Source organism: Pseudomonas sp. EL_65y_Pfl2_R96, from assembly GCF_963970905.1.
In the GTDB taxonomy this organism is placed as follows: Bacteria; Pseudomonadota; Gammaproteobacteria; order Pseudomonadales; family Pseudomonadaceae; genus Aquipseudomonas.
This window is the reverse complement of sequence record NZ_CAXAQH010000009.1, coordinates 55,036-112,368: the sequence shown is the minus strand read 5'-3', so window position 1 is coordinate 112,368 and position 57,333 is coordinate 55,036. Positions and strand designations below refer to the sequence as shown.

At 60.4% G+C, this 57,333-nt stretch carries 46 protein-coding genes, 1 other RNA gene and 2 pseudogenes (1 of these 49 only partly in view); 19 read left to right on the top strand and 30 right to left on the bottom strand.

The features are described 5' to 3' along the window. Positions 1-78: 78 nt before the first annotated feature. Positions 79-1,539 (bottom strand): D-alanyl-D-alanine carboxypeptidase/D-alanyl-D-alanine endopeptidase, encoded by a 1,461-nt coding sequence (gene dacB / locus AACY49_RS12355; RefSeq protein ID WP_339523986.1) that lies wholly within the window; start codon positions 1,537-1,539, stop codon positions 79-81. Positions 1,540-1,773: 234 nt separating this feature from the next. Between dacB and AACY49_RS12350 the strand changes: the two genes are divergently transcribed. After that, positions 1,774-2,118 carry a YggL family protein gene (locus tag AACY49_RS12350; protein WP_258696764.1) on the top strand — a complete coding sequence of 115 codons (345 nt, stop codon included), beginning with the start codon at positions 1,774-1,776 and terminating at the stop codon, positions 2,116-2,118. Positions 2,119-2,202: 84 nt separating this feature from the next. Here AACY49_RS12350 and AACY49_RS12345 read toward each other — a convergent pair whose 3' ends face one another. Beyond that, complete coding sequence (locus AACY49_RS12345) at positions 2,203-3,393, bottom strand: benzoate/H(+) symporter BenE family transporter (protein ID WP_339523983.1); 1,191 nt, start codon at positions 3,391-3,393, stop codon at positions 2,203-2,205. Positions 3,394-3,660: 267 nt separating this feature from the next. Here AACY49_RS12345 and AACY49_RS12340 point away from each other — a divergent pair, with 267 nt between their 5' ends. After that, positions 3,661-4,425, top strand: coding sequence for a GntR family transcriptional regulator (locus AACY49_RS12340; RefSeq protein ID WP_223484660.1), 765 nt, complete (start codon positions 3,661-3,663; stop codon positions 4,423-4,425). Between the two features lie 176 nt (positions 4,426-4,601). On the opposite strand, the gene guaD is transcribed toward AACY49_RS12340, so the two are convergent. The 4 genes from guaD to xdhA all read right to left on the bottom strand — a co-directional run bounded on the left by guaD (position 4,602) and on the right by xdhA (position 10,729). Continuing rightward, a complete protein-coding gene (gene guaD / locus AACY49_RS12335; protein WP_339523978.1) occupies positions 4,602-5,906 on the bottom strand; it encodes a guanine deaminase in 1,305 nt (434 codons plus the stop codon). An 8-nt stretch (positions 5,907-5,914) separates the two neighbouring features. Continuing rightward, the gene (xdhC, locus tag AACY49_RS12330; protein WP_339523976.1) at positions 5,915-6,760 is read right to left on the bottom strand and encodes a xanthine dehydrogenase accessory protein XdhC; all 846 of its coding nucleotides are present in this window, start codon (positions 6,758-6,760) and stop codon (positions 5,915-5,917) included. A gap of 125 nt (positions 6,761-6,885) precedes the next feature. After that, positions 6,886-9,282 carry a xanthine dehydrogenase molybdopterin binding subunit gene (gene xdhB / locus AACY49_RS12325; RefSeq protein ID WP_258696760.1) on the bottom strand — a complete coding sequence of 799 codons (2,397 nt, stop codon included), beginning with the start codon at positions 9,280-9,282 and terminating at the stop codon, positions 6,886-6,888. Then, positions 9,275-10,729 (bottom strand): xanthine dehydrogenase small subunit, encoded by a 1,455-nt coding sequence (xdhA, locus tag AACY49_RS12320; RefSeq protein ID WP_339523973.1) that lies wholly within the window; start codon positions 10,727-10,729, stop codon positions 9,275-9,277. The genes xdhB and xdhA overlap by 8 nt, the downstream gene beginning before the upstream one ends. 266 nt (positions 10,730-10,995) lie before the next feature. Between xdhA and AACY49_RS12315 the strand changes: the two genes are divergently transcribed. The 6 genes from AACY49_RS12315 to ffs all read left to right on the top strand — a co-directional run bounded on the left by AACY49_RS12315 (position 10,996) and on the right by ffs (position 20,416). Further along, complete coding sequence (locus AACY49_RS12315; RefSeq protein WP_320391235.1) at positions 10,996-11,655, top strand: GntR family transcriptional regulator; 660 nt, start codon at positions 10,996-10,998, stop codon at positions 11,653-11,655. A 2-nt stretch (positions 11,656-11,657) separates the two neighbouring features. Further along, complete coding sequence (gene smc / locus AACY49_RS12310) at positions 11,658-15,146, top strand: chromosome segregation protein SMC (RefSeq protein ID WP_339523971.1); 3,489 nt, start codon at positions 11,658-11,660, stop codon at positions 15,144-15,146. A gap of 258 nt (positions 15,147-15,404) precedes the next feature. Continuing rightward, the gene (zipA, locus tag AACY49_RS12305; RefSeq protein WP_258696756.1) at positions 15,405-16,256 is read left to right on the top strand and encodes a cell division protein ZipA; all 852 of its coding nucleotides are present in this window, start codon (positions 15,405-15,407) and stop codon (positions 16,254-16,256) included. Positions 16,257-16,411: 155 nt separating this feature from the next. Continuing rightward, complete coding sequence (gene ligA / locus AACY49_RS12300; RefSeq protein WP_339523968.1) at positions 16,412-18,769, top strand: NAD-dependent DNA ligase LigA; 2,358 nt, start codon at positions 16,412-16,414, stop codon at positions 18,767-18,769. Positions 18,770-18,956: 187 nt separating this feature from the next. Continuing rightward, complete coding sequence (locus AACY49_RS12295) at positions 18,957-20,120, top strand: zinc-binding metallopeptidase family protein (RefSeq protein WP_339523966.1); 1,164 nt, start codon at positions 18,957-18,959, stop codon at positions 20,118-20,120. Positions 20,121-20,319: 199 nt separating this feature from the next. After that, an RNA gene (gene ffs / locus AACY49_RS12290) (signal recognition particle sRNA small type) lies at positions 20,320-20,416 on the top strand. Positions 20,417-20,601: 185 nt separating this feature from the next. Here the strand turns inward: ffs and AACY49_RS12285 are convergent. Next, positions 20,602-20,916, bottom strand: a complete 315-nt coding sequence (locus AACY49_RS12285) for a helix-turn-helix domain-containing protein (protein ID WP_258696753.1) — start codon at positions 20,914-20,916, stop codon at positions 20,602-20,604. Positions 20,917-21,323: 407 nt separating this feature from the next. Here AACY49_RS12285 and AACY49_RS12280 point away from each other — a divergent pair, with 407 nt between their 5' ends. Further along, positions 21,324-23,084 (top strand): putative bifunctional diguanylate cyclase/phosphodiesterase, encoded by a 1,761-nt coding sequence (locus AACY49_RS12280; protein WP_339523964.1) that lies wholly within the window; start codon positions 21,324-21,326, stop codon positions 23,082-23,084. A gap of 63 nt (positions 23,085-23,147) precedes the next feature. Here AACY49_RS12280 and AACY49_RS31805 read toward each other — a convergent pair. Then, a pseudogene (locus AACY49_RS31805) lies at positions 23,148-23,321 on the bottom strand (amino acid ABC transporter substrate-binding protein); the annotation flags it as partial. Positions 23,322-23,593: 272 nt separating this feature from the next. Here AACY49_RS31805 and dnaX point away from each other — a divergent pair. The 3 genes from dnaX to recR all read left to right on the top strand — a co-directional run bounded on the left by dnaX (position 23,594) and on the right by recR (position 27,015). After that, positions 23,594-25,681, top strand: coding sequence for a DNA polymerase III subunit gamma/tau (gene dnaX, locus AACY49_RS12270; protein ID WP_339523963.1), 2,088 nt, complete (start codon positions 23,594-23,596; stop codon positions 25,679-25,681). A 67-nt stretch (positions 25,682-25,748) separates the two neighbouring features. Next, entirely contained in the window at positions 25,749-26,087 is a 339-nt protein-coding gene (locus tag AACY49_RS12265; RefSeq protein ID WP_008028561.1) for a YbaB/EbfC family nucleoid-associated protein, read from the top strand. A gap of 325 nt (positions 26,088-26,412) precedes the next feature. Beyond that, the gene (gene recR, locus AACY49_RS12260; protein ID WP_258696750.1) at positions 26,413-27,015 is read left to right on the top strand and encodes a recombination mediator RecR; all 603 of its coding nucleotides are present in this window, start codon (positions 26,413-26,415) and stop codon (positions 27,013-27,015) included. A gap of 22 nt (positions 27,016-27,037) precedes the next feature. On the opposite strand, the gene AACY49_RS12255 is transcribed toward recR, so the two are convergent. From AACY49_RS12255 to ccoN (AACY49_RS12175), 17 genes are all read right to left on the bottom strand, one after another. Beyond that, the gene (locus tag AACY49_RS12255; protein ID WP_320391229.1) at positions 27,038-27,586 is read right to left on the bottom strand and encodes an adenine phosphoribosyltransferase; all 549 of its coding nucleotides are present in this window, start codon (positions 27,584-27,586) and stop codon (positions 27,038-27,040) included. A 79-nt stretch (positions 27,587-27,665) separates the two neighbouring features. Continuing rightward, positions 27,666-28,400, bottom strand: a complete 735-nt coding sequence (gene fnr / locus AACY49_RS12250; protein ID WP_258696748.1) for a fumarate/nitrate reduction transcriptional regulator Fnr — start codon at positions 28,398-28,400, stop codon at positions 27,666-27,668. A 94-nt stretch (positions 28,401-28,494) separates the two neighbouring features. After that, complete coding sequence (hemN, locus tag AACY49_RS12245) at positions 28,495-29,877, bottom strand: oxygen-independent coproporphyrinogen III oxidase (RefSeq protein ID WP_258696747.1); 1,383 nt, start codon at positions 29,875-29,877, stop codon at positions 28,495-28,497. A 200-nt stretch (positions 29,878-30,077) separates the two neighbouring features. Further along, a complete protein-coding gene (locus AACY49_RS12240) occupies positions 30,078-30,761 on the bottom strand; it encodes a sulfite exporter TauE/SafE family protein (protein WP_258696746.1) in 684 nt (227 codons plus the stop codon). After that, entirely contained in the window at positions 30,754-30,972 is a 219-nt protein-coding gene (ccoS, locus tag AACY49_RS12235) for a cbb3-type cytochrome oxidase assembly protein CcoS (RefSeq protein ID WP_007905420.1), read from the bottom strand. Before ccoS ends, AACY49_RS12240 begins: the two co-directional genes overlap by 8 nt. A gap of 22 nt (positions 30,973-30,994) precedes the next feature. After that, complete coding sequence (locus tag AACY49_RS12230) at positions 30,995-33,445, bottom strand: heavy metal translocating P-type ATPase (RefSeq protein WP_339523958.1); 2,451 nt, start codon at positions 33,443-33,445, stop codon at positions 30,995-30,997. Between the two features lie 140 nt (positions 33,446-33,585). After that, positions 33,586-34,125, bottom strand: coding sequence for a FixH family protein (locus AACY49_RS12225; RefSeq protein WP_258696744.1), 540 nt, complete (start codon positions 34,123-34,125; stop codon positions 33,586-33,588). 11 nt (positions 34,126-34,136) lie between these two features. Further along, on the bottom strand, positions 34,137-35,552 hold the full coding sequence (gene ccoG, locus AACY49_RS12220) for a cytochrome c oxidase accessory protein CcoG (RefSeq protein WP_258696743.1): 1,416 nt from the start codon (positions 35,550-35,552) through the stop codon (positions 34,137-34,139). Positions 35,553-35,940: 388 nt separating this feature from the next. Then, a complete protein-coding gene (locus AACY49_RS12215) occupies positions 35,941-36,162 on the bottom strand; it encodes a hypothetical protein (RefSeq protein ID WP_258696742.1) in 222 nt (73 codons plus the stop codon). Between the two features lie 178 nt (positions 36,163-36,340). After that, on the bottom strand, positions 36,341-37,324 hold the full coding sequence (ccoP, locus tag AACY49_RS12210; RefSeq protein ID WP_258696741.1) for a cytochrome-c oxidase, cbb3-type subunit III: 984 nt from the start codon (positions 37,322-37,324) through the stop codon (positions 36,341-36,343). After that, a complete protein-coding gene (locus AACY49_RS12205) occupies positions 37,321-37,506 on the bottom strand; it encodes a CcoQ/FixQ family Cbb3-type cytochrome c oxidase assembly chaperone (protein ID WP_003175465.1) in 186 nt (61 codons plus the stop codon). The genes ccoP (AACY49_RS12210) and AACY49_RS12205 overlap by 4 nt, the downstream gene beginning before the upstream one ends. Before the next feature lie 5 nt (positions 37,507-37,511). After that, positions 37,512-38,120: a cytochrome-c oxidase, cbb3-type subunit II gene (ccoO, locus tag AACY49_RS12200; RefSeq protein ID WP_009042961.1), complete on the bottom strand. Its 609-nt coding sequence runs from the start codon at positions 38,118-38,120 to the stop codon at positions 37,512-37,514. Next, on the bottom strand, positions 38,120-39,562 hold the full coding sequence (gene ccoN, locus AACY49_RS12195) for a cytochrome-c oxidase, cbb3-type subunit I (RefSeq protein WP_258696740.1): 1,443 nt from the start codon (positions 39,560-39,562) through the stop codon (positions 38,120-38,122). Before ccoN (AACY49_RS12195) ends, ccoO (AACY49_RS12200) begins: the two co-directional genes overlap by 1 nt. Positions 39,563-40,044: 482 nt before the next feature. Beyond that, entirely contained in the window at positions 40,045-40,998 is a 954-nt protein-coding gene (ccoP, locus tag AACY49_RS12190) for a cytochrome-c oxidase, cbb3-type subunit III (protein WP_258696739.1), read from the bottom strand. Then, positions 40,995-41,201 carry a cbb3-type cytochrome oxidase subunit 3 gene (locus AACY49_RS12185; RefSeq protein ID WP_258696738.1) on the bottom strand — a complete coding sequence of 69 codons (207 nt, stop codon included), beginning with the start codon at positions 41,199-41,201 and terminating at the stop codon, positions 40,995-40,997. Before AACY49_RS12185 ends, ccoP (AACY49_RS12190) begins: the two co-directional genes overlap by 4 nt. Positions 41,202-41,206: 5 nt before the next feature. Next, positions 41,207-41,815 carry a cytochrome-c oxidase, cbb3-type subunit II gene (gene ccoO / locus AACY49_RS12180; RefSeq protein WP_258696737.1) on the bottom strand — a complete coding sequence of 203 codons (609 nt, stop codon included), beginning with the start codon at positions 41,813-41,815 and terminating at the stop codon, positions 41,207-41,209. Positions 41,816-41,825: 10 nt separating this feature from the next. Next, positions 41,826-43,250 (bottom strand): cytochrome-c oxidase, cbb3-type subunit I, encoded by a 1,425-nt coding sequence (gene ccoN, locus AACY49_RS12175; protein WP_258696736.1) that lies wholly within the window; start codon positions 43,248-43,250, stop codon positions 41,826-41,828. Between the two features lie 95 nt (positions 43,251-43,345). Here ccoN (AACY49_RS12175) and AACY49_RS12170 point away from each other — a divergent pair, with 95 nt between their 5' ends. Further along, a complete protein-coding gene (locus AACY49_RS12170) occupies positions 43,346-44,023 on the top strand; it encodes an alpha/beta family hydrolase (RefSeq protein ID WP_339523952.1) in 678 nt (225 codons plus the stop codon). Between the two features lie 205 nt (positions 44,024-44,228). On the opposite strand, the gene AACY49_RS12165 is transcribed toward AACY49_RS12170, so the two are convergent. The 3 genes from AACY49_RS12165 to acnA all read right to left on the bottom strand — a co-directional run bounded on the left by AACY49_RS12165 (position 44,229) and on the right by acnA (position 49,668). Further along, positions 44,229-45,794 (bottom strand): methyl-accepting chemotaxis protein, encoded by a 1,566-nt coding sequence (locus AACY49_RS12165; protein ID WP_258696734.1) that lies wholly within the window; start codon positions 45,792-45,794, stop codon positions 44,229-44,231. A 103-nt stretch (positions 45,795-45,897) separates the two neighbouring features. Next, positions 45,898-46,689, bottom strand: coding sequence for a CPBP family intramembrane glutamic endopeptidase (locus AACY49_RS12160; protein ID WP_258696733.1), 792 nt, complete (start codon positions 46,687-46,689; stop codon positions 45,898-45,900). Positions 46,690-46,926: 237 nt separating this feature from the next. Beyond that, positions 46,927-49,668 (bottom strand): aconitate hydratase AcnA, encoded by a 2,742-nt coding sequence (gene acnA, locus AACY49_RS12155; protein ID WP_339523948.1) that lies wholly within the window; start codon positions 49,666-49,668, stop codon positions 46,927-46,929. A 223-nt stretch (positions 49,669-49,891) separates the two neighbouring features. On the opposite strand from acnA, the gene rlmM reads away from it, so the two are divergent. Together rlmM and tusA are read left to right on the top strand one after the other, a co-directional pair. Continuing rightward, positions 49,892-50,965 carry a 23S rRNA (cytidine(2498)-2'-O)-methyltransferase RlmM gene (gene rlmM / locus AACY49_RS12150; protein ID WP_018925308.1) on the top strand — a complete coding sequence of 358 codons (1,074 nt, stop codon included), beginning with the start codon at positions 49,892-49,894 and terminating at the stop codon, positions 50,963-50,965. 185 nt (positions 50,966-51,150) lie between these two features. Next, entirely contained in the window at positions 51,151-51,402 is a 252-nt protein-coding gene (tusA, locus tag AACY49_RS12145) for a sulfurtransferase TusA (protein ID WP_007907805.1), read from the top strand. On the opposite strand, the gene AACY49_RS12140 is transcribed toward tusA, so the two are convergent. Continuing rightward, complete coding sequence (locus AACY49_RS12140; RefSeq protein WP_339523943.1) at positions 51,399-52,808, bottom strand: MATE family efflux transporter; 1,410 nt, start codon at positions 52,806-52,808, stop codon at positions 51,399-51,401. The genes tusA and AACY49_RS12140 overlap by 4 nt on opposite strands. Before the next feature lie 242 nt (positions 52,809-53,050). Between AACY49_RS12140 and pdxB the strand changes: the two genes are divergently transcribed. Continuing rightward, the gene (gene pdxB / locus AACY49_RS12135; RefSeq protein ID WP_339523941.1) at positions 53,051-54,193 is read left to right on the top strand and encodes a 4-phosphoerythronate dehydrogenase PdxB; all 1,143 of its coding nucleotides are present in this window, start codon (positions 53,051-53,053) and stop codon (positions 54,191-54,193) included. A 186-nt stretch (positions 54,194-54,379) separates the two neighbouring features. Here pdxB and AACY49_RS12130 read toward each other — a convergent pair whose 3' ends face one another. After that, complete coding sequence (locus AACY49_RS12130; protein ID WP_258696729.1) at positions 54,380-54,559, bottom strand: PA1571 family protein; 180 nt, start codon at positions 54,557-54,559, stop codon at positions 54,380-54,382. Positions 54,560-54,817: 258 nt separating this feature from the next. Between AACY49_RS12130 and AACY49_RS12125 the strand changes: the two genes are divergently transcribed. From AACY49_RS12125 to AACY49_RS12115, 3 genes and pseudogenes are all read left to right on the top strand, one after another. Beyond that, entirely contained in the window at positions 54,818-56,605 is a 1,788-nt protein-coding gene (locus AACY49_RS12125; RefSeq protein WP_258696728.1) for an ABC transporter transmembrane domain-containing protein, read from the top strand. A gap of 25 nt (positions 56,606-56,630) precedes the next feature. After that, positions 56,631-56,960 (top strand): annotated as a pseudogene (locus AACY49_RS12120) (T6SS effector amidase Tae4 family protein); the annotation flags it as partial. A 29-nt stretch (positions 56,961-56,989) separates the two neighbouring features. Continuing rightward, positions 56,990-57,333, top strand: the 5' portion of a protein-coding gene (locus tag AACY49_RS12115) for a type VI secretion system amidase immunity protein Tai4 (protein ID WP_320394539.1). It continues 55 nt past the right edge of the window; only the first 344 of its 399 coding nucleotides appear in the window; its start codon is at positions 56,990-56,992; its stop codon lies beyond the right edge, outside the window.

The following is a 57,333-nucleotide window of genomic DNA, read 5'->3' as shown; positions in this document are numbered from 1 at the left end:
CCGCGTCCGCTTCGGCAGGGACGCGGAGCGTCACCGGCTGCATTCCCACGCAGAGCGTGGGAACGATCAGGTTGGGGATTACAGCACCGAAGCCGTGGTCGGCAGTTTCGGCTGGCGATACAGGTCCAGCAGTACCTGATCCAGCACCGAGGAGGCGCCAAACGGTGCCTTGTCGTTGAGGATCGCCACCACCGCCCAGGTATTGCCATTGATGTCACGGCTGAAGCCGGAGATGGCGCGCACGGTATTCAGGGTGCCGGTCTTGACGTGGGCTTCACCGCGCATCGCAGTGGTCTTCAGGCGTTTACGCATGGTGCCGTCGGTGCCGGCAATCGGCATTGAGCTGATGAACTCGGCGGCATACGGGCTGTGCCAGGCGGCTTGCAGCATCGCGGCCATTTCACGGGCGCTCACTCGCTCGGCGCGGGACAGGCCGGAGCCGTTTTCCATCACCAGGTGCGGTGCGGTGATGCCTTTCTGCGCCAGCCACTGACGCACCACACGCTGGGCCGCCTTGGCGTCGTCACCGTCGGCGTCAGTGCGGAACTTCTGGCCCAGGCTCAGGAACAACTGCTGAGCCATGGTGTTGTTACTGTATTTGTTGATGTCGCGAATGATTTCCGCCAGGTCTGGCGAGTAGGCTCGGGCCAGCACTTTGGCGCTGCTCGGCGTCGGTGCCAGACGGTCCTGGCCCTGGATGCTGCCGCCCAGCTCCTTCCAGATCGCCCGCACAGCACCGGCGGTGTAGGTCGCATGGTCGAGCAGCGACAGGTAGGTCTGGGAGCTGCAACCTTCGCCCAACTGGCCGCCGACGGTCACGGTGACGCTGCCATCGGCCTGGGTCACCGGGTTGTAGCGCACGCCCCCGGTGCATTGCTTGGAGTTGAGCGCCTTGACCTGATTGTCGATACGGATGCTGGCAATCGGCGGCTCGACCGACACCAGGACCTTGCCCGAGTCGTTGCGCGCCACGAAGCGCAGGGCCTTGAGATTGACCAGCAGCGCGTCGGGCTTGACCAGGAACGGTTTGTTCTCGTCATTGCCGTCGTCATTGAATTGGGGCAGTTGCGGTTGTGTGAAGAAGCCGCGGTCCAGCACCAGGTCGCCGGTGACCTGGGTCACGCCATTGGCGCGCAAGTCGCGCATCAGCAGCCAGAGTTTTTCCATGTTCAGCTTCGGATCGCCGCCACCCTTGAGGTAGAGGTTGCCGTTGAGGATGCCACCGCTGAGGGTGCCATCGGTGTAGAACTCGGTTTTCCACTGGTGGTTGGGGCCAAGCATTTCCAGCGCGGCATACGTGGTGACCAGCTTCATGGTCGAGGCCGGATTGACCGAAACGTCGGCATTGAAAATGGTCGGGGTGCCCGGGCCGTTGAGCGGGATCATCACCAGCGACAGGGCACTGTCCTGCAGTTTGCTGGCCTTGAGGGCCTTTTCGACGTTGGGTGACAGGGCGGTGTTGATCGGCGCGGCGGAAACAGGGAGGGCCAGAGGCAGAAGAAGGCTGGCCAGCAGCAATGGACGCAAAGATTTGATCATCTGAAATAAAACCCTACAGCCGAGGGGAAAAAAGACGAGGGCATGGCGATAAACTCCCTCAGCGGTCATGAAAGTGTCGGCATTATGCCCCAAGGTGGAACGGCTTGTGCCGTACCTTGGTCGCCTAATCCGGTATTTTTTTACCGACGGTAGGCGTCGCACCGTTCTGAGGCGGGCAATCGGCGCCTTAAACTGCTAAAGTGCGGCCCGTTATTACTTATGAGGATTGTTCCAATGGCGACTAACCGTTCCCAGCGTCTGCGCAAAAAACTGTGCGTCGATGAATTTCAAGAGCTGGGTTTCGAGCTGAACCTGGATTTCAAAGAAGATTTGGCTGATGAAGCCATTGATGCTTTCCTCGACGCGTTCCTGAAAGAAGCCATGGAAGCCAACGGTCTGGGCTATGTCGGCGGCGACGATTTCGGTCTGGTTTGCCTGCAGAAGCGTGGCTCGGTATCCGAAGAGCAGCGTGCCGCTGTTGAAACCTGGCTCAAAGGCCGCAGCGAACTGACAGAAGCGACTGTCAGCCCGCTGATCGACGTCTGGTACCCGGAAAAGCCGATCAATCCGGTAGCTTGATGTTCTAAAGAACGGCGACCCAAGGGTCGCCGTTTTTTTGTGCCTGCTTTTTGTAGGCGCATGGCTTGGCCCGCGAAGGGGCCCTCAGGCCTTGCGCCAGTTCAAGATCAGCAAGGTCAACACCCCCGCCACAATCCCCCAGAACGCCGAACCGATGGAGAACAGCGTCAGCCCCGACGCCGTCACCATAAAGGTAATCAACGCCGCTTCCCGTTCCTGCACTTGCGCCATGGCAATGCTCAAGCCATTGATGATCGAGCCGAACAGCGCCAGCGCGGCAATCGACAGCACCAGTTCCTTAGGCAATGCGGCAAACAACGCCGCCAATGTCGCACCGAACACCCCGGCAATCCCGTAGAAAATCCCGCACCAGACCGCTGCCGTGTAGCGCTTGTTGCGATCTTCATGGGCATGCGGCCCGGTGCAGATCGCCGCGCTGATGGCGGCCAGGTTGATCCCGTGGGAACCGAACGGCGCCAACAGCAACGAGGCAATGCCGGTAGTGGTGATCAGCGGCGAGGCCGGCACGTTGTAACCGTCGGCGCGCAATACGGCGATGCCCGGCATGTTCTGCGAGGTCATCGCCACCACGAACAGCGGGATACCGATGCTGATGGTCGCGGCCAGGGAGAAATGCGGCGTGGTCCAGACCGGCGTCGCGACTTCAAGGTGAAAACCACTGAAATCCAGCAACCCCATGAAACCGGCCAGCGCGGTGCCAATCAACAGTGCCGCCAGCACGGCGTAGCGCGGTGACAGGCGCTTGACCACCAGATACGTGAAGAACATCCCCAGGACCAGTGCGGTGCGGTGCTGGGCGGCGACGAAAATCTCGCTGCCGATCTTGAACAGAATCCCCGCCAGCAACGCCGCCGCCAATGAGGCCGGAATCTTTTTCACCAGCCGTTCGAAACTGCCGGTCAAACCACAAAGGGTCACCAGCACCGCGCAAGTAATGTAGGCGCCGATGGCCTCGCCGTAGCTGACACCGCCCAGGCTGGTGATCAGCAACGCCGCGCCGGGGGTCGACCAGGCGATGGTGATCGGGGTGCGGTAGCGCAGGGACAGGCCGATCGAGCACACCGCCATGCCGATGGAGATCGCCCAGATCCACGACGAAATCTGCCCGCTGCTCAGGCCCGCCGCTTGCCCGGCCTGGAACATCAGCACCAGTGAGCTGGTGTAGCCGGTCATCATGGCGATGAACCCGGCGACGATGGCCGAAGGTGACGTATCAGTCAGGGGGCGAAGCTGCGTGTGCGTGGCGTCGGTCATGACAGCGGCGTTCCTTATACGGGTGAAGATGTCCGAAGCCACGCTCCCACAGGGGATTGTGTTCAGGCTGCGGATTCTGCGTTCAAGCCTAAACTGAAAAGTAACCGGTCGTTGCAATACAGCGAAGGCGACAAACAGCCGTACAGTCGTGTTGCCACCGTCCATTGTGTACAATTGCAGTGTTTTTTACGCGATACTTGCCAGCGACCCACTGTGCCGTATTACAGTCACGGTCAATTCGCCGCAGTTCTCCCGACTCGAGTGCCCATGAACGAACAGTTGCAACCCCTCAAGAAACAACCGCGAGCAGGCAAAGCCGGCCGCACCGGTACCCAGGACGATATTGTCTATGCGCATATCTTCGAGGCCATCCTCGAACAGCGTCTGGCGCCCGGCACCAAGTTGAGCGAAGAAGCGCTGGGGGAAATTTTCGGGGTCAGCCGCACCATCATTCGCCGTGCGCTGTCGCGTCTGGCCCATGAAGGCGTAGTGTTGCTGCGACCGAATCGCGGTGCTGTCGTCGCCAGCCCGAGTGTCGAAGAGGCCCGTCAGGTGTTTATGGCGCGGCGTCTGGTGGAGCGGGCGATCACTGAACTGGCGGTGCAGCATGCCACGGCCGAGGAGATTGCCGACTTGCGGCAGATGGTCAACGACGAGCGCGACAGTTTCTCCCGTGGCGATCGTGGCGCCGGAATCCGTCTGTCGGGCGAGTTTCACTTGAAGCTGGCCGAAGCGGCGAAAAACGCGCCGCTGATCAGCTTCCAGCGCAGCCTGGTGTCCCAGACTTCGTTGATCATCGCCCAGTACGAGAGCGGCAACCGTTCCCACTGTTCCTACGATGAACACACCCAGTTGATCAACGCCATCGAAGCGCGGGACGCGACCCTGGCGGTGGACCTGATGATGCATCACATGGACCACATCGACAGCAAGCTCAACCTCGACGAAGAAAGTGCGTCGGATGATTTGCATGCGGTGTTTTCGCATTTGTTGCAGACCAAGAAGCCGGGGCGGCCTGTCGCGAAGCTCTGAAGTACCGATGATAAAAAATCCCCCGCAGCCTTCCGGTTGCGGGGGATTTTTTTGAGTATCAGATCGTTCCCACGCTCTGCGTGGGAATGCAGCCCGTGACGCTCCGCGTCACTGGACGCGGAGCGTCCCTAGAGGCATTCCCACGCGGAGCATGGGAACGATCAGCCCGGAAGATCTTAGCGCTGATGCACCAGATTCCCCGCCGCATACGTCTGCAACACCGTCCGGTCATCCCCCAGTGTCATCAATACAAACAACGTTTCGGCAATGTTATTGGTCTGTTTCAGGCGATAGCTGAGCAGTGGCGTGGCGTTGTAGTCCAGCACCAGGAAGTCCGCGTCGGTGCCTGGTTGCAAGGTACCGATCTTGTCTTCCAGGCGCAGCGCGCGGGCGCCGCCGAGGGTGGCCAGGTACAGCGACTTGAACGGGCTCAGCCGCACGCCTTGCAGTTGCATGACTTTGTAGGCTTCGTTCAGGGTTTGCAGCAGCGAGAAACTGGTGCCACCCCCGACGTCGGTACCGAGGCCGACATTGAGTTTGTGCTTCTCGGCCATCGGCAGATTGAACAAGCCACTGCCGAGGAAGAAGTTGGAGGTCGGGCAGAAGGCGATGGCCGAACCGGTTTGCGCCAGGCGCGCGCATTCGTCGTCGCACAGGTGCACGCCGTGGGCGAACACCGAACGCTCACCGAGCAGTTGGTAGTGATCGTAGACGTCCAGGTAGCCCTTGCGCTCCGGGAACAGTGCCTTGACCCACTCGACTTCCTTGAGGTTCTCGCTGATGTGGGTCTGCATGTACAGATCCGGGTATTCGCTGAGCAACTGACCGGCGAGAGTCAGTTGTTCCGGGGTGCTGGTCGGGGCGAAGCGTGGGGTAACTGCATAGTGCAATCGGCCCTTGCCGTGCCAGCGCTCGATCAGCGCCTTGCTTTCGACGTAGCTCGATTCGGCAGTGTCGGTCAGGTAGTCCGGCGCGTTGCGGTCCATCATCACCTTGCCGGCGATCATCCGCAGGTCCAGCTGTTCGGCGGCCTCGAAAAACGAATTCACCGATTGTGGATGCACGCTGCCGAACACCAGCGCGGTGGTGGTGCCGTTGCGCAGCAGTTCCTTGATGAAAATATCAGCGACTTCATCCGCGTGGGCCTTGTCGGCGAACTGGCTTTCGCATGGGAACGTGTAGGTGTTGAGCCAGTCCAGCAGTTGCTCGCCATAGGCGCCGACCATGCCGGTTTGCGGCAAGTGGATGTGGGTGTCGATGAAGCCGGGGGTGATCAGTGCGTCCTGATAATGAGTGATCTCGATGTCGGCCGGCAGGGTCGGCAGCAATTCGCTGGCGTGGCCGATGGCGCTGATCTGGCCGTTCTCGACCAGCAGCAAGCCGTCTTCGAAATACTCGTAAGAGGCTTCGATGCCCACTTCGGCAGGGTCGGCGATGCTGTGCAGAATGGCGGCGCGGTAGGCTTTGCGAGTCAGAGGCATGGGGGTTCTCAATTGGTTGCTTGGCTGCGGCGTGAAGCAGGCAGCAATTTGGCAATCGATGATCCGGCGCTGGCAGTGTGCTGGCCGAAATTGGCGTTATAGGTAGCGATGATTTCGCCGGCGATGGAGATGGCGATTTCCACAGGCAACTTGCCTTTGACTTCGCCCAGGCCCATCGGGCAGCGCATGCGTTGCAGCACGGTGCTGTCGAAACCGCGATCACGCAGGCGGTGTTCGAACTTCACCCGTTTGGTCTTCGAACCGATCAGGCCGAAGTAGGCGAAGTCGTTGCGTTTGAGGATCGCGGCGGTGAGTTCGAGATCGAGCTGGTGGTTGTGGGTCATGACGATGCAGTAGCTGCCGGTGGGTAGGTCATCGACTTCATCCAGCGGTTCTTCGGTGAAGATTTTGCGCACGCCGTGGGGGATCTGCTCGGGGAATTCCGCTTCCCGCGAGTCGATCCAGCGCACCCGGCACGGCAGGCTGGCGAGCAGTGGCACCAGCGCCCGACCGACGTGGCCGGCGCCGAACACCGCAATCTGCGCCTGGACCTGACCCATCGGTTCGAACAGCAATACGGTCACGCCACCGCAGCACTGGCCCAGGCTGGCGCCGAGGCTGAAGCGCTCCAGATGGGTGTCCTGCCGGCCGCTGGCAAGCATCTCGCGGCCGATCTGCATGGCCTTGTATTCCAGATGCCCGCCACCGATGGTGTCGAACGTTTGCGTGGCGCTGATGACCATCTTCGAACCGGCATTGCGCGGCGTCGAGCCGAGCTCTTCGATGATGGTCACCAACACACAGGGTTCACCCCGGGTTTGCAGGTCGGCGAGGGCGTCGATCCAGTTGTACATGTTTCACCTCTCAAGATCGTTCCCACGCTCTGCGTGGGAATGCATCTCTGGACGCTCCGCGTCCGCTGTTCACAATGCGACGCAGAGCGTCGCGGGCTGCATTCCCACGCAGAGCGTGGGAACGATCAAACCACCACCTCGGATTCAGCTTCCACGGCTTTCACCGCTTTCAACTGCCGCATCTGCTCACAGCCCCACAACACCCGCTCCGGGGTCGCCGGTGCATCGATTTTCGGTTGATGCTGGTAGTCGCCCAAACTGGCCACGGCGTCCTTGATCGCGCACCACGCGGCGATACCGAGCATGAACGGCGGCTCACCCACGGCTTTGGAATGGAACACCGTGTCTTCCGGGTTCTTGCGGTTTTCCACCAGCTTCACTCGCAGGTCCAATGGCATGTCCGCCACCGCCGGGATCTTGTAGCTGGCCGGGCCGTTGGTCATCAGTTTGCCCTTGTTGTTCCACACCAGTTCTTCCATGGTCAGCCAACCCATGCCCTGGATGAAACCACCCTCGACCTGACCGATGTCGATGGCCGGGTTCAGTGAGTCGCCGACGTCGTGGAGGATGTCGGTGCGCAGCATCTTGTACTCGCCGGTCAGGGTGTCGACGATCACCTCGGCACAGGCCGCACCGAAGGCGTAGTAATAGAACGGCCGACCCCGGGCCTGACTGCGGTCGTAGTAGATTTTCGGGGTCTTGTAGAAGCCGGTGCTCGACAGCGAAACCTGAGCAAAGTACGCCTGCTGGATCAACGCTTCAAACGTCAGAATGTAATCGCGAACCCGCACGTGACCGTTGTGGAATTCCACGTCTTCTTCGCTGACCTTGTACTGCCGCGCGGCGAATTCCACCAAGCGTTTCTTGATGATTTCAGCCGCGTTTTGCGCAGCTTTACCATTGAGGTCGGCGCCGCTCGAAGCAGCGGTTGGCGAAGTGTTCGGCACCTTGTCGGTGTTGGTCGCTGTGATCTGCACCCGGTCCATTTCCACCTGGAACACTTCAGCCACGACTTGCGCAACCTTGGTGTTCAGACCCTGGCCCATTTCGGTGCCACCGTGGTTCAAGTGGATGCTGCCGTCGGTGTAGATGTGGATCAGTGCACCGGCCTGATTGAGGAAGCTGGCGGTGAAGGAAATACCGAATTTCACCGGGGTCAGCGCCAGGCCTTTTTTCAGGATCGGGCTGTTGGCGTTGTAGCGACGAATCGCTTCGCGACGTTCGGCGTACTGGCTGCTTTCTTCCAGTTCCGCGGTCATTTCCTCGAGCATGTTGTGCTCGACGGTCTGGTAGTAATGGGTGACGTTGCGCTCGGTTTTACCATAGTAATTGGCCTTGCGCACGGCCAGTGGATCGAGGCCCAGACGGCGGGCGATGGCGTCCATCACTTCTTCGATGGCGACCATGCCTTGCGGGCCACCGAAACCACGGTAAGCGGTGTTCGAGGCGGTGTTGGTCTTGCAGCGGTGACCGTTGATGGTCGCGTCGCCCAGGTAGTACGAGTTGTCGGCATGGAACATCGCGCGGTCGACAATCGATGCCGACAAGTCCGGCGAGCAACCGCAGTTGCCGGCCAGTTCCAGGGCGATGCCGTGCAGGCGACCGGTGCTGTCGAAGCCTACGTCGTACTCGACGTAAAACGGGTGACGCTTGCCGGTCATCAGCATGTCTTCGACCCGCGGCAGGCGCATTTTGGTCGGCTGGCCGGTCAGGTGCGCAACCACCGCGCACAGGCACGCCGGGCTTGCCGCCTGGGTTTCCTTGCCGCCGAAACCACCGCCCATGCGGCGCATATCGACGACGATTTTGTTCATCGACACGTCCAGCACTTCCGCCACCAGTTTCTGCACTTCGGTGGGATTCTGGGTCGAGCAGTAAACGATCATGCCGCCGTCTTCGGTCGGCATCACCGAAGAGATCTGGGTTTCCAGGTAGAAGTGTTCCTGGCCGCCGATGTGCAGCGTGCCCTGGATGCGATGCTCTGCAGTAGAAAGCGCGGTGGCCGAATCGCCGCGCTGGTGGGTGTGGCTGTCGAGCACGAAGTGGCGTTTGCGTAGGGCTTCGACCACGTCCAATACAGGTTCGAGGTCTTCGTATTCGATGATCGCGGCCATGGCCGCTTTGCGTGCGGTTTCCAGGTCTTTCGCCGCCACGGCCAGTACCGGTTGACCGACGAATTGCACGTCATCGATGGCCAGCAATGGGTCGCCCGGCAACAGTGGGCCGATGTCTTTCAGGCCTGGCACATCTTTGTGAGTGATGGCGATGCGCACGCCTTCGAAGGCGTAGCAGGGCTTGGTGTCGATGCTGATGATTTTCGCGTGGGCGCGGTCCGACAGCCGAGCGTAAACATGCAGCTGATTGGGGAATTCCAGCCGATCGTCGATGTACTGCGCTTCACCGGATACATGCTTGTCGGCGCTGTCGTGCTTGACGCTGCGGCCGACACCGGTGGTCAGGTCCTTGGCGAACAATTCAGCCAGTTCGGCTTGGGTCTTCTCTACGGCATGATGATTAGACATAAGCGGTCACCCGAGTCTCGATGTGCGGTGTTTGCAGTTCGATGAAGTATTTACGCAGCAGGTTCTGTGCGCTGAGCAGGCGGTATTCCTTGCTGGCGCGGAAGTCTGAGAGCGGTGTGAAATCTTCGGCCAGTGCGGCGCAGGCGCGTTCAATGGTGGCGTTGTTGAACGGTGCGCCAACCAGCGCGGCTTCGCAGCTTTTGGCGCGTTTCGGGATCGCCGCCATGCCGCCGAAGGCGACCCGGGCGTCGGCGATCACGCCATTGTCGATACGCAGGTTGAACGCCGCGCAGACCGCGGAAATGTCATCGTCCAGACGCTTCGACACCTTGTAGGCGCGGAACAGTTGTTCGGCGCTGGCACGCGGCACGATGATCTTCTCGATGAACTCGCTTTCCTGGCGCGCGGTGACCCGGTAATCGATGAAGTAATCTTCCAGGGCCATGGTGCGGCGAGTCTCGCCTTTGCACAGCACGACCTGCGCGCCAAGGGCGATCAGCAGCGGTGGCGAGTCACCGATCGGCGAAGCGTTGCCGATGTTGCCGCCGAGGGTGCCCTGGTTGCGAATCTGCAACGAAGCGAAGCGCTGCAGCAATTCGCCGAAGTCCGGGTACTCGGCTTTCAAGGCGTCATGACAGTCGGAGAGGGCGGTGGCGGCGCCGATTTCCAGGCGATCGTCGAAGCGTTCGATGCGCTTCATTTCGGCGACGTTGCCGACGTAGATCATCACCGGCAAGGTGCGATGGAACTGAGTGACTTCCAGTGCCAGATCGGTGCCGCCAGCCAGCAGGCGAGCCTGTGGATAAGCGTCGTAGAGGTCGGCCAGATCGGCTACGGTCAACGGCACCAGGCAGCGCTTGTCGCCACTGTTGAGTTCGCCGATGTCGGTGGGGGCGATGGCTTTCAGGCGAGCGATGGTGTCGGCCTCGCGGGCATCGAACTGGTCCGGTTGTTTGCTACAGCAAGCTTGTTCGGCAGCGGCGAGGATCGGCCGATAGCCAGTGCAGCGGCAGAGGTTGCCGGCCAGGGCTTCGTGGGCCTTGTGATGATCCGGTGCGTCGCTGTTCTTTTGCAGCGCGAACAGCGACATGACGAAGCCGGGAGTACAGAAGCCGCATTGCGAGCCGTGGCACTCGACCATGGCTTTCTGCACGCTGTGCAGTTGGCCTTTGTGCTTGAGGTCTTCGACGCTGATCAGTTGTTTGCCGTGCAAGGAGGAGACGAACGTCAGGCACGAGTTGAGGCTGCGATAGCGAATGTGTTCGCGGCCATCGTCATCCGTCTGCAGCTCGCCGACCACCACAGTGCACGCGCCACAGTCACCGCTGGCGCAGCCTTCTTTGGTGCCGGGTTTGCCCACATGGTCGCGCAGATAATTGAGCACGGTCAGGTTCGGGTCCAGGGCGTGCTCGCTACGGAGTTCCTGGTTGAGTAAAAACTGGATCACGGAAGGCCTCGCAAACTCATTATTGTTGTTAACCGACATGCGCCGAATTTATCAGGTCTGACTTTTCGGTCAATGATTTTCTGACTTAAGGGTCAGGAAAAGGCATTTTGTCGATCAACGACTCGTTCCTTCATTATTGACCCTCACGCGATAGCCTGCTTTTTGCGTGAATCGTGCCAAAAACCGCTGGGTGGGCACTCCGCCATGACCCATCAATTGCGCTACACTGCGCCGCTTGTGCAGATCGAAGAGTTTGAAGGAAAACCATGACGTTCAAGGCGCCGGACAGCCTCGCCGAGCAAATCGCTCACCACCTCGCCGAACGTATCATTCGCGGCGAAATGAAGCCGGGGGAGCGCATCCAGGAACAGAAGGTCACGCTGGCCCTCAATGTCAGCCGCGGTTCAGTCCGTGAGGCCTTGCTGATCCTCGAGCGCCGCCACTTGATCGCGATTTTGCCGCGACGTGGCGCCCATGTGACCGAGCTGACGGCGCACAAGGTGCAGAGCCTGTGCACGCTGATGAGCGAGCTGTACATCCTGCTTGGCAACGCCGTGGCCAGCGGCTGGCAAGTCCAGGCCGACATGGCGCCGTTCGTGCAGATCCAGCAGCGCCTGACCGCCAGCTACGAGCGCCAGGATATCCGCACCTTCGTCGACGACAGCTTCAGCGTGATGCGCGCTGCGTATCCGTTCGCCAATAACCCGTACTTGCAGGAAACCGTCGAGAATCTGCAGCCGGCCATGAGCCGCGCGTATTTCCTCGCACTGGACCAGCGCAAGGCCTCGATGAGCGAGTTTCTGGAGCTGTTCGAACGCTTGCTCGCCGCCGTGCTGGCCCGTGACTTTGCGCAGATCCGTGTGGTGCTGACGGCGTATGCCCAGCGCAGTTGCGATCTGGTGGTTTCTGCCTTGACGGTCGCTTAAGCGTGCGGCTCAAGTGCATTAAGCTGGCGGGGTTCAAATCCTTCGTCGACCCAACCACGGTGAACTTCCCCAGTAACATGGCGGCGGTGGTCGGGCCCAATGGTTGCGGCAAGTCGAACATCATCGACGCCGTGCGTTGGGTGATGGGCGAGAGCTCGGCCAAGAACCTGCGCGGCGAGTCGATGACCGACGTCATCTTCAACGGCTCCACCAGCCGCAAACCGGTGAGCCAGGCGAGCATCGAGCTGGTGTTCGATAACTCCGACGGCACCCTGCTCGGCGAATGGGCTGCTTATGCGGAAATTTCCATTCGCCGCAAAGTAACCCGCGACAGCCAGACCACCTACTACCTCAACGGCACCAAGTGCCGCCGCCGCGATATCACCGACATCTTTCTGGGTACCGGCCTCGGCCCGCGCAGCTATTCGATTATCGAGCAGGGGATGATCTCCAAGCTGATCGAGTCCAAGCCCGAAGACCTGCGTAACTTTATCGAAGAAGCGGCGGGCATTTCCAAGTACAAGGAGCGCCGACGCGAAACCGAAAACCGCATCCGTCGCACCCACGAAAACCTTGCCCGCCTGACCGACCTGCGCGAAGAGCTCGAGCGTCAGCTTGAACGCTTGCACCGCCAGGCCGAGGCCGCCAAGAAGTATCAGGAATACAAGGGCGAAGAGCGTCAGCTCAAGGCCCAGCTGTCGGCTCTGCGCTGGCAGGCGTTGAACGAGCAGGTCGGCCAGCGCGAGTCGATCATCGGCACCCAGGAAATCACCTTCGAAGCCCTGGTGGCCGAGCAGCGCAACGCCGACGCGGCCATCGAGCGCCTGCGTGACGGGCATCACGACTTGTCCGAGCGCTTCAATCTGGTGCAGGGGCGTTTCTATTCGGTCGGCGGCGACATCGCCCGGGTCGAGCAGAGCATCCAGCACGGTCAGCAGCGCTTGCGTCAATTGCAGGACGACCTGAAAGAAGCCGAGCGCGCACGGCTGGAAACCGAGTCTCACTTGGGCCACGACCGCACCTTGCTGCTGACCTTGGGTGAAGAGCTGGACATGCTCACGCCGGAACAGGAAGTCACCAGCGCCGCCGCCGAAGAAGCGGCTGCCGCGCTCGAAGAATCCGAAACCACCATGCACGGCTGGCAGGAGCAGTGGGACACCTTCAACCTCACCGCCGCCGAGCCGCGCCGTCAGGCCGAAGTTCAGCAGTCGCGGATCCAGCAGCTGGAAACCAGCATGGAGCGTTTGGCCGATCGCCAGAAGCGTCTTGGCGAAGAGCGCGCGTTACTTTCTGCGGACCCGGAAGACGCGGCGATCATGGAACTCAGCGAGCAGTTGGCCGCGTCCGAGGCCACGCTCGAAGACTTGCAGGCCAGTGAAGAAGCGCAAGTCGAACGCCTCGAGCAACTGCGTCAGGAATTGCAGCAAGCGCTCTCGGCGCAGCAGCAGGCGCAGGGTGATTTGCAGCGGCTCAACGGGCGTCTCGCATCGCTTGAGGCCTTGCAGCAAGCCGCGCTCGATCCGGGTACCGGCACCGCCGAATGGCTGCGCGAACAGCATCTGGCGGATCGTCCGCGTCTGGCCGAAGGCCTGAAGGTCGAGGCCGGTTGGGAGCTGGCGGTGGAAACCGTACTCGGTGCCGACCTGCAAGCGGTGCTGGTGGATGACTTCGGTGATTTCGATCTGGCCGGGTTTGCCCAAGGCGATTTGCGTTTGCTCAGCCCGGCCAGCGATGGCGCGCGCGTGCCCGGCAGTTTGCTCGACAAGGTCGAGGCGCAGATCGATCTGTCGCCGTGGCTGGGGCAGGTCAAGCCGGTCGACAGCCTTGAGCAGGCCTTGGCCTTGCGCGGGCAATTGGCCGCCGGGCAAAGCCTGATCAGCCGCGACGGTTACTGGGTCGGCCGACACTTCTTGCGTGTGCGCCGGGCCAGCGAAGCGGAAAGCGGCGTGCTCGCCCGTGGTCAGGAAATCCAGCGGCTGGGCCTTGAGCGCGAAGAGCGCGAAGCCACGGTCGAAACCCTGGAAACCCAACTTCAGAATCTCAGGGCGCAACAGCGTCAGCAGGAAAACGGCCGCGAACATTTGCGTCGTCTGCTGCAAGACGAAGCCCGTCAGCAAGGCGAATTGAAAGCCCAGTTGTCCGCCGGCAAAGCCAAGGTCGAACAGTTGACCCTGCGCCGCACCCGTCTCGATGAAGAGCTCACGGAGCTGAGCGAGCAGCGCGCCCTGGAACACGAAAACATCGGCGAAGCGCGCCTGCAATTGCAGGAAGCGCTCGACGCCATGGCGCTGGATACCGAGCAGCGCGAGTTGCTGCTGGCCCAGCGCGACAGCCTGCGCGAGCGTCTCGATCGGGTGCGTCAGGAAGCCCGGCAGCACAAGGACCATGCGCATCAATTGGCGGTGCGCCTCGGTTCGCTGAAGGCGCAACACGACTCGACGCGTCAGGCGCTGGAGCGGCTGGAAATGCAGTCCGAGCGCCTGACCGAGAAGCGCGAGCAGCTGAGCCTCAACCTGGAAGAGGGCGAGGCGCCGCTGGAAGAGCTGCGGCTGAAGCTCGAAGAGTTGCTCGACAAACGCATGACCGTCGACGAAGAACTCAAGACCGCGCAAATCGCCATGGAAGACGCCGACCGCGAACTGCGCGATGCGGAAAAGCGCCGTACCCAGGCCGAGCAGCAATCCCAGTTGATTCGCAGTCAGCTCGAACAGCAACGCATGGAATGGCAAGCGCTGACGGTGCGGCGCAAGACCTTGCAGGATCAATTGCTCGAGGACGGCTACGACCTCCATGGCGTGCTCGCCACGCTGGTGGCCGGGGCCAACGAGAAAGACGCCGAGGAAGAAATCGAGCGCATTGCCGCGCGGATTCAGCGCCTCGGCGCGATCAACCTCGCGGCCATCGACGAATACCAGCAGCAATCCGAGCGTAAACGTTATCTGGATGCGCAGAACGACGATCTGGTGGAAGCGCTGGACACCCTCGAGAACGTGATTCGCAAGATCGACAAGGAAACCCGAAACCGCTTCAAGGATACCTTTGATCAGATCAATGGCGGTTTACAGGCCCTTTTCCCAAAAGTTTTCGGTGGAGGACGCGCGTATTTGGAACTGACGGGCGAAGATCTACTCGATACAGGGGTAACGATCATGGCGCAGCCGCCAGGAAAGAAGAACAGCACCATCCATTTGCTCTCCGGTGGCGAAAAGGCCCTGACCGCATTGGCTCTGGTATTTGCCATCTTCAAGTTGAACCCGGCACCGTTCTGCATGCTCGATGAGGTTGACGCACCATTGGATGACGCTAACGTCGGGCGCTACGCACGGCTGGTCAAAGAGATGTCGCAGACGGTGCAGTTCATCTACATCACCCACAACAAGATCGCCATGGAAATGGCCGACCAATTGATGGGGGTGACGATGCACGAACCGGGTTGCTCGCGTCTGGTGGCAGTGGATGTGGAGGAGGCGATGGCGATGGTGGACGCTTGAGTCATTGCATGTAGGGCAAGTAATTTTGAGTTGTAGGGCTTTTTACCTGCCTTAACTTGCTGGCCATTCGACATAATTCGCGCAAGCCACTGTGACAGACGGTGTAAAGTTATCTTTGGTCGTGCTAGTTTAATGTCAATTTTTCGTATACGTGGGCAAAACGCCTGTCAGAACATAGAGTTGGCGCCACGTTTTAAAGCGGTTTACACAATGTAAACCCCTTATTTTTCAGCATTTTTTATAGAGGCACGGGATTACATGGAAATCGGTCTGCGCGAGTGGCTGATCGTCATCGGCATTATTGTCATTGCCGGTATTCTTTTCGATGGCTGGCGTCGCATGCGCGGCGGCAAGGGAAAACTGAAATTCCGTCTTGACCGAAGTCTGTCCAACTTGCCGGACGAGGACACCAGCGCCGAGCTGTTGGGCCCGCCCCGGGTGTTGGATACCCATAAAGAACCGCAACTGGACGAGCACGATCTGCCGTCGGTGAGCATGCCTGCCCGTGAACCTCGCGAGTCGGGTTCCAAGCGCGGCAAGCGTGGCCATGGCGAGCCATCGCAAGGCGACTTGAACCTCAACCTGGACCTCGATGGCGGCCCGAGCTTCAGCAGCCGTGACAACGATTTCCCGGATGACACCAAATCCGCCGGCCCGGCCGATAAAGATCAGCCGCAAGCCGAAGAAGTGCTGGTGATCAGCGTGATCTGCCGCGACCCGGCAGGCTTCAAGGGCCCGGCGCTGTTGCAGAACATTCTGGAGAGCGGTCTGCGTTTCGGCGAGATGGACATTTTCCACCGCCACGAAAGCATGGCCGGTAACGGCGAAGTCCTGTTCTCCATGGCCAACGCGGTCAAGCCGGGTGTCTTCGACCTGGATGACATCGATCATTTCAGCACTCCGGCGGTGAGCTTCTTCCTCGGCCTGCCAGGCCCGCGTCATCCGAAGCAAGCCTTCGACGTGATGGTGGCTGCGGCACGCAAACTGTCCCAGGAACTGAATGGTGAACTGAAAGACGACCAGCGCAGCGTACTGACTGCCCAAACGATTGAGCACTACCGTCAGCGCATCGTCGAGTTTGAACGTCGCGCCCTGACCCAGAAGCGCTGAGTCAAAAGATCGCAGCCTCGTTTCACTCGACAGCTCCTACAGAAAATCGCGAACCCTGTAGGAGCTGTCGAGTGAAACGAGGCTGCGATCTCTTGATCTTGATGAAATGAGATAGAGCAGCCTCGGCTGCTCTTTTGCTTTATGAGAGAACACCCATGACCGCCGCCAAAACCCGCATTCTAGAGCTGCGCGCCGAGCTCGATCAGCACAACTACCGTTACCACGTGCTGGACGAACCAAGCATTCCGGACGCCGAATACGATCGGTTGTTCCATGAGCTCAAAGCCCTCGAAGCAGCCCATCCCGAACTGATCACCAGCGACTCGCCAACCCAGCGTGTCGGCAGCGCGGCGCTGTCGGCGTTCACTCAGGTGCGTCATGAAGTGCCGATGCTCAGCCTTGGCAACGCATTCGAAGAAACCGACATGCGCGAATTCGATCGTCGGGTAACGGAAGGGCTGGACCTGCCGGTCGGTGACCTGTTCGGCGCTGGCGCGGCGGTGGAATACAGCTGCGAACCCAAGCTCGATGGTCTGGCGGTCAGCCTGCTGTATCAGGACGGTATGCTGGTGCGTGGCGCCACTCGCGGCGATGGCACCACCGGCGAAGACATCAGCGTCAATGTGCGCACCGTGCGCAATATCCCGCTCAAGCTGCATGGCAGCGGCTGGCCGGCGACCCTGGAAGTGCGCGGCGAAGTGTTCATGTCCAAGGCTGGTTTCGAGCGGCTCAACGCCACGCAACTGGAAGTCGGCGGCAAGACCTTCGCCAACCCGCGTAACGCGGCGGCGGGCAGTTTGCGGCAGCTGGATTCGAAGATCACCGCCAACCGTCCGCTGGAATTCTGCTGCTACGGTATCGGCCAGATTTCGGCGGATATTGCCGACACGCACATTGGCAATCTGCAGCAACTCAAAGCCTGGGGTATGCCGATCAGCCATGAGCTGAAACTGGCCCATGGCATCGATGAATGCCTGGATTACTACCGTGACATCGGCGAGCGTCGTATCGCGTTGCCCTATGAGATCGACGGCGTGGTGTTCAAGGTCAACAGCATTGCGTCCCAGCGCGAGCTGGGGTTTCGCGCTCGCGAACCGCGCTGGGCGATTGCCCACAAATTCCCGGCCATGGAAGAGCTCACCGAATTGCTCGATGTGGAATTCCAGGTCGGCCGCACCGGTGCCGTGACGCCGGTGGCACGTTTGAAGCCGGTCAAGGTCGCGGGTGTCACCGTGGCCAATGCGACGTTGCACAATATGGATGAAGTTGCCCGGCTGGGGCTGATGATCGGTGACACCGTGATCATCCGCCGCGCCGGTGACGTGATTCCGCAAGTGGTGCAAGTGGTCGCCGAGCGCCGTCCGGAGAATGCCCGGCCAGTACAGATTCCCGAGCAGTGCCCGGTCTGCGGTTCCCATGTCGAACGCACGCAACTGATCAAGCGCAGCAAGGGGCGCGAGACCATCAGCGAAGGCGCGGTGTATCGCTGCGTGGGTCGTCTGGCCTGCGGTGCACAACTCAAGCAAGCGATCATTCACTTCGTTTCGCGCCGCGCGATGGACATCGAAGGGCTGGGCGAGAAGAGCGTCGAGCAGCTGGTGGACGAGGGCCTGGTGAGTTCGCCGGCCGATCTCTATGCCCTGACGTTCGAGCAGATCGTCGACCTGGAAGGCTTTGCCGAGCTGTCGAGCAAGAACCTGCTCGGCGCCATCGAAGACAGCAAGCAACCAAGTCTGGCGCGGTTTATCTACGCCTTGGGCATTCCCGATGTCGGTGAAGAAACGGCCAAGGTGCTCGCACGTTCTCTCGGCTCGCTGGAGCGGGTTCAGCAGGCGTTGCCGCAGGTGCTCACGTACTTGCCGGATGTCGGGCTGGAAGTGGCTCACGAGATTCACAGCTTCTTTGAAGACGCGCATAACCGGCAGGTGATTGCCAATCTGTTGAAGCACGGCCTGCAGATTCAGGATCAGGGAGCGTTGGGTGCCGAATTCTCTGCAAGCACCACGCTTGGCGGTTTTCTCGACAAGCTGAGCATTTCTTCGGTCGGGCCGGGCGGGGCGCAGAAGCTTGCCGACAAATTCGGCTCGCTTGAAGCAGTGATGAGTGCTGATTGGCTGGACATGCGTCAGGCGTTGCCGGAGAAGCAGGCTACCTCGGTTCGGGAGTTCTTTGCAGTGACGCAAAACCGTCAGCTCGCCGACGCCGCTGAAAAGCAGCTGCGCGATTTCGGCATGCATTGGCAGAGCGAGAAAAAAGTTGTCGAAGGATTGCCGCTGGCCGGGCAGACCTGGGTGCTGACCGGTTCACTGGAGCTGATGAGTCGCGACGTTGTCAAGGACAAACTTGAAAGCCTCGGCGCCAAGGTGGCCGGTTCGGTGTCGGCCAAGACCCATTGCGTGGTCGCCGGGCCGGGCGCGGGCTCGAAGCTGGCCAAGGCCAATGAGCTGGGGTTGAAGGTGCTGGATGAAGAAGCGTTTGTGGCTCGTCTGAAGGAATACAACATCTCGATCTAACAGAGACCTGTGGCGAGGGAGCTTGCTCCCGTTCGGCGGCGAAGCCGTCGCAAGACCTGCGTATGTCTGACAAATCGCGGTTGTTGGTTCTGGGGCCGCTACGCAGCCCAACGGGAGCAAGCTCCCTCGCCACAAGATCTTCGGGTGGGAATGATCTAGTCTTCGCAGGCCCCAGGGAGAGATCGCCATGTACCGCTTCTTCGAACAGCTCAGCTCGCGCATCGCCGCGCCCGTCATGGGAGAGCATTCGCGCAATGGCAAGGTCTGGCATTGTCGCTGCGGGCAGTCGCTGTTCTTTCGCAACAGCCAGTGCCTGGCCTGCTCGGCGGCGCTGGGCTATCAGCCGCAGCAGAGTCGCTTGTCGTCGTTGCAATCTGGCCCGCAAGTGGATATCTGGTTGCTCGACGCCGATCCTGACGCCGGTGTGTTCCGCCGTTGCGCCAATCTCGATTCCCCGGCCGCCTGCAACTGGCTGCTGCCGGCCAATGATCATGACGGGTTGTGCATCGCCTGTAGCCTGAATCGCACCATCCCCGATCTGTCGGTCCCGGAAAATCACGAGCGCTGGCGTAAAGTGGAAATCGCCAAGCGTCGTCTGGTGGCGCAGTTGCTCAGTCTGGGCTTGCAGGTCATTCCGAAAGCCGTGGACGAAGAGACCGGTCTGGCCTTCGATTTCATCGGTATCGACCTCAAAGGCAAAACGCCGACCACCGGGCATGCCAACGGTTTGATCACCCTCGATATCAAAGAGGCCGACGACGCCCACCGCGAGCAGGTTCGCGTGCAAATGCACGAACCCTATCGCACGCTGCTGGGGCATTTTCGCCATGAAACAGGGCATTACTATTGGGATCGGCTGGTCGCCAACAGCGGTTGGCTGGAACCGTTCCGCAGCCTGTTCGGCGACGAGCGTGAGCGTTATGCCGAGTCCCTCGATCGGCATTACCGGCAAGGCGCGCCGCTCGACTGGCAGCAACATTACGTCAGCGCCTACGCCACCATGCACCCCTGGGAAGACTGGGCGGAAACCTGGGCTCACTACCTGCACATGATGGATGCGGTGGACACTGCGCTGGGTTTTGGCATGAGTGCCCGGGAAATGGATTTCGATTACCAGCCGTTTGCGCCCAGCACGCTATTCGATCCGCAGCACCCCGGCGCCCCGGCGTTCCTGTCGTTCGTCAATGCATGGATCGAACTGGCCGGCATGCTCAATGAATTGTCACGCAGCATGGGCCAGCCGGATTTCTATCCGTTCGTCCTGCCATCGGCGGTGATTGCCAAGTTGCACTTCATTCACTTGGTGATCCAGCAAGAGGGCGGCAGGGCGGATGAGGTGTTGGCGCAATAGGATCAAAAGATCGCAGCCTTCGGCAGCTCCTTGATGTGCGCCGATCCATGTAGGAGCTGCCGCAGGCTGCGATCTTTTAAGGTCGGCGCATGTCCTTGAAGCGGCTCATATTTTTTAATCCGCCCGAACGGTTGTAACTTCGTCTCAGATAGGTACAATGGCGCGGCTCGCCGTCAGGTGAGCGTCGTTATGGTGACCCCATCGGTCCCCCCGCAACGATTACCCGTGAACCTGGTCAGAGCCGGAAGGCAGCAGCCACAGCGGGAACATTGTGTGCCGGGGTGTGGCTGGTGGGGTTGCCTCCATAACGCAACACGAACCCTCTTTCGTGTTTTCTATCTAAAAATACTGTTTTGTTTCCCCTGCCATGGAGCTCATCCAGGGCGGTGTTTCGTCGTTTCCGAATTGAAGAGCGGGATATAAAAAAGAGGCCGATCTGTCGCATTCGACAGCTCGGCCTCTTTTTTTTCATTTACTGGCACTAAGGCTTGGACAAGGCCTGGTCAACCGCTGCGATCAGCTTTCCCAGATCCTTCGGGGTGGCTTTGTGTATGACGCTGAACAGGTACGCCCGCTGTTCATCTTCGTCGCCCAGATCTGCGAAAAAGGCTTTCAGCTTCACGCCCAGCACGTCGGCTAGCAAAAACAGTGCTTCCACGCTGGGGGTATAGGTGCCGGTTTCGAAGCGGCTGATGGTTTTGGGGTCAAAACCGGTTTTTTCGCCGAGTTCAGCCTGAGTAAGCCCTGCGACCTTGCGGTAGCGTCGGATGGCCAGACCCAAACTTGAAATTTGCATCGCTCAATTCCCATTTAGAATCAAGAACTTAACGATAGATTTTTGCATTAGGCAACTGCATGATCCATCACCTTGCTTTGCAAAATGTGATGCATTTCGTAGAATCGCCGCTTCGAAGGAGGTTTTGATGAGCTGCTTTCTGAAGTTTAGGCGATATGAAACAGCCAGCATTGTCCTCCTTTGGCGGGTATATGGAGAAGCCGTTAGCGATCTGAAATCCTCGCGAAATGTTACCAGAGTCGGTGTTGCTGCCTTGCCCGAGGCCTTTGAGCCTGTTTGGTCCGGGGGCCATCAAATGCTGTTCATGGAGTGATAACGTGTCTCTGCGCAGTACGTCTCAAAACATCTCTTCCGGGCATCCTGCGCTGGTCGAGCGGTACCACCGCTAGCGACAGTGAGCCTGACTCATGGATGAGAAATACCGCAGGGCCGTGGATGCTGCCGCCATTTTTTCCGAGACCGATCTGAACGGCCGGATTACCTACGTCAACGATCAATTCTGTGCTGTGTCCGGCTATAGCCGCGAGGAGTTGCTCGGGCAGAACCATAGCTTGCTGAACTCCGGCCTGCATTCCGCTGATTTCTTCGCCGCCATGTGGCGCACCATCGCCCTGGGCAATATCTGGAAGGGCGAAATCTGTAATCGCGCCAAGGATGGCAGCCTGTATTGGGTCGACAGCACCATGGTGCCAGTGCTCGATAATGACACCGGGTGCATTCACCGATACCTGTCGATTCGTTTCGATATCAGCGAGAAACGCCAACTGCTGCAATCCCTGCAATGGCGGGTCGGGCATGATGTGCTGACCGGGCTACCCAATCGCGCTTTCCTGTCGGATTTGCTGGATCAGGCGCTGGAATTCTCTCGGAATGAAAACATTCCGCTGGCGGTGTGCATGCTCGACCTCGACGGGTTCAAGGCGGTCAACGATGGTTACGGTCATGCCAGTGGCGATATGTTGCTGGTGGAAGTGGCCAAGCGTCTGCGCGACATTGTGCGCGGCGAAGACGTGGTAGCGCGACTGGCCGGTGACGAATTTGTGCTGGTGTTGCGTTACGTGCGTGATCTGCCGGAATTGTGCGGGGCGCTGAACCGTGTGCTGGGGGCGATCTCGGCGCCTTACACGCTGCACGGCAAGGACATCAATGTGTTCGCCAGTATCGGCGTCACCCTGTTCCCCCACGACAACGAAGATGCCGAAACCCTTCTGCGGCACGCCGATCAGGCGATGTATGTGGCCAAGCAGAGCGGGCGAAACCGCTTTCATCTGTTCGATGTTTCCCGGGATCAGGAGGTCAAGGCCACTCACCAGACCGTCGAGCGGGTGCGTCAAGCGCTGGTCGCCGGTGAGTTGCGCCTGCATTTTCAGCCCAAGGTGAACATGCGCCGTGGCGAGGTCGTCGGTTTCGAGGCATTGCTGCGTTGGGAGCATCCGCAAAACGGCATGGTGCCACCTCGGGAGTTTTTGCCGCTGGTGGAGGATACGGACCTGATCATCGATATCGGCGAATGGGTGATGGACCAGGTGCTGTCGCAGTTGCATCGTTGGCAGCAAGTGGGGCAGGGCTGGCCGGTCAGCATCAACATTGCGGCGCGACATTTTCAGCGCGCGGATTTCGTCGACCGGCTCAGGCACGTACTCGCTCGACATGCCCAGGTCGCTCCGCAGATGCTCGATCTGGAAATCGTCGAGTCGGTGGCGATCGAGAATATCCAGCATGTCAGCGCCTGTTTGCAGGCCTGTCAGGCGTTGGGGGTGCAGTTTTCCTTGGGTGACTTTGGCACGGGGTGCTCGTCCCTGAGCTACCTCAAGCGTTTACGAACCCAAACCATCAAGATCGATAAGTCGTTTGTGCGCGACATTCTGATCGATCGTGACGATCTGGCCCTGACCACGGCGGTCATTGGCCTGGCCCGGGCGTTCGACCGGCAGGTGATTGCCGAGGGGCTGGAAAGCCTTGAGCACGGTGCATTGCTGTTGCGGCTGGGATGCGACGTTGCTCAAGGCTATTTCATCGCCCGCCCCATGCCGCCCGGGGAAGTGCTGGACTGGGTGGCGGGGTTTGTCGCTCCGTTGCAATGGCAGGCACTCGACCGCGATCAAGCGCTCCCTGTAGCAGCTGCCGAAGGCTGCGCAGCAGTCGTAAATCCTGAGTTCACGGTTTAACTGAAAGACCGCAGAGCCTGTTCTGACGACGGCTACGCCGCCGAACGCAGCCTTCGGCAGCTGCTACGGGTTGGTATCAGGGATACCGGTATAGAGCCGGATGATGTCATCGATTTCCCCGGACATTTTCATTTGCAGCAACGTACGCAGAATGCGTTGTACAGGCACCTTGGGGTCGTTGCGCACATAGCAACCGACGGCTTGTTCATGCACCAGCGCCAGGCTTTGCAGTTGCTGGCCGGCCGGCCGTGCTCGATTTGCGCCATGGGCATGGCCAAACTGTCGGCCACCACGAAGCGCAACGGCGCTTCGGCGGCCGCGACGCTCAGGCTGACCCACAGCAGTGCCCCCAAGGCAAAACGCATAAATGCTCCGGAACGGCTCAATCCTGGGCCGATAAAAGCTCTTCAACATGCAGCTTAGCCAGATTAGACGAGCGCACCGGATGCAATTTTGGCCTTGCTCCGCTAGCATTAGCCGCTTCTGTTCCTTCGTTGCGACGGTTTTCGATGAGTTATCAGGTTCTTGCACGTAAATGGCGTCCGCGCTCGTTCGGCGAAATGGTCGGCCAGACCCATGTGCTCAAGGCTCTGATCAATGCCTTGGACAGCCAGCGGCTGCACCACGCGTACCTGTTTACCGGTACGCGCGGGGTCGGCAAGACCACCATCGCGCGGATCATTGCCAAATGCCTGAACTGTGAAACAGGTATCACTTCGACCCCCTGTGGCGAGTGCTCGGTGTGCCGCGAGATCGATGAAGGCCGCTTCGTCGACCTGATCGAGATCGACGCCGCGAGCCGGACCAAGGTCGAAGACACCCGCGAGCTGCTCGACAACGTGCAGTACGCGCCGAGTCGTGGGCGCTTCAAGGTCTACCTGATCGACGAAGTGCACATGCTCTCCAGCCATTCCTTCAATGCGCTGTTGAAAACCCTCGAAGAGCCGCCGCCCTACGTCAAGTTCATCCTGGCCACCACCGATCCGCAGAAACTTCCGGCAACGATTCTCTCGCGGTGCCTGCAATTCTCCCTGAAGAACATGACCCCGGAGCGGGTGGTCGAGCATCTGACCCACGTGCTGAGCGTCGAGAACGTGCCGTTCGAAGATGACGCACTGTGGCTGCTGGGCCGCGCTGCCGACGGTTCGATGCGTGACGCCATGAGCCTGACCGACCAGGCCATCGCCTTCGGTGAAGGCAAGGTGCTGGCCGCCGACGTGCGGGCAATGCTTGGCACCCTCGATCATGGCCAGGTCTACGACGTCCTGCATGCGCTGATCGAAGGCGACGCCAAGGCGTTGCTCGAGGCCGTGCGGCATCTGGCCGAACAAGGCCCGGACTGGAACGGCGTGCTTTCGGAAATTCTCAACGTGCTGCATCGCGTCGCCATCGCCCAGGCCTTGCCTGAAGGTGTCGACAACGGCCATGGCGATCGCGATCGGGTGCTGGCACTGGCCCAGGCGCTGCCGGCCGAAGACGTGCAGTTCTATTATCAGATGGGCCTGATTGGTCGCCGGGATTTGCCGCTGGCACCGGACCCGCGCGGCGGCTTCGAAATGGTCCTGCTGCGAATGCTCGCGTTCCGGCCGGCAGACACCTCGGACGCGCCGAGGCAACCGCTAAAGCCAGTGGGGATCAGCCAGGCCACAGTTGATTCCGCAAACTCAGTGGCTGCCGCGCCGGTTGTTGCGCCGGTAGTCGTTGCGGCGGTTGCACCGGCTCCGGTGGCGCCCGTGGTTACACTGGCCCCTGTCCCGGCAGTTGAGCCTGAATCAATCGCGCCCGTGGCCGTGCCTGAGCCCGAGCCTGTGGTCGAGCCCGTAGCGATCGAGGAAGTCGTTGATCTGCCCTGGAACGATCCGGTAGAGCCCGAGGTTGTCCAGCAACCCGCTGTCGAGCCGGTGCTGGAAACGGCCGGCGAACAACCCGAATTGCCACCGATGCCCATGCCGACGCCGGACAGCGTGGTGCCGGACGCCCCGGAATGGGCCGCTGCGCCGATCCCGGAGCCGTCCGTGGCCGAAGTCGATGCCGCGACGCCAGGCATGGACCCGGACGACGAGCCGCCGCTGGACGAGGATTACATCGAGCCGGACATGGATTCGGCCTACAGCTACCTCGACGATCTGGCCAGTGAGCACACCGCCGAACCTGCGCCGGAACCCGAGCCTGAACCGGCCGCGATGCCAGCCACGGGCCTGGCCCTGCAATGGCTGGAGCTGTTCCCGAAATTGCCGGTGTCCGGCATGACCGGCAGCATCGCCGCCAACTGCACGCTGATCGCCGTCGATGGCGACAACTGGCTGTTGCACCTGGACCCGGCCCACAGCGCCTTGTTCAACGCCACGCAACAACGTCGCCTCAATGATGCGCTGAACCAGTTTCATGGGCGTACGCTGACCCTGAGCATGGAGCTGATCAAGCCCGAGCAGGAAACCCCGGCCCAGGCCGCGTCCCGGCGTCGGGCCAACCGTCAGCGCGAGGCCGAGGAGTCGATCCATGGCGATCCGTTCATCCAGCAAATGATGCAGCAGTTCGGGGCGGTGGTCCGTCACGATACTATTGAACCTGTCGAGGCTCTGGTCATTCAGGGCTAATAACTGAAGGCGCTTGACCCCAACGGCCGGGCGCTGTTTTTATCCAAGTACTTTTGAGGTGATTCCCATGATGAAAGGTGGCATGGCCGGCCTGATGAAGCAGGCGCAGCAGATGCAGGAAAAAATGGCCAAGATGCAGGAAGAGCTGGCCAACGCCGAAGTCACCGGTAAAGCCGGTGGCGATATGGTCACCGTGGTAATGACCGGTCGTCACGACGTCAAGCGTGTGACCATCGACCCAAGCCTGGTCGAAGGCCTGAGCGAAGACGACAAAGAGATGCTGGAAGCTGTATTCGCCGCTGCCGTCAACGACGCTGTGCGCAAGATCGAAGCCAACAGCCAGGACAAAATGTCCGGCATGACCGCTGGCATGCAACTGCCACCGGGTATGAAACTGCCATTCTGATTCGCCAACGCGCATTGGATCGGTTACAAAAAATGCCAGGCATCGCGCCTGGCATTTTTGTTTCTGTCTGTTGGAAGTGTGGTGCCTGTGAGGCAGCCTTCGCGGGCAAGCCCGCTCCCACAGGGATCACCTAAATCCTGTGGGAGCGTGGCTTGCCCGCGATGAAGTCACCTCGGTACAACTGACGGAACATCGAACGCGACACTCCCACAAAGGTCTGCTCCCTATTCGGTCGGATTCGTCGATCAAGGAGACGCTGTTATTTGACGCTAAACAGAGGCACGGGTATAAACCGCGTCTCGTTGTTATGTCGGACTTTTTCCCCATGAGCTTCAGCCCTTTGATTCGCCAACTGATCGATGCCCTGCGAATTTTGCCGGGTGTGGGTCAGAAAACTGCCCAGCGCATGGCATTGCAACTGCTTGAGCGTGATCGTAGCGGCGGCTTGCGACTGGCCCAAGCGCTGAGCCAGGCCATGGAGGGGGTGGGCCACTGCCGCTTGTGCCGCACGCTGACCGAAGACGATCTGTGCCCGCAATGCGCTGATTCACGCCGCGACGACACCTTGCTGTGTGTGGTGGAGGGTCCAATGGACGTTTATGCGGTGGAGCAGACCGGTTTCCGCGGTCGCTACTTCGTGCTCAAGGGTCACTTGTCGCCTCTGGACGGGCTGGGGCCGGAAGCCATCGGCATTCCACAACTGATGGCGCGAATCGAAGAGGCGGGCACGTTTACCGAAGTTATCCTCGCCACCAACCCGACGGTGGAAGGCGAGGCCACGGCGCATTACATCGCCCAGTTGCTCAGCAACAAAGGCCTGATCGCCTCGCGCATCGCCCATGGTGTGCCGTTGGGTGGCGAGCTGGAACTGGTGGATGGCGGGACATTGGCGCATTCGTTTGCCGGGCGTAAGCCGATTGCCTTGTAGCGCCTAAACTGACGCCTTCGCGTTACTTATCGCTCAACGCAAACTGCGTCAGGCAAAACGTCGGAATCCCCATGTCTTCCAGGCGCTGTGAGCCACCCAGCTCCGGCAAGTCAATGATCGCCGCCGCTTCATGCACCCGCGCGCCCATGCGCCGGATCAGGTTGGCCGCCGCAATCAGGGTGCCGCCGGTGGCGATCAGGTCATCGAACATCACCACCGAATCGCCCTCGCACAGGCTGTCGGCGTGGACTTCGAGGAAGGCTTCGCCGTACTCGGTCTGATAACCCTCGGCCAGCACGTCGGCGGGCAATTTGCCCTGCTTGCGGAATAGCACCAGCGGCTTGTTCAACTGGTAGGCCAGGATCGAACCGATCAGAAAGCCACGGGCATCCATGGCGCCGATGTGGGTGAAGTCGGCCTCGACGTAACGATGGGCAAAGCTGTCCATCACCAGGCGCAGGGCCGTGGGCGACTGGAACAGTGGGGTGATGTCGCGAAAGATCACGCCCGGCTTGGGGAAGTCGATCACGGGGCGGATCAGGGATTTGATGTCGAAGGAGTCGATGACCATCGTCGAAGTGTCCTGGCGGGCTGCAAACGTCGCAGTATAACGGCGGCTGAACCGTTTCGCTCAGCCGCCGTCGCCAGGATCAGCCGTCGATCGAGCCGCCGGCCAGGGCGCAGAGCTGGATCGGGTCGAGGATGTGCACTTCCTTGCCCTCGGCGGCGATCAGTTCGTTTTGCTGGAAGCGGGTGAACACCCGGGACACGGTTTCCACCGCCAGGCCCAGGTAATTGCCGATTTCGTTGCGCGACATGCTCAGCCGGAACTGGTTGGCCGAGAACCCCCGGGCGCGGAAACGTGCCGACAGGTTGACCAGGAAGGTGGCGATGCGCTCGTCGGCGGTTTTCTTCGACAGCAGCAACATCATTTGCTGATCGTCACGAATTTCGCGGCTCATCACCCGCATCAACTGACGGCGCAGTTGTGGCAATTGCAGGGCCAGTTCGTCGAGGTGTTCGAAAGGAATTTCGCACACCGAGGTGGTTTCCAGGGCTTGCGCCGAAACCGGATGTTTTTCGGTGTCCATGCCTGACAGGCCGACCAGTTCACTCGGCAAATGGAAACCGGTGAGCTGTTCTTCGCCGCCATCGCTCAGGCTGAAGGTCTTCAGGGCGCCGGAGCGTACTGCATAAACGGAATCGAACGTGTCGCCCTGGCGAAACAGGAACTCGCCTTTTTTCAGCGGTCGGCCACGTTTGACGATTTCGTCCAGCGCATCCATGTCTTCCAGATTCAGAGAAAGTGGAAGGCAGAGAGGGGCCAGGCTGCAATCCTTGCAATGGGCCTGGTTATGAGCGCGCAGTTTTACTGGCTCGGACATTTCTTTAATCCTTGTGGGAAAACACACATAAGCCGTAAGGGTACCCTACGGGAGGACATTCGGGCCAGCCTGCGACAATTTAGCCATAGGGGGTCTAGATAACTCGTGAAAAACGCTGGCGATTGGTGTGTTCCAGATACGCGTCGAACACCATGCACACCGAGCGCACCAGCAGCCGGCCTGCGGGGAGTACGGTGATTCGATCGTTGTTCAGCTTAATCAGCCCGTCCTCGGCCATGTCCTGCAGCTGTGGCCAAAGTTCACCGAAATAACCACGAAAATCGATATTGAAGGCCTGCTCGATTTCCGTGAATTCCAGGCTGAAATGGCAAATCAGTTGCTGAATCACTGCTCTGCGCAAGCGATCGTCAGCGTTGCACACCAGGCCACGGCTGGTGGCCAGTTGCGCAGACGCCAAAGCGTTCTGGTACTGGGTCAGGTCGCTGCTGTTCTGGCAGTACAAATCCCCGATCTGGCTGATGGCCGATACCCCCAGACCGATCAGATCACAATGACCGTGGGTGGTGTAGCCCTGGAAGTTACGTTGCAGGGTCGATTCTTCCTGAGCAATCGCCAGTTCATCGTCGGGCAGGGCGAAATGGTCCATGCCGATGTAGCGGTAACCGGCGGTTGTCAGCTGTTCGATGGTGCGCTGGAGCATTTCCAGCTTCTGCGCCGGCGCCGGTAGATCGTTGCCGTTGATTCGCCGTTGCGGCATGAAGCGTTCCGGCAGATGGGCGTAGTTGAATACCGAGAGCCGATCCGGTTGCAGGCTGATGACTTCGTCGACGGTACGGGCGAAGTTCTCGGGCGTCTGCTTCGGCAGGCCATAGATCAGATCGATGTTGATCGAGCGAAATTGCAGGGTTCGGGCGGCGTCGATCACGGCGCGGGTTTCTTCCAGGCTTTGCAGGCGATTGACCGCTCGTTGCACCGCCGGGTCGAGGTCTTGCAGGCCGATGCTGACCCGGTTGAAGCCCAGTTCCCGGAGCAGGCCCATGGTCGACCAGTCGGCCTCGCGAGGGTCGATCTCGATGCCATAGTCGCCGGAATCGTTATTCAGCAGATTGAAATGCTTGCGCAGCTGAGCCATCAACTGGCGCAGTTCGTCGTGGCTGAGAAAGGTTGGCGTGCCGCCGCCGAAATGCAGTTGCTCGACTTTCTGCGTGGGGTCGAGGTGGCAGGCGATCAGCTGGATTTCCTGTTCCAGGCGCTGCAAATAGGGCAGGGCGCGGCCGCGGTCCTTGGTGATGACTTTGTTGCAGGCGCAGTAGTAGCAGATGTTCGCGCAGAACGGCACGTGCACATACAGCGACAGCGGCCGCAGGGCCTTGCGGCTGTCGCGCAGGGCATGAAACAGATCGAAGGTGCCGACCTGGCTGTCGAATTGCACGGCGGTCGGATACGAGGTGTAGCGCGGTCCCGCCAGGTCGTAACGGCGGATCAGATCTGTGTCCCAACGAATGGCGTCGAGCATGCGGGCATTCCCCCGGATAGGCTGGCAGTGTCGGCGAGTCTAGGGGTGGCGGCGTTGAGGCATCTTGATTTGAATCAACGGTGGTTGGTGGTTGTGGTGGGTTTCTGTGGCGAGGGAGCTTGCTCCCGCTGGACTGCGCAGCAGTCCCATTTCTTGGGGTCGCTTCGCGCCCCAGCGGGAGCAAGCTCCCTCGCCACAGGTCAGTGGCCCATGAGCCAATGCTGATGCGGCCCCGGCAAGGTCCAGATACCGAACACCATCACCAGCAAGCCGCCGGTCATGCGCACACTGCGTTTGCGCAGCAGTGCCGTGACGCGCTCGGCCGCCAGCCCTGTGGCGAGCAGCACCGGCCAGGTGCCCAGCCCGAATGCCAGCATCAGCAACGCACTGTCCAGCGCATTACCCTGACTCGCCGACCACAGCAATGTGCTGTAAACCAGCCCGCACGGCAGCCAGCCCCACAGCGCGCCCAGCAGCAGGGCGCGGGGCAGGTTCGATACCGGCAGTAGCCTGTTGGCAATCGGCTGGATATGCCGCCACAGGCCGCGACCGAGGCTTTCGATGCGGGTCAGGCCGCTCCACCAGCCGGCCAGGTACAGCCCCATGGCGATCAACAGCAGCCCGGCGAGGATGCGCATGAACATTGCCGCCGGGCTATTGGCCACGGCCCAGCCGGCCAGGCCGATCAGCAGGCCGGCAGCGGCATAGCTGAGAATTCGCCCCAGGTTGTAGGCCAGCAACAATCGAAAGCGTCGGCTGCGTTGTTCCTTGGGGATCGCCAGGGTCAGCGCGCCCATCAAGCCACCGCACATGCCCAGGCAATGTCCGCCACCGAGCAGGCCGAGGATTAGCGCCGACACCAGCAGTGGCGCCAATTCAAGCATGGGGCGGCGCCTTGTCGTCCGGTTTGGCCGGATGGCCGCTGGCCTCGTCGACCGCAGCCTTGTGGTTCGGGTCCTGGTCGTCGAACAGAATGCTATGGGCCGGGCCGTCGAGGTCGTCGTACTGACCGCTATCGACCGCCCAGAAGAAGATGTAGATAGCGATGGCCACGATCAGCAGCGCGGCGGGGATCATCACGTAGAGAGCTGGCATCTGGACTCCATGCCCGTGCGGCTCAGGCCGGCAGCGGACGGGTTTCTGGCGTGGTGCCGGCAGCCGGCGCGCACGGCAGGCGAGTCAGGCGCAAGGCATTCAGCACCACGGTCAACGAACTGATGGACATGCCGACTGCGGCCCATACCGGAGTGATCCAGCCGAGGGCGGCGAACGGCAACATGAGGCCATTGTACAGCGCTGCCCACAGCAAGTTCTCGATGATGACCCGGCGGGTGCGACGAGCCAGGCTGAAGGCTTGCACCAGCGCATCGAGGCGGTTCGACAGCAGCACCGCGTCGGCACTGGTTTTCGCCAGATCGGTGGCCGAACCCATCGCCACGCTGATGTCGGCGGCGGCCAGCACCGGTACGTCGTTGACCCCGTCGCCGAGCATCAACACCTTGCGGCCTTCCTTGTGCAGCTGTTGCAGCACCTGCAATTTATCGTCCGGACGCAAGCCCCCACGGGCCTCGTCGATGCCCAATTCGGCAGCGACGCTGGCGACCATCGGCGAGCTGTCGCCGGACAGTAGCAGTGTGCGCCAGCCGCGCGCCTTGCACGCCGCCAGCAGGGCGGGTGCGTCGGCGCGTAAACGGTCGTCGAGCACGAACCACGCCAGCGGCTCTTGGCTGTCGCCGAGCAGCAGCCATTGGCCGGGCTCATCGGGCATCACCGGCACTTGAGCACCGCTGAGCTCGCAGACAAACCCCGGTTGGCCAATGCGCAGGCGTTGTAAACCGACCAACCCTTCAAGCCCCAGGCCCGGCGTACTGTGGACTTCTTCGGCGGCCAGCGGCGCGCGGCCAAACGCCCGGGCGATCGGGTGTTCGGAGCGGTTTTCCAGGGCGGCGGCGAGGCTCAGGCATTGATCACTGGCCAGGGCCCCAAGCGGGCGGATCGAACGCAAGGCCAGGCGACCTTCGGTGAGGGTGCCAGTCTTGTCGAAAATCACCGTGTCGATCTGGTTCAGGCCTTCCAGTACATGGCCGCGCGTCAGCAAAAGCCCCAGTTTGTGCAGCGTGCCGGTGGCGGCGGTGAGGGCGGTCGGCGTGGCCAGGGACAAAGCGCATGGGCAGGTGGCAACCAGCATCGCCAGGACAATCCAGAACGCTCGCGATGAGTCCAGTTCCCACCAGAGCAGGCCGATGGCGGCCACTGCGATAAGCGTCAGCAGTAAAAACCACTGCGCGGCGCGGTCGGCGATTTCCGCCAGTCGGGGCTTCTCGGCCTGGGCGCGATCCAACAGGCGGACGATGGCCGACAGGCGCGTGTCCTGACCCAGCGCCAAGACTTCCACGGTCAGTGCACCTTCAACGTTCAAGGTGCCGGCGGTGACGGCATCGCCCAGGGTTCGTGGTTGTGGCAGGTATTCGCCGGTGAGCAGGGATTCGTCGATGCTCGACTGGCCGTCGAGGATCTTGCCGTCGGCTGGCAGAGTCGCGCCGGGATGCACCAGCACCTGATCGCCCACGCGCAATTCGCTGAGCAGAATTCGCTCGCTCTGGCCGTCAGCACTCAGCCGCAGGCAGGAGGCGGGCAACAGATTGACCAGTTGTGCGGTTGCGGCGGCTGTGCGTTCCCGTGCGCGGCGTTCCAGATAGCGCCCGGCCAACAGGAACAGCGCAAACATCCCCACCGCATCGAAATACAGCTCGCCGACCCCGGTGATCGAGGTCCAGATCCCTGCGATGTAAGCACTGCCGATCGCCAGCGACACCGAAACGTCCATGGTCAGGTGACGGGTGCGCAGATCGCGCATCGCCCCTTTGAAGAACGGCGCGCAGCTGTAAAACACGATCGGGGTGGTCAGAAACAGCGCGACCCAGCGCAAGATGGTGTGCAGCTGCGGGCTGAGGTCGATGTTGAATTCCGGCCAGGTGGCCATGGTCGCCATCATCGCCTGGAACCACAGCAGCCCCGCGACCCCGAGTTGACGCAGGGCCAGGCGGTTTTCGCTGGCCAGTTGTTCGCTGGCGCGGTCGGCCTGATAAGGGTGGGCGGCGTAACCGATGTGGCGCAATTCGCTGAGCACTTGGCTCAATGGCAATTGCGCATCGGCCCAGCGTACATGCAGACGATGGTTGGACAAATTCAAGCGTGCTTCGGCCACTGCCGGGAGGCTGCGAAGATGCTTTTCGATCAACCAGCCGCAGGCGGCGCAACTGATGCCTTCCATCAACAGGGTGGTTTCGGCGAGTTCGCCTTCGTGACGAACAAAGGGTTGCTGCACATCGGCGCGATCATAGAGCTCCAGCTCATCCACCAATTGCACCGGTAATGCTTCGGGGTTGGCCGAGGCTTCGCTGCGATGCTGGTAATAGCTTTCCAGCCCACCGGCCACGATGGCCTCGGCCACCGCCTGGCAACCCGGACAACAGAACTCGCGGGTATCCCCGAGGACGGCGGCCGTGAAGCGGCTGCCGGCCGGGACGGGCAGGGCACAGTGGTAGCAGGGGGTTGGGGTACTCATGAGCTGGAATCTATATCGTCCGGGAGGGCCTCATCGCGAGCAGGCTCGCTCCCACATTTGATCTATGCCGTGCACAAAATGCATGTACACCGCAGATCTACTGTGGGAGCGAGCCTGCTCGCGATGCGCGAAGCGCGACTTTATTTTTTCAGGTCTTCCGCGCCTTGCAACGGCTCATCACCGAGCAGCAGATCCTTGGCATGGCTGACCTGTTCTTCCTCGAACATGCGCCAGATCTTGTCATCCTGCACGCCCAGTAATTCGACGAAACGGCGGCCTTCAACCTTGTCGCTCAACTGGCCGATGTAGCGGCCCTGTTCGGTTTCGCTGCGGGCCAGGGTGATCTTGCGATCTTTCTCCGGCTGGGTGGGTGAAATCAGGTTCAGCTCAAGGGTTTTGGGCTGGCTGTTGCCGCTCAGGCGCAGATCGACTTCGCCGGTCACGTCATCCAGGTGCACGCTGGCACGCAGTTGCAGGGTCTGGGCCAGCAGTTCACGGTCCAGGGAGCGGTTGATGCCTTTGCCGGCCTCGTAATAGTTATCGTTGACCAGGTTGTCCGGGTTGTTCACCGCGATGATCACCATCGACAGGGTCAAGGTCACCGAGCAGGCCAGGATGGCGATGATGATCCACGGCCAAAGGTGCTTGTACCAGGGGCTTGCGGCAGTTGCTGCGGGCATGATCATTTCTCTCAACGAATTTGTGGGCCGATGAATCGGCTCTTGGCTTCAACGTGGACGTTGGCGTCGTCGGCATCCTTGAGGATGAATTTCACCTCGTTGGTGCTCGACGGCAGTTGCTCCGGCGCACTGGACAACTCGACCGGCTGGCTGAAAATTTCCCCGGCGGCGACTTTGATCTCACGCTTGCCTTGCAGCTTGAGGTCCGGCAGGCCGGTGGCTTCCAGCACGTACGTGTGGTCGCGCTGGTCCTTGTTCATGATCTTCAGGCTGTAGACGTTTTCGATCCGGCCTTCGGCATTCTCGCGATACAACACGCGGTCTTTGCTGACATCGAAACCGACCAGCGAGCGCATGAAGAACGCGGTCACCAGCAACGCGATCATGGTCAGCAACACCAGGGCATAGCCGATCAGGCGCGGGCGCAGTTTATGGGTTTTTTGCCCCGACAGGTTGTGCTCGGTGGTGTAGCTGATCAGGCCGCGCGGGTAATCCATCTTGTCCATGATGCTGTCGCAGGCATCGATGCACGCCGCGCAGCCGATGCATTCGATTTGCAGGCCGTCGCGGATGTCGATGCCGGTGGGGCAGACCTGGACGCACATGGTGCAGTCGATGCAATCGCCCAGGCCCTGAGCCTTGTAGTCGATGCCTTTCTTGCGCGGGCCACGGCTCTCGCCACGACGCGGGTCGTAGGAGACGATCAGCGTGTCCTTGTCGAACATCACACTCTGGAAGCGTGCGTACGGGCACATGTAAATGCACACCTGCTCGCGCAACCAACCGGCGTTGCCGTAAGTGGCGAGGGTGAAGAAACCGACCCAGAAATACGACCAGCCATCGGCTTCGCCTGTGAAGAAGTCGATCACCAGTTCGCGAATCGGCGAGAAGTAGCCGACGAAGGTCATGCCGGTCACGAAACCGATCAGCAGCCACATCGTGTGCTTGCTGAATTTGCGCAGGAATTTGTTGGCGCTCATCGGCGCCTTGTCGAGCTTGATGCGCTGGTTGCGGTCGCCTTCGGTGACCTTTTCGCACCACATGAAGATCCAGGTCCAGACGCTTTGCGGGCAGGTGTAGCCGCACCAGACACGACCGGCATACACGGTAATGAAGAACAGGCCAAAGGCACTGATGATCAGAATGCCCGAGAGCAGGATGAAATCCTGAGGCCAGAAGGTCGCGCCAAAAATGAAGAATTTACGTTCTGGCAGGTTCCACCAGACGGCTTGATGAGCGCCCCAGTTCAGCCACACCGTGCCGAAATACAGCAGAAACAGCGCGGCACCACCCATCATCCGCAGGTTGCGAAACAGGCCGGTGAAGGCGCGGGTGTAGATCTTTTCTCGAGAGGCGTAGAGGTCGACGCTGTTGTTCGCGTTCTTGGCAGGCGGAGTGACGTCGTGTACCGGAATCTGATTGCTCATCATTGCATCCCACGGCAGTGGAAAAATGCCCCGGTCAGTACGTGCCAACCGCGGTCAAAAAGAGGTGTTGCAGTGGCGCAATGATACGCCTGTCGCTCTGGCACAAGGGTGCGACCTTTGGTCACGTTGGTGGAAATCAACTGACAGTGTAGTGACTTGAATCAATTGACTTGTGAATTATGGTCGGTTTTGAAGGGGCGGCGAGCTCATTTGGCCCATGGATTGATCAGTGCAGCACCGCTGGACTGAAAATCGCTCACCCCTGCTTGTGGTCACCCGCTTCGGAGATCACGACCTTTAACGCTGTCGGCTTGCACGAAAACGGCCCCATCAGATGAGGGGGCCGTTTTTGTGGCTTCGGTCACTGTTTGGTGGTCGGTGCCGGGAATCAGGGCAGCCTGCCACCTCCCAGGTTATCCAGACCACTGCCGTTACCACGTTTTTTATCTACGCCATTGGCGTCATCTACGTCAGTTATGTGGGTGAAAGACCTGATTCGAGCATTTTGCGCGCTCGCACCTGTCGTTGAGTCTTCAGGTTCAACGTCTACAGCGTCTTGAAGCGCTGGTTCAAAGTCGTCATGCATAGTGTTGTCGTCATTCTTTGACATGTAGTTCTTCCATGTAAGTTGGCCCTGACGTTGGTTATCGGGGTGGGAATGAACGCTATAGGGCACTGAAGTTCGAGTCTATTGAGCATTTGTCTCAAGTCATGAGCACATTGCCGAGACAAAAAAAGCCCCGCCGATTTTCATGGGCGGGGCCGTTTTATTGCATCAAACGCGTGTCTTACTGGGCATCCGCCGCCGAAGCCTTCTCACCGTGAGACAGGCTGTAGACATAAGCGGCCAGCAGGTGAACCTTGTCGTTGCCTTGCAGCTGTTCTTGCGCAGGCATCTGGCCCTGACGGCCGTAACGGATGGTCTGCTGCAGTTGAGCGAAGCTCGAACCGTAGATGAACGCCGCCGGGTGGGTCAGGTTGGGGGCGCCCATGGCTGGGGTGCCTTTGCCTTCCGGACCGTGGCACGCCACGCAGTTGGCAGCGAACAGCTTCTGGCCGGCAACCGGGTCAGCCTTGGCGCCTTCCGGCAGCTTGCGGCCATCGAGGGTGGTCAGCACGTAAGCGGCAACGTCGCTCACGCCTTGTTCGCCGATCACTTCAGCCCAGGCTGGCATCACGGCGTGACGACCGCCCATGATAGTGGTCTTGATGGTTTGTGCTTCGCCGCCCCAGCGCCAGTCGGCGTCGGTCAGGTTCGGGAAACCGTAGGCGCCTTTGGCGTCGGAACCGTGGCAGACCGAGCAGTTGGAGGCGAACAGGCGGCCACCCATCTTCAGGGCTTGCGGGTCTTTTGCCACGTCTTCGATCGGCATGGAAGCGAACTTGGCGAAGATCGGGCCGAATTTGGCGTCCGACCTGAGCATTTCCTTTTCCCACTCGTGGACGCCGGTCCAGCCGGTCTGGCCGTTGGCGAACGCGGTCTGCTTGTCGTTATCGAGGTAGTTATAACCCGGCAGCAGGCCTTTCCAGTTACCCAGGCCCGGATACAGGACCAGGTAGCCCAAGGCGAAGATGATGGTGCCTACGAACAGCATGAACCACCATTTCGGCAGTGGGTTGTCGTACTCCTCGATCCCGTCGAAGGAGTGGCCGACCGTCTCGTCGGTCTGCTCGGCGCGCTGACCTTTGCGGGTGGACAGCAGCAGCCAGGTCAGGGCGAAGATGGTGCCGAGACTGAGGACTGTGACGTACAGACTCCAGAACGTAGTCATTCTTTGTTACTCCTAGAAGCTTGCTCGACGTGCTTGATGGCTTCGGGATCATCCGCGAAAGGCAGCAAGGTCGCGTCTTCAAACTCCGACTTGCGCTTGGGGCTGAACACCCACAACGCCAGACCGATGAAGGCCACCATCACAACAACGGTGCCCAGGCCACGAATCATCCCGATATCCATCTAAATCACCGTTTGCTTTTGATGATGGTGCCCAGGCCTTGCAGATAGGCCACCAGCGCGTCCATTTCGGTTTTGCCCTTCACAGCATCCTTGGCGCCGGCGATGTCTTCGTCGGTGTAAGGGACGCCGAGCGTGCGCAAGACTTCCATTTTCTTGGCGGTGTCTTTGCCGTCGAGCTTGTTTTCCACGAGGAACGGGTAGGCCGGCATTTTCGACTCAGGCACTACGTTGCGCGGGTTGTACAAGTGCGCACGCTGCCAGTCATCGGAGTAACGACCGCCGACACGGGCCAGGTCCGGACCGGTGCGCTTGGAACCCCACAGGAACGGGTGGTCCCAAACGCTTTCACCGGCGACCGAGTAGTGGCCGTAACGTTCGGTTTCAGCACGGAACGGGCGGATCATCTGCGAGTGGCAGCCGACACAACCGTTGGCGATGTACACGTCGCGGCCTTCCAGCTCAAGGGCGGTGCGAGGCTTCATGCCCTCGACCGGCTTGTTGGTGACGTCCTGGAAAAACAGCGGAACGATTTGGGTCAGGCCGCCGATGCTGACGGCGATAACCATGAAGAAGGCCAGCAGGCCAATGTTCTTCTCGACTGCTTCATGCTTCATCAGTGAGCTCCAACTACAGCAATCTTGGCGGCGGCTTCGGCTTCAACCGGGTCCGAGGCACGAACGGTACGGAACACGTTGTAGGCCATGAACAGCATGCCGCTGGCAAAGAACGCACCGCCCAGGGCGCGAACGATGAAACCAGGGTGGCTGGCTTGCAACGCTTCGACGAACGAGTAGGTGAGGGTGCCGTCGTCGTTGATTGCACGCCACATCAGGCCTTGGGTGATGCCGTTGACCCACATCGACGCGATGTACAGAACGGTACCGATGGTCGCGAGCCAGAAGTGCGTGTTGATCAGGCCGATGCTGTGCATCTGCGCGCGACCGAACAGTTTCGGGATCATGTGGTAGATCGCGCCGATCGAGATCATCGCTACCCAGCCGAGCGCGCCGGCGTGAACGTGGCCGATGGTCCAGTCGGTGTAGTGCGACAGCGAGTTGACGGTCTTGATGGCCATCATCGGGCCTTCGAAGGTCGACATGCCGTAGAACGCCAGCGATACCACGAGGAAACGCAGGATCGGGTCGGTGCGCAGCTTATGCCAGGCGCCCGACAGGGTCATCATGCCGTTGATCATGCCGCCCCAGCTTGGTGCCAGCAGGATGATCGACATCGCCATGCCCAGGGACTGAGCCCAGTCCGGCAGTGCGGTGTAGTGCAGGTGGTGGGGGCCTGCCCAGATGTACAGGGTGATCAGCGCCCAGAAGTGCACGATCGACAGGCGATAGGAGTAGATCGGACGCTCGGCCTGTTTCGGCACGAAGTAGTACATCATCCCCAGGAAGCCGGTGGTCAGGAAGAAGCCCACGGCGTTGTGGCCGTACCACCACTGGATCATCGCGTCCGTCGCGCCCGAGTAGGCCGAGTAGGACTTGAACAGGCTGACCGGCAGCGACATGTGGTTGACGATGTGCAGCATCGCGGTCACGACGATGAAAGCACCGTAGAACCAGTTACCGACATAAATGTGCTTGGTCTTGCGCTTGACGATGGTGCCGAAGAACACCAGACCGTAGGTGACCCAGACGATGGCCAGCAGAATAGCCAGAGGCCATTCCAGTTCCGCGTATTCCTTGGTGGTGGTGTAACCCAGCGGCAAGGTAACGATCGCGCCGACGATCACCGCTTGCCAACCCCAGAAGGTGAAGGCCGCGAGGCTGTCGGAAATCAGTCGCGTTTGGCAGGTTCGCTGCACGACGTAATAGGAAGTGGCAAACAGGGCACAACCACCGAAGGCGAAAATCACCAGGTTGGTGTGCAACGGGCGTAAGCGTCCAAAAGTCGTCCACGGCAGACCGAAGTTCAATTCCGGCCATACGAGCTGTGAGGCGATGAAGACACCAAGCCCCATGCCAAGGATCCCCCAGACCACCGTCATGATGGCGAACTGGCGGACTACCTTATAGTTATAAGCAGTCGGACTGATTGCTGTGCTCATTCTAAGGTTCCACGGTTTGGGTGTTTTATTAGGAGTAAAAATCGGCCGCAAGTATGTAGAAAGCGGGGGGTCATTGCAACGCGCCATGACCTGGGTCAATGCTTTCAAAAGCTGATTCTGCGGCCTTTCCATGCGCCGCGTAAGGACAAAATTGCCCTCTGACAAAATGTCGCAGCGGATGAAAAAAGCGAAGGGGTCAGGTCAGATGTAACGGTGTGTGTTCAAACGCAAAGATCGAGGGACAGACGGCAATGTGCGCGACAGCCGGTATCTACCAGCCTTTGCGGCCTGTCATCGAGCAGAATCGTCGAACACATCGGGTAAAATCGACCTGGAACCGACTCATGCCAGTCCGCACCGAGGAAGCTTAGACCCGAATCTGGTGAACCGAAAGGAAGGGGAATGGGAGGGTGCGACAATGGGTCGCAAAGAGGCAGGGAACTGCCGCATTCCGCAGAATGCGGCAGTAGAGCGGTCAAAAATTATTCGCTTTTGCCTTGTGCCTGCAAACGCTCGGTGCTGACTCCGTGGGACAAGCTGTACACGTAAGCGGCCAGCAATTGCACTTTGTCGTTGCCCAGCAGTTCGTTTTGCGCTGGCATATGGCCCTGGCGGCCATGGCGAATAGTCTGTTGCAGTTGCGCCAGGCTAGTACCGTAGATAAAACCGGCCGGGTGCGTCAGATTCGGCGCGCCCATGGCTTCAGTGCCCTGGCCGTTTGCCCCATGACAGGCTACGCAGGTGGTGCTGAACACTTGCTGTCCGGCTTGCAGATCGGCGGTGCTGCCTTCCGGCAAGGGCAGGCCGGCCAGTTCGTGACGCACATACGCCGCGACGTTTTTCACGCCCGCGTCCCCGAGGATTTCACCCCACGCCGGCATCGCAGCCATGCGACCGCCCATGATCGTGGTTTTGATCGTCTCGGCGCCCCCGCCCCAGCGCCAATCGCTGTCCGCCAGGTTGGGGAAGCCGAACGCGCCCTTGGCATCCGAGCCGTGGCACACCGAGCAATTGGACGCAAACAGACGACCGCCCATTTTCAGCGCTTGCGGGTCTTTGGCAACTTCTTCCACGGGCATGGCCGCAAACCTGGCAAAGATCGGTCCGAACTTCGCGTCAGCCTTGTTCATCTCTTTTTCCCACTCGTGGACGCCAGTCCAGCCGTCCTCGTAACCCGGCAGGATGCCTTTCCAGTTGCCCAGGCCCGGGTAAAGGATCAAGTAGCCCACGGCGAACACCAGCGTGCCGGCGAACAGCATGAACCACCACTGCGGCAGCGGGTTGTCGTATTCCTCGATGCCGTCGAAACTGTGGCCCATGGTCTGGTCGGTGCTGCCCTTGGTTTCCCCTCGGCGCGTGCCGATCAGCAGCCAGGTCAGGCCGATCAGGCTGCCGATGGTCAGTACGCAGATCCACGTACTCCAGAAGGTGGTCATGGCCGGGTACTCCTTGTTGTTGCAGGTTCTTGGGTGGTGGCGTTGCCTTGTTGCGGTTCGTCGGCGAACGGCAGCAGGCGCGCTTCGGCGAATGCCGGATCGCGCTTGCCGTTGAACACCCACAGCGTCAGGCCGACGAAGGCCACGAACACCACGACCGTGCCCAGGCCGCGGATCATTCCACTGCTCATTTCAAAGACCATGGGGCTCACCTCTTGCTCTTGATGGCAGTGCCGAGCACTTGAAGGTAGGCAACCAGCGCGTCCATTTCGGTCTTGCCCTTGAGCGACTCGACACTGCCTGCGATGTCCTCATCGGTGTACGGCACGCCGAGAGTACGCATGGCGCGGAGCTTGGTTTCGGTGTGGCTGCTGTCGACCGGATTGGCCACCAGCCACGGGTAGGCCGGCATCTTCGACTCCGGCACCACGTTGCGCGGGTTGTACAAGTGCGCGCGATGCCAGTCTTCGGAGTAGCGACCGCCCACTCGCGCCAAATCAGGTCCGGTTCGTTTCGAACCCCAAAGGAACGGGTGATCCCACACACTTTCCCCGGCCACCGAGTAGTGGCCATAGCGCTCGGTTTCGGCACGGAACGGGCGGATCATCTGCGAATGGCAACCGACGCAGCCTTCGCGGATGTAAATGTCGCGACCTTCCAGTTGCAACGCGGTGTAGGGCTTCATGCCTTCCACCGGTTTGTTGGTCACGTCCTGAAAGAACAGCGGGACGATCTGGGTCAGGCCGCCGATGCTCACGGCCAGCACCATCAGCAACAGCAGCAGGCCGACGTTTTTCTCGATTGTTTCGTGTTTCATGGCGGACTCCTCAGGCGATCTGCGCAGCAGCGGCGGCTTCGGCAGGCTGTGAGGCCCGCACGGTGCGCCAGGTGTTGTAAGCCATCAGGAACATGCCACTGAGGAAGATCGCACCGCCCACCAGCCGTACGACGAAGCCTGGGTGGCTGGCCACCAGGGTTTCGACGAAGGAATAGGTCAGCGTGCCGTCCTCGTTGACGGCGCGCCACATCAGGCCCTGGGCGATGCCGTTGACCCACATCGAGGCGATGTACAGCACGGTGCCGATGGTCGCCAGCCAGAAGTGCGCATTGATCAGGCCGGTGCTGTGCATCTGCTCGCGGCCGAAGACTTTCGGGATCATGTGGTACAGCGCGCCGATGGAAATCATCGCCACCCAGCCGAGCGCGCCGGCGTGAACGTGGCCGATGGTCCAGTCGGTGTAGTGGGAGAGGGCGTTGACCGTTTTGATCGCCATCATCGGCCCTTCGAAGGTCGACATGCCGTAGAACGCCAGGGAGACCACGAGGAAACGCAGGATCGGGTCGCTGCGCAACTTATGCCAGGCCCCCGACAGGGTCATCATGCCGTTGATCATCCCGCCCCAGCTCGGCGCCAGCAGGATCAGCGACATCACCATGCCCAGCGACTGCGCCCAGTCCGGCAGTGCGGTGTAATGCAAGTGGTGGGGGCCGGCCCAGATGTACAGGGTGATCAGCGCCCAGAAGTGCACGATGGACAGGCGATAGGAATACACCGGACGCTCGGCCTGTTTCGGCACGAAGTAGTACATCATCCCGAGAAAACCGGCGGTGAGGAAAAAGCCTACGGCGTTGTGTCCGTACCACCACTGCACCATGGCATCGGTCGCACCGGCGTACACCGAGTAGGACTTGGTGAGGCTCACCGGCAATTCCAGGTTGTTGACGATGTGCAGGATCGCCACGGTGATGATGAACGCACCGAAGAACCAGTTACCGACATAGATGTGTTTGGTCTTGCGCTGCATGATCGTGCCGAAAAACACGATGGCATAGGCCACCCAGACGATGGTGATCAGGATGTCGATCGGCCATTCCAGTTCGGCGTATTCCTTGGAACTGGTGTAACCGAGCGGCAGGCTGATGGCCGCCAGCAGGATCACCAGTTGCCAGCCCCAGAAGCAGAACGCGGCGATTTTCGGCGCAAACAAACGGGCTTGGCAGGTGCGTTGCACCGAATAGAAAGAACTGGCGAACAAGGCGCAGCCGCCGAAGGCGAAGATCACCGCGTTGGTGTGCAGCGGACGCAACCGCCCGAAGCTGGTCCATGGCAGATTGAAGTTGAGTTCAGGCCAGACCAACTGGGCGGCGAGAAAAACCCCGAGCCCCATGCCGACGATGCCCCATACCACCGTCATAATGGCGAATTGGCGGACCACCTTGTAGTTGTAGGCGGTACTGATAGAAGTGTTCATGGTTCCCCATCCACGGTTCAGTCGAAGTGAGAGCGTTTGCGCAAGGCAACGCTCCCTTCGCCTGGAGTTATAGGCAGACTAAAAGCGAGGCAAGCATGGACAAACAGCACAAGGCCAGTATTGACGGGGATCAATGGGCGCAGTGCGTGCGGGATCATGGATGGTTGTGGAATGCGGCCTCGGCGCCGGCTTCGGCGACACTGATTCTCGCTCATGGCGCCGGTGCGCCGATGGACAGTGGCTGGATGAGCGACATGGCTGTGCGCCTTGCTGCACATGGGGTCAATGTGTTGCGTTTCGAGTTTCCGTACATGGCCCAGCGCCGTGCCGATGGCGGCAAGCGCCCGCCGAACCCGGCGCCGAAATTGCTGGAGTGCTGGCGCGAGGTGTATGCCTTGGTGCGACGCCATGTCACTGGGCGTGTGGCCATTGGCGGCAAGTCCATGGGCGGGCGGATGGCCAGTCTTTTAGCCGATGAGCTGGAAGCGGATGCGCTGGTGTGTCTCGGTTATCCGTTTTATGCGGTGGGCAAACCGGAGAAGCCGCGGGTCGAGCATTTGGCGGCTCTGAAAACCCGGACGTTGATCGTGCAGGGGGAGAGGGATGCGTTGGGTAATCGTGAAGCCGTGGAGGCTTACGCATTGGCCCCGGCTATCGAGGTGTTCTGGCTGACGGCAGGGGACCATGATTTGAAGCCGTTGAAGGCTTCGGGGTTTACCCATGAGCAGCATTTGGCGGCTGCGGCGAGGAAGGTTGCGGAATTTCTACAGTAAGATTTGCAGTGCCTGCCGGGGCCTCATCGCGGGCAAGCCCGCTCCCACAGTGACTGGCGGTGTCGCTCGATTTTTATGATCAATACAAAACCCTGTGGGAGCGGGCTTGCCCGCGAAGGGGCCCGGACAGGCGTCACTATTTTCAGAATGGCAATAAAAAACCCGGAAGTTTTCACCGTCCGGGTTTTCGTTTTGCTGTCACTGATCAGCGGTTAAACCGCTCCACCAACGAATACTGGGTATTCGCGGTCTTGGTCAGTTCCTCGCTCAACAGCGCCGAGTTCTGTGCCTGTTCCGAGGTCTGGTCAGCCAGTTGCGAGATGTTGCTGATGTTGCGGCTGATTTCTTCGGCCACAGCGCTTTGCTCTTCGGTAGCGGCAGCGATCTGAGTGGTCATGTCGGTGATGTGGGCCACGGCTTCGCTGATGCCCACCAGCGCCTGATCCGCTTCCAATACCCGTGCCACACCTTCTTCGGCCTGGCGATGGCCAGCCTCCATGGTTTGCACCGCCGTGCCGGCGGTCTGTTGCAGCTTGGCGATCAGGGCGTGGATCTGCCCGGTGGATTCGCTGGTGCGTTGCGCCAGTTGGCGAACTTCGTCGGCCACCACCGCAAAACCACGGCCCATCTCACCGGCACGCGCGGCTTCAATCGCGGCGTTCAAGGCCAGCAGGTTGGTCTGGTCGGCGATGCCTTTGATCACATCAACCACACCGCCGATTTCGTTACTGTCTTTAGCCAGTTGCGTGACCGTCAGGCCGGTTTCACCGACCACCGCCGACAGGCGCTGAATAGCTTCGCGGGTTTCCCCGGCGATATCGCGACCGCGACCGGTCAGGCGATTGGCTTCCTGAGTGGCGTCAGCGGTGCGCTGCACGTGGCTGGCAACTTCCTGAGTGGTGGCGGCCATCTCATTGACGGCGGTCGCCACCTGCTCGGTTTCGACCCGTTGACGTTCCAGGCCCGTGGAGCTGTTGTGGGCCAGGGCGTCGGACTGCTTCGCTTGCTCCGTCAGATGCTCGGCGGTGTCCTGCAGGCGGGTCAGGCAGGTTTTCAGGCGTGCTTCCTGGCTGAGGATCGACATCTCCAGACGCGCCTGGGCACCGCGGCTATCGGTGTACATCTGCGCGATCAGCGGGTCGGACGTGGTCTGCTCGGCCAGGCGCAGCAGACGCTTGATACCGCGCTGTTGCCAGCTCAAGCCCATCAAACCCAATGGCACCGAGAGGCCGGCGGCGAGGGCGAAGCCCCACTGCGACGTCAACGTGGCGCCAATCATGAAGCTCAGTTGGCTGATCAGTATGAACGGCAGCCAGTCCTGAAGTACCGGCAACCACTTATCCGTTTGAGGAACGGCTGACTTGCCCTGGTTGATGCGTTGGTAGAGCGCTTCGGCACGGCGGATCTGCTCGGCGGTGGGTTTGACCCGCACCGACTCGTAACCGATCACCTGATTGCCATCGAACACCGGTGTGACATAGGCGTTAACCCAGTAGTGGTCACCGGTCTTGCAGCGATTCTTGACAATGCCCATCCATGGCAAGCCTTGTTTCAGTGTGCCCCACATGTGCGCGAACACCGCAGCCGGGACGTCGGGGTGACGGACCAGGTTATGCGGCGCACGGATCAGTTCCTCACGAGAAAACCCGCTGATTTCGACGAAAGCATCGTTGCAGTAGGTGATCAAGCCCTTGGCATCGGTGGTGGAAATCAACCGTTGCTGAGCCGGGAAGGTCCGTTCGCGTTGTGTAATGGGCTGGTTGTTACGCATGGCTTTCTCAATCCGCAAGGCTTTGAGCGGTTATCGGCATCGTCAGGAACTTATTGAGGTTTTTTTTCAATAATCAGTGACGCGTCGCAAAACGATCATTGCGTCACCCGGCGAGCATCGGATAAGTGAACAGCCCGAAATGCAGCAAATTCAAACCAAAATGGGTGGCGATGGCCGCGCCCAACCCGCCGAAACGGTAGGCAAGGCCGTAGCCGAGCCCCGCCAGGCTCGCCAGCAACACCCATTGCCAGCCAGCGCCCAGATGAACGAGGCCGAACAGCATTGATGCGAGCACCAGCGCGAGGCTTTCGCCATAAGGCAGGTGTTTGAAGTGCCGGCTCAGACCGCCCTGGATGTAGCCGCGAAACAGCGCTTCTTCCACCAGCGTCACCAGCAACAGATTGTTCAGCACCCACAGCCAGGCTTGATCCGGCCACTTCGGCGCCCAACTGATCACGCCCAGCAACAGCGCGCCACCCAAGGCCAGCACGGCGCTTACGGTCAGGGCGAGGGCGGTGGCATAAACGGCCAGTCGCAGCGAACGCCGGCCGATAATCCACGGGCAAACCAGCAACAGCCAGAAGCCGATCAGGGGTTTGTCCTGATTCAGGTACATGGCGAACGGCACGGCATCGTCGGTGAAACGTTGGGGATCGATGGCGCGACCGTTGTAGAAGCCGGGAAGCCAGTGCATTGCCAGCGCTACCGCCAGAACGATGAACAAGCCGTGGCCGAGGTAGCGGCCAAGCGGAATCTGTTGTTGGCGAACGGCGAAGCCGGCAAACAGCAGCAACCCGAAAGAGATAGCGGCCAGCCAGCCGAGATGGCCGTAGATCAAAGCCAGGCTATAGCCAATGGAGAGAAGTGCCAGATAGATCCATGGCAGAGCGATCATTTGAAATCCTTGTTTCAGAGAATCTGCGGATTGCCTCAGTTTCTGTGGGAGCGGGCTTGCTCGCGAGAGCGGTTTAACATTCAACCTCTTCGTTGTCTGACACACCGCCTTCGCGAGCAAGCTCGCTCCCGCATTTGATTTGTGATCGATACAAAATGATTGGGCGCGCGATTATAGAACCGTACACCGCGTAAACAAGAACACCGCCCGAAGGCGGTGTCGATGTCAGCAAGGGCGTTACGAGGCAATCAACTGCCGCAACACGTAGTGCAAAATCCCTCCAGCCTTGAAGTACTCCACCTCATTGAGGGTATCGATCCGGCACAACACCTCGACCTTTTCCTTGCTGCCGTCTTCACGGGTGATGACCAGTGTCAGGTTCATCCGCGGAGTTAGTTCGACGCCCGTCAGGCCAAGGATATCCAGGGTTTCCTTGCCGGTGAGGTTCAGGCTCTTGCGGTTCTGATCCAGCTTGAACTGCAACGGCAACACGCCCATGCCCACCAGGTTGGAACGGTGAATCCGCTCGAAGCTTTCGGCGATGACCGCTTTGACCCCCAGCAGGTTGGTGCCCTTGGCTGCCCAGTCGCGGCTCGAACCGGTGCCGTATTCTTGCCCGGCGATCACCACCAGCGGTGTGCCCGACACTTGGTAACGCATGGCCGCGTCGTAGATCGGCAGCTTCTCCCCGGTCGGCATATAAATCGTGTTGCCGCCTTCTTCGCCGCCGAGCATCTCGTTGCGAATACGGATGTTGGCGAAGGTGCCGCGCATCATCACTTCGTGGTTGCCGCGACGGGAGCCGTAGGAATTGAAGTCCCGCGGTTCCACCCCTTGCTCGCGCAGGTAACGGCCGGCGGGGCTGTCAGTCTTGATGTTGCCGGCCGGGGAGATGTGGTCGGTGGTCACCGAATCTCCGAGCAGGGCGAGGACTTTCGCCCTTTCGACGTCCTTGACCACCGGGGCAGGGCCGCCAATGTCATCGAAGAATGGCGGATGCTGGATATACGTCGAATCGTTGTTCCAGACATAAGTCGCCGCCTGCGGCACTTCGATGGCTTGCCATTGCTCGTCGCCGGCAAACACTTCGGCGTACTCCTTGTGGAACATCGCGGTGTTCACCTGAGTCACCGCATCGGCGATTTCCCTGGTGCTCGGCCAAATGTCTCGCAGATAAACCGGATGGCCGTCCTTGTCGTTACCCAATGGCTCGCTGCTGATGTCGATGCGCACCGTGCCGGCCAACGCATAGGCGACGACCAGGGGTGGGGAGGCCAGCCAGTTGGTTTTCACCAAGGGATGCACGCGACCTTCGAAGTTACGGTTGCCCGAGAGTACCGAGGCAACCGTCAGGTCGGCTTTCTGAATGGCTTTTTCGATTGGCTCCGGCAACGGTCCGGAGTTACCGATACAGGTGGTGCAGCCATAACCGACCAGCGCAAAACCGAGTTCATCGAGGTATTGAGTCAGGCCGGCCGCCTTGTAGTAGTCGGTCACCACTTTCGAACCGGGGGCCAGCGAACTCTTGACCCACGGTTTGCGCTTGAGGCCTTTCTCTATGGCTTTCTTCGCCACCAGCCCCGCGGCCATCATCACGCTGGGATTGGAGGTGTTAGTGCAGGACGTGATGGCGGCAATCACCACCGCGCCGTTTTTCAGCCGATACGTACGGCCTTCGTGATGGTAGTCCGCTTCGCCGACCAGATCAGCGTTGCCCACCGCAACGCCTCCACCGCCCTCACTTTCGAGGCGGCTCTCTTCCTTGGTGGAGGGTTTGAATTGCAGGCCGAGAAAGTCAGTGAACGCTTGCGCCACGTTCGGCAACGAGACGCGGTCCTGTGGGCGTTTCGGCCCGGCGAGGCTGGCTTCGACGCTGCCCATGTCCAGAGCCAGGCTGTCGGTGAACGCCGGCTCCTTGCCGGGCAGGCGCCACAGGCCTTGGGTCTTGCTGTAGGCCTCCACCAGTTTCACGGTTTGCGGGGTGCGTCCGGAAAGACGCAAGTATTCCAGTGTCACTTCGTCCACCGGGAAGAAGCCGCAAGTGGCGCCGTATTCCGGGGCCATGTTGGCGATGGTCGCGCGGTCGGCCAGCGGCAGGTCGGCGAGGCCGTCGCCGTAGAACTCGACGAATTTCCCGACCACGCCTTTCTTGCGCAGCATTTGGGTTACGGTCAGCACCAGGTCGGTGGCGGTGATGCCTTCCTTGAGCTTGCCGGTGAGTTTGAAGCCGATCACTTCTGGAATCAGCATCGACACCGGTTGGCCGAGCATCGCCGCTTCCGATTCGATCCCGCCGACACCCCAGCCGAGTACGCCGAGGCCGTTGATCATGGTGGTGTGGGAGTCGGTGCCGACCAGCGTGTCCGGGAAGGCATAGGTGCGCCCGTCCTCATCCTTGGTCCAGACCGTGCGGCCCAGATACTCGAGGTTGACCTGGTGGCAGATGCCGGTGCCCGGCGGCACGACGCTGAAGTTGTCGAAGGCGCTCTGCCCCCAGCGCAGGAAGGCGTAACGCTCGTGGTTGCGCTGCATTTCGATGTCGACGTTCTGTTCGAAGGCGCTACTGCTTGCGAACTTGTCGACCATCACCGAGTGGTCGATCACCAGGTCCACCGGCGACAGCGGATTGATTCGCTGCGGGTCACCACCGGCCTTGGCCATGGCGGCGCGCATGGCGGCGAGGTCGACCACGGCGGGGACGCCGGTAAAGTCCTGCATGAGTACCCGCGCGGGCCGGTACTGGATTTCGCGGTCGGAGCGACGTTCCTTGAGCCAGGCGGCAATCGCCTTGAGGTCGGCGCCGGTAACGGTTTTCTCGTCCTCCCAGCGCAGCAGATTTTCCAGCAGCACTTTCAACGACATCGGCAGATTGTCGAGATCACCCAAGCTCTTGGCGGCTTCGGGCAGGCTGAAATAGTGATAGGTCTTGTCGTCGACTTGTAACGTTTTAAGGGTTTTCAGGCTATCGAGGGACGGCATTGAAATGACTCCTTTAGATCCGCGCGGCTACGGACTGAGAGGACGGACAGAGCCTTTAACCTAGCCCTGTTTAGACGTTAAGGCTAATAACCGGACGCTATGGACAAGTCCAGGGGGCCGATCTCGGCTATCATGCGCCGGTTTTCGTGACAGGCTTTGCTTCAACGCAAGTCTGGGCATCGCGCAGTGGCGCAATTTTTCCGCCAACTGCCCAGGAGTAAGAATGAACACCCTCTTTATGCATTGCCGGCCGGGCTTCGAAGGCGAAGTCTGTTCCGAGATTTCCGAACATGCCGCGCGGCTGAACGTGGCCGGTTATGCCAAGGCCAAGACCGCCAGCGCCTATGCCGAATTTATCTGCACCGAAGAAGACGGCGCCGAACGCCTGATGCGTGGCCAGCGTTTCGCCGACCTGATCTTCCCGCGTCAGTGGGCCCGTGGAATCTTTATTGATCTGCCGGAAACCGACCGCATCAGCGTGATCCTTGCGCACATGGCGGACTTCCCGCTGTGTGGCAGCCTGTGGCTGGAAATGGTCGACACCAACGATGGCAAAGAATTGTCGAACTTCTGCAAAAAATTCGAAGTTCACCTGCGCAAGGCACTGATGGCGGCCGGCAAACTGGTGGAAGACCCCAACAAACCGCGGCTGCTGCTGACCTTCAAGAGCGGCCGCGAAGTGTTCATGGGCCTGGCGGAGTCGAACAATTCGGCGATGTGGCCGATGGGCATTCCACGCCTGAAGTTTCCCCGTGAAGCGCCGAGCCGTTCGACGTTGAAACTGGAAGAGGCTTGGCACCATTTCATCCCCCGCGACCAGTGGGACGAGCGCCTGCATAGCGACATGACCGGTGTCGACCTCGGCGCCGCCCCTGGCGGCTGGACCTGGCAACTGGTCAATCGTGGCATGCTGGTGACCGCCATCGACAACGGCCCGATGGCCGAAAGCCTGATGGACACTGGTCTGGTTCAACACTTGATGGCCGACGGTTTCACCTTCAAGCCCAAGCAGCCGGTGGACTGGATGGTCTGCGACATCGTCGAGAAACCGGCGCGCAACGCGGCGATGCTGGAAGAATGGATTGGCGAGGGGCATTGCCGGGAAGCGGTGGTCAACCTCAAGCTGCCGATGAAGCAGCGTTATGCCGAAGTGAAGCGCTTGCTGGAGCGTATTGCCGAGGGGTTCAAGGCGCGGGGCATTCGGGTTGAAATCGGCTGCAAGCAGCTGTATCACGACCGTGAAGAAGTGACCTGCCATTTGCGCCGGCTCGACGTAAAGAAACCCAAGTCCCGCTGACTTTGTGTGCCGATCGTTCCCATGCTCTGCGTGGGAACGCCGCCGGGGACGCTCCGCGTTCCGCCTTTGGATGTGACGCAGAGCGTCACGGGATGCATTCCCACGCAGAGCGTGGGAACGATCAGCTGTCAGTGACTAGACACCCGACAATGCGCGACAATGCCGGCAAGTTTCAGGAGTAAACCATGAGTGAAATGATCGATACGCCGGTAGACGGCACCCTTGACGCTACCGGTCTCAATTGCCCGGAACCGGTGATGATGTTGCACCAGCACATCCGCGACCTGGTGCCCGGCGGTTTGCTGAAGGTGATCGCTACCGACCCGTCGACCCGTCGCGACATTCCCAAGTTCTGCGTGTTTCTCGACCACGAACTGGTCGCACAGCACGAAGAGGCAGGCACCTACCTCTACTGGATTCGCAAGAAACTCGCTTAACCGGCCGAACGATTGAGGCGAATCCGCTTGCGTGCGCTGCGCGCCAGGCGGATCGACAGCATCAGCGCCGCGCAACTCAAGCCGACGATCAAACCCTGCCACAGCCCGCTCGGGCCGCTCGGCGTGCCGAACCAATCGGTCAGGCCCAGGGCGTAACCCACGGGCAAACCAATTCCCCAGTACGCGAACAACGTCAGGATCATCGTCACCCGAGTGTCCTGATAGCCCCGCAGCGCACCGGCCGCCGTCACCTGAATCGCATCGGAAAACTGAAACAGCGCCGAGTACACAATCAGCATCGCGGCTACGTGAATCACCGTCGGGTCGGCGGTGTAGATCGCGGCGATGGGTTCGCGCAGCAACAGCATCAGGCTCGCCGACAGGCAGGCGTACGCCAGCGCAGTGCCCATGCCGATGCCGGCGGCGAAGCGTGCTTCCCGTGGTTCTTCACGGCCCAGTGCCTGGCCGACCCGCACGGTCACGGCCATGCCCAGGGAGTAGGGGATCATGAACACCAGCGAGCTGAAGTTCAGCGCGATCTGGTGCCCGGCGACCACGGTGGCGCCGAGGCTGCCGATCAGCAACGCGATCACGGCGAAGATGCTCGACTCGGCAAACACCGCGATGCCAATCGGCAAACCGATGCCCAGCAAACGCTTGATCACCGACCACTGCGGCCAGTCAAAACGGCTGAACAACTCACTCGACTGATAGGCCGGCGCCCAGCGCTCCCAGCCGGCCATGCCCAACGCCATCACCCACATCACGATGGCTGTGGCCCAGCCGCAGCCGACACCGCCCATGGCCGGCACACCCAAGTGGCCATAGATGAAGATGTAATTGAGCGGAATGTTCAGCGCCAACCCACACAGGCCAAGGACCATGGCCGGGCGGGTGCGGCCCAGGCCATCACTGAAGCAACGCAGCACGTGATAGAACGCGACGGCGGGCAGACCGCTGGCGATGCCGTGCAGGTATTGCATGCACGGGCCGATCAGCTCGGGGTCGACCTTCATGATGTGCAGGATTGGTTCGGCGCTGAACAGCATGCCGCTCGCCATCAAACCCACTACCAGCGCCAGCCACAAGGCCTGGCGTACGATCGGGCCAATCTCGCTGTGGGTGCCGGCGCCGAAGCGCTGGGCGACTTTCGGGGTGGTGGCCAGCAGTGTGCCGGTCATCAGCAGAAACACCGGCACCCAGATCGAGTTGCCCAGCGCGACGGCCGCCAGGTCGCGAGGCCCGACCCGACCGGCCATCACCGCATCGACGAAGCCCATGGCGGTGGTCGCCAGTTGCGCGATCATGATCGGCAACGCCAGGCCGAGCAGGTTTTTCAGCTCCAGGCGAACCCGGGCCGGGCGGGTGAGGGAAATAGCGGAGGGGCGGTCAGTCACGGAATTCAAGGCGAAACGTCCAAAGGGTTTTGATGCGCGAGGCGGCGCATTCTACGCCTTGACGCCGTGGTCAGGAAAAATCCTGTGTTGCGGATTTGTAAATGGTTGCTTGCGGTGTTTGGGACCCTTGTGGGAGCAGGCAAGCCCTCTCCCACAGGATGAGTGGCCCCTTCACATTTAAGGTGAACAATGCCTGCTGGCCCATCACGGTCATCTGCGCCTAAACTGCCGGTCCGCCAAAGGAGCCTGCCATGCTGATTGTTGCCGACGAAAATATCCCGCTGCTCGATGCTTTCTTTGAAAGCTTCGGTGAAATCCGCCGAGTGCCGGGACGTTCAATCGACCGCGCCACTGTCGAGCAGGCCGATGTGCTGCTGGTGCGCTCGGTGACTAACGTCAACCGCGCGTTGCTCGAAGGCAGCAAGGTGCGTTTTGTCGGCACGTGCACCATCGGGACCGATCACCTGGATCTGGACTACTTTCAGCAGGCCGGCATCACCTGGTCCAGCGCGCCGGGCTGCAATGCCCGGGGGGTGGTCGATTACGTGCTGGGCAGCCTGCTGACCCTGGCCGAAATCGAAGGCGCCGACCTGACTCAGCGCACCTACGGCGTGGTCGGTGCCGGTGAAGTCGGCGGGCGGCTGGTCAAGGTTCTGCAAGGCCTGGGCTGGAACGTGCTGGTTTGCGATCCACCCCGGCAAGCCGCTGAAGGGGGCGATTACGTCAGTCTCGAGCAGATCATCGAGCAATGCGACGTCATCAGCCTGCACACGCCGCTGGACAAGCAAGGCCCTCAGGCAACCTGGCATCTGTTCGATAAAAAACGGTTGAACCAACTCAAGTCCGGCACTTGGTTGATCAACGCCAGTCGTGGCCCGGTGGTGGATAACACCGCCCTGCGCCAAGTGCTGTTGCAACGTGAAGACCTGCAAGCGGTGCTGGATGTCTGGGAGGCTGAGCCTGAGGTCGATGTAGCGCTGGCGGAGTTGTGTGTCATCGCGACGCCGCACATTGCCGGTTACAGCCTCGACGGCAAGCAGCGCGGGACGGCGCAGATCTATCAGGCGTTTTGCAAGTTCCTTGGGCAACCGGAACAGGTCAGCCTGAGCGATTTGCTGCCAGCGCCATGGCTGTCGGCCGTGACGTTGAATGCCGATACCGATCCGGCCTGGGCGCTGGCGATGTTATGCCGTGGCGTGTACGACCCGCGCCGCGACGACGCGGATTTCCGTCGCAGCCTTGTAGGCAATGTGAGCGAGCAGCGTGCAGCGTTCGATGCGCTGCGCAAACATTACCCGCTGCGACGTGAAATCGATGGGTCGAAGGTGCGGATTGAAGGGGATTCGCCGGCGTTGCAGCGGATTGTGGCGGCTTTGGGGGCTTCGGCTGTCTGAACATCGAGTTGGCCCCATCGCGAGCAGGCTCGCTCCCACACTTAATCTCAGTCGTATAGCAAATCTGTATTCAGTGGAGATCTACTGTGGGAGCGAGCCTGCTCGCGATGGGGCGCGCCGCCGTTCCCGGATAAAGCCCATAAAAAACCCGGCCAACAAGGCCGGGTCAAGAAGACGGTGGCTATATCACTTTTGTTCGACAGGCTTGACCAATCGCTTTTCCAGTTCGCGGCAAGCGTCCTGAATCATGTTTTCAGTGATCGGTACTTCGCGCCCTTCCTCATCGATCATTGAGCAACCCAGAGACTGGTCTGGCTGTGTGCGGATCACTTGAATCTTGTCATCGCTGCTGTTTTGCAAGGACATGGCCTGTCTCCTCATCAGGTTGTGTGCTTACTGTAAAACCGCCAAGTGACCGGGCTGTGACAATTCCCTGCGATCTTTCAGGTCGGCCTCTTCAGTCCATCAGAAATACCCTGATGTTTCCACCTGGACTTTAGACCAATAATCTCTAGCCACTAGTCTTGGCGGTCATAATTAACCCGACTCATTGTGATTTACAGCGTTCAATCCTGTCGACCGGTGTAGGCTTGATCAGGTTAAAGTCATGAGTTGTGCCATCGGATGATCTTCATGCTCTCTGCCCGTCACCGCCGCGCCATTCGCCTGGCCACCCGTTTCATCACGCCTTATCGCTGGCCGGCCTTGGGCGCCTTGCTGGCGTTGATCGTCACGGCCGGCATCACCTTGTCCATGGGACAGGGGATTCGCCTGCTGGTGGATCAGGGTTTCATGACCCGATCGCCGCATTTGCTCAACCAATCGATTGCCCTGTTCATGCTGCTGGTGGTCGGCCTCGCAATCGGCACCTTTGCGCGTTTTTACCTGGTGTCGTGGATCGGCGAACGCGTTGTCGCGGACATCCGCCGTCGGGTGTTCAACCATCTGGTCTACCTGCATCCGGGGTTCTATGAAGACAACCGCAGCTCCGAAATCCAGTCACGTCTGACTGCAGATACCACGCTGCTGCAGTCGGTGATCGGTTCTTCGCTGTCGCTGTTCCTGCGTAATGGGCTGATGGTGATCGGCGGGATTGTCTTGCTGTTTATCACCAACCCCAAACTCACCAGCATCGTGGTGGTCGCGTTGCCGTTGGTGGTCGCGCCGATCCTGATTTTCGGGCGTCGGGTGCGCACCCTGTCGCGTCTGAGCCAGGACCGGATCGCCGATATCGGCAGCTATGTCTCCGAAACCCTGAGTCAGATCAAAACCGTGCAGGCCTACAACCATCAGGTCCAGGACGAACAGCGTTTTGCCACGACCGTGGAAGAGGCTTTCAACACCGCCCGCAAGCGCATTTTCCAGCGGGCCTGGCTGATTACCCTGGTGATCGTGCTGGTGTTGGGCGCGGTCGGGGTGATGCTCTGGGTGGGCGGCATGGATGTCATCGCCGGGCGGATTTCCGCGGGTGAATTGGCGGCGTTCGTCTTTTACAGCCTGATCGTGGGCGGCGCCTTCGGCACGTTGAGTGAAGTGATCGGCGAACTGCAGCGAGCGGCAGGGGCGGCGGAACGTATTGCCGAGTTGTTGCGTTCAGAAAACATCATCCAGCCACCGACCCAAGGTCTGGTGACGTTGCCTGAACGGGTGAAGGGTAATCTGGTGCTGCACGATGTGCGCTTTTCCTACCCGTCGCGTCCTGAAAGCTATGCCGTCGATGGCTTGAATCTGACCATCAACGCCGGCGAAACCCTTGCCTTGGTCGGGCCGTCCGGTGCTGGCAAGTCGACGGTGTATGACCTGCTATTGCGTTTTTACGACCCCGCCGAAGGACGCATCCTGCTGGACGGTGTGCCGCTGACTCAACTCGATCCTCTGGACCTGCGTCGCTGCTTCGCCCTCGTCTCGCAAACCCCGACGCTGTTCTTCGGCAGCATCGAAGAGAACATTCGCTACGGCAACCCGAAGGCGACCTTGGCCCAGGTTCAGGAAGCGGCGAAAATCGCCTACGCCCACGACTTCATCGAGCAAATGCCCAACGGCTACCAGACTCACCTCGGCGACGCAGGTCTTGGTTTGTCCGGCGGGCAACGCCAACGCCTGGCCATCGCCCGGGCGCTGCTGGTGGACGCGCCGATCCTGTTGCTGGACGAAGCCACCAGCGCCCTCGACGCCCAGAGCGAGCACCTGATCCAGCAAGCCCTGCCCAGCCTGATGAAAAACCGCACCACACTGGTCATCGCCCACCGACTGGCCACGGTGAAAAACGCCGACAGGATCGCGGTGATGGACCAAGGGAAACTGGTGGCGGTGGGAACGCATCAGGAGTTGATTGCGAGTAATGCGCTGTATGCGCGGCTGGCGGCGTTGCAGTTCAATGATGGCAAGGTTGAAACCGATCTGCGAGCGTAAGGCGCTGCTGGCGCCCCGGTACAATATCCTGAACCAGGCAGGTCTGAAAATTCCAAGTGTGCCGGGGCAAACCGTGTCCGGTGCCGACAAGTCCCAGTACTTCTTCCGCGTCAAAAACCTTATTGCCGTTCTGGAACAACGCTGGGGCAAAGCTGAAGTCGTGCAGTATCCACCCTCGGGTGGCGGAGCCCTGAGAGGCAAGAAGGGGGTGATCCTGTTTGAAGTGCAGGGTTGGTGGGATGCCCAGGGGCATGCCACGCTGTTCAACGGCAGTACTTGCTACGACCACTGCTATTTCAACGAACCCGGCGCGAACTATCGCACCGACCGTGCGAACTTCTGGAGATTGCTGTGAAGAAGGTTCTATTGGGCATCCTGCCACTCATGTTGCTGGCCTCCGTTGGTTATGCGAAAGACACTGGGGGTATATCCCCGGAGGCCAGTGCACGTACCTACGGGCAGAATTACAAAGACATGGTGCTCGCGACCTGCATTGCGAACGCCTACAAGGAGGACAAGTCAGCAGCCATTGACGCAGGAAGCAGCGTCAGCGCATTGCGCGACTGGACCGAGTACGACCTGGAAAAGGCCCCCGACGCGATCAAGACCCAGGTGGATCGTTACTTGGCGCGTGACTATCACAACCCGCTGGTCGAGTCGGAAGTCCAGGGCGTGCGTTTCGATTTGCTGAAATGCCTGGACCTGTATCACAGCAACGAGTTGGATGC

Bases quoted from the DNA above. Each gene is read 5' to 3' on its own strand.
- AACY49_RS12295 (WP_339523966.1), top strand. From the start codon at position 18,957: ATGTACCGCTTCTTCGAACAGCTCAGCTCGCGCATCGCCGCGCCCGTC.
- AACY49_RS12315 (WP_320391235.1), top strand. From the start codon at position 10,996: ATGACGTTCAAGGCGCCGGACAGCCTCGCCGAGCAAATCGCTCACCAC.
- AACY49_RS12225 (WP_258696744.1), bottom strand. From the start codon at position 34,125: ATGCCCGCAGCAACTGCCGCAAGCCCCTGGTACAAGCACCTTTGGCCG.
- acnA (WP_339523948.1), bottom strand. From the start codon at position 49,668: ATGCCGTCCCTCGATAGCCTGAAAACCCTTAAAACGTTACAAGTCGAC.
- zipA (WP_258696756.1), top strand. From the start codon at position 15,405: ATGGAAATCGGTCTGCGCGAGTGGCTGATCGTCATCGGCATTATTGTC.
- AACY49_RS12265 (WP_008028561.1), top strand. From the start codon at position 25,749: ATGATGAAAGGTGGCATGGCCGGCCTGATGAAGCAGGCGCAGCAGATG.
- tusA (WP_007907805.1), top strand. From the start codon at position 51,151: ATGAGTGAAATGATCGATACGCCGGTAGACGGCACCCTTGACGCTACC.
- AACY49_RS12280 (WP_339523964.1), top strand. From the start codon at position 21,324: ATGGATGAGAAATACCGCAGGGCCGTGGATGCTGCCGCCATTTTTTCC.
- ccoO (WP_258696737.1), bottom strand. From the start codon at position 41,815: ATGAAACACGAAACAATCGAGAAAAACGTCGGCCTGCTGCTGTTGCTG.
- AACY49_RS12340 (WP_223484660.1), top strand. From the start codon at position 3,661: ATGAACGAACAGTTGCAACCCCTCAAGAAACAACCGCGAGCAGGCAAA.
- ccoP (WP_258696741.1), bottom strand. From the start codon at position 37,324: ATGACTACGTTCTGGAGTCTGTACGTCACAGTCCTCAGTCTCGGCACC.
- AACY49_RS12230 (WP_339523958.1), bottom strand. From the start codon at position 33,445: ATGAGTACCCCAACCCCCTGCTACCACTGTGCCCTGCCCGTCCCGGCC.
- xdhC (WP_339523976.1), bottom strand. From the start codon at position 6,760: ATGTACAACTGGATCGACGCCCTCGCCGACCTGCAAACCCGGGGTGAA.
- AACY49_RS12350 (WP_258696764.1), top strand. From the start codon at position 1,774: ATGGCGACTAACCGTTCCCAGCGTCTGCGCAAAAAACTGTGCGTCGAT.
- AACY49_RS12205 (WP_003175465.1), bottom strand. From the start codon at position 37,506: ATGGATATCGGGATGATTCGTGGCCTGGGCACCGTTGTTGTGATGGTG.
- AACY49_RS12345 (WP_339523983.1), bottom strand. From the start codon at position 3,393: ATGACCGACGCCACGCACACGCAGCTTCGCCCCCTGACTGATACGTCA.
- AACY49_RS12170 (WP_339523952.1), top strand. From the start codon at position 43,346: ATGGACAAACAGCACAAGGCCAGTATTGACGGGGATCAATGGGCGCAG.
- AACY49_RS12255 (WP_320391229.1), bottom strand. From the start codon at position 27,586: ATGGTCATCGACTCCTTCGACATCAAATCCCTGATCCGCCCCGTGATC.
- hemN (WP_258696747.1), bottom strand. From the start codon at position 29,877: ATGCTCGACGCCATTCGTTGGGACACAGATCTGATCCGCCGTTACGAC.
- ccoS (WP_007905420.1), bottom strand. From the start codon at position 30,972: ATGCCAGCTCTCTACGTGATGATCCCCGCCGCGCTGCTGATCGTGGCC.
- ccoO (WP_009042961.1), bottom strand. From the start codon at position 38,120: ATGAAGCATGAAGCAGTCGAGAAGAACATTGGCCTGCTGGCCTTCTTC.
- AACY49_RS12285 (WP_258696753.1), bottom strand. From the start codon at position 20,916: ATGCAAATTTCAAGTTTGGGTCTGGCCATCCGACGCTACCGCAAGGTC.
- dnaX (WP_339523963.1), top strand. From the start codon at position 23,594: ATGAGTTATCAGGTTCTTGCACGTAAATGGCGTCCGCGCTCGTTCGGC.
- ccoG (WP_258696743.1), bottom strand. From the start codon at position 35,552: ATGAGCAATCAGATTCCGGTACACGACGTCACTCCGCCTGCCAAGAAC.
- AACY49_RS12215 (WP_258696742.1), bottom strand. From the start codon at position 36,162: ATGTCAAAGAATGACGACAACACTATGCATGACGACTTTGAACCAGCG.
- ccoN (WP_258696736.1), bottom strand. From the start codon at position 43,250: ATGAACACTTCTATCAGTACCGCCTACAACTACAAGGTGGTCCGCCAA.
- guaD (WP_339523978.1), bottom strand. From the start codon at position 5,906: ATGCCTCTGACTCGCAAAGCCTACCGCGCCGCCATTCTGCACAGCATC.
- pdxB (WP_339523941.1), top strand. From the start codon at position 53,051: ATGCTGATTGTTGCCGACGAAAATATCCCGCTGCTCGATGCTTTCTTT.
- AACY49_RS12165 (WP_258696734.1), bottom strand. From the start codon at position 45,794: ATGCGTAACAACCAGCCCATTACACAACGCGAACGGACCTTCCCGGCT.
- AACY49_RS12185 (WP_258696738.1), bottom strand. From the start codon at position 41,201: ATGGTCTTTGAAATGAGCAGTGGAATGATCCGCGGCCTGGGCACGGTC.
- recR (WP_258696750.1), top strand. From the start codon at position 26,413: ATGAGCTTCAGCCCTTTGATTCGCCAACTGATCGATGCCCTGCGAATT.
- ligA (WP_339523968.1), top strand. From the start codon at position 16,412: ATGACCGCCGCCAAAACCCGCATTCTAGAGCTGCGCGCCGAGCTCGAT.
- fnr (WP_258696748.1), bottom strand. From the start codon at position 28,400: ATGTCCGAGCCAGTAAAACTGCGCGCTCATAACCAGGCCCATTGCAAG.
- rlmM (WP_018925308.1), top strand. From the start codon at position 49,892: ATGAACACCCTCTTTATGCATTGCCGGCCGGGCTTCGAAGGCGAAGTC.
- dacB (WP_339523986.1), bottom strand. From the start codon at position 1,539: ATGATCAAATCTTTGCGTCCATTGCTGCTGGCCAGCCTTCTTCTGCCT.
- ccoP (WP_258696739.1), bottom strand. From the start codon at position 40,998: ATGACCACCTTCTGGAGTACGTGGATCTGCGTACTGACCATCGGCAGC.
- xdhB (WP_258696760.1), bottom strand. From the start codon at position 9,282: ATGTCTAATCATCATGCCGTAGAGAAGACCCAAGCCGAACTGGCTGAA.
- AACY49_RS12160 (WP_258696733.1), bottom strand. From the start codon at position 46,689: ATGATCGCTCTGCCATGGATCTATCTGGCACTTCTCTCCATTGGCTAT.
- AACY49_RS12240 (WP_258696746.1), bottom strand. From the start codon at position 30,761: ATGCTTGAATTGGCGCCACTGCTGGTGTCGGCGCTAATCCTCGGCCTG.
- AACY49_RS12130 (WP_258696729.1), bottom strand. From the start codon at position 54,559: ATGTCCTTGCAAAACAGCAGCGATGACAAGATTCAAGTGATCCGCACA.
- AACY49_RS12125 (WP_258696728.1), top strand. From the start codon at position 54,818: ATGATCTTCATGCTCTCTGCCCGTCACCGCCGCGCCATTCGCCTGGCC.
- ccoN (WP_258696740.1), bottom strand. From the start codon at position 39,562: ATGAGCACAGCAATCAGTCCGACTGCTTATAACTATAAGGTAGTCCGC.